Here is a 56,883-nt window from a genome sequence, read left to right as displayed (position 1 = left end):
TGTCCGGCCGGCAGATGGGCTTTCGTGCCGACATCACGCCGCAGGTGGCGCGCATCGACGCGCACACGCTGCGTCGCGAGGGGCCGAGCCGCCTGTGCTACGCGGGCAGTGTGCTGCACGCCAAGCCGCGTGCCCTGACCACGTCGCGCAGCCCCATTCAGCTGGGTGCCGAACTCTATGGCGACGCCAGCCCGGCCAGCGACATCGAGGTGATCAGCCTGCTGGTCGAGACCCTGGAGCTGGCCGCCGTGCCGGACGTGCACATGGACCTCGGTCATGTCGGCATCTACCGTGGCCTGGCGCGTGCCGCCGGTCTCTCCGGCGAGGCCGAGCAACAGCTGTTCGATGCCTTGCAGCGCAAGGCCATGGACGAGATCGAAGCGCTGACCGCCGCCTTGCCGGCCGGTCTGGGCAGCATGCTGCGTTCCCTGGCCGAGCTGTGCGGTGGCCGCGAGGTGCTGGACCTGGCCCAGGCCGCGCTGGTCGAGGCGCCCGATGCGGTGCATGCCGCGCTCGATGAGCTGGTCGCCATCGCCGATGCGCTGGAACTGCGTTATCCCGAGTTGCCGCTGTATTTCGACCTGGGTGAGCTGCGTGGCTACAACTATCACACCGGTGTGGTGTTCGCGGCGTTCGTGCCGGGCGAAGGCGGAGCCATCGCTCAGGGCGGGCGTTACGACGACACGGGAGCCGTATTCGGTCGGGCGCGCCCGGCGACGGGCTTCTCCACCGATCTGAAAACCCTGGTGACCCTGGGGGATATGCGCCTGGATGAGACTGTCAAAGGCATCTGGGCGCCGGACAATCATGACCTCTATCTGTGGCAGGCCGTTCGTCGTCTGCGTGGTGAGGGCGAGCGCGTGGTTCAGGCTCTGCCCGGGCAGAGCGAGGCGGATGCGCACGAGGCAGGCTGTGATCGGCTGCTGGCGCTGCGCGATGGACGTTGGCAGGTGACGCCCCTGGCGTCCTGAATTCATTTTCGCCGGCCAGCTGCCGGCATCGAAGCTTGCGCGAAGAGGACAAGTTTATGGGTAAGAATGTCGTCGTCCTGGGCACCCAGTGGGGTGATGAGGGCAAGGGCAAGATCGTCGACCTGCTCACCGAGCAGGCCGCTGCAGTCGTGCGTTACCAGGGTGGCCACAATGCCGGCCACACTCTGGTGATCGATGGTGAGAAGACCGTCCTGCACCTGATTCCGTCCGGCATCCTGCGTGAGGGTGTCGAGTGCCTGATCGGCAACGGCGTGGTCGTCGCGCCTGACGCCCTGCTGCGCGAAATCAACAAGCTGGAAGAGAAGGGCGTGCCCGTGCGCGAACGCCTGCGCATCAGCCCGGCTTGCCCGCTGATCCTGTCCTATCACGTCGCCCTGGATCAGGCGCGCGAGAAGGCCCGTGGCGATGCCAAGATCGGTACCACCGGTCGTGGCATCGGCCCGGCGTACGAGGACAAGGTAGCGCGTCGTGGCCTGCGGGTCGGTGACCTGTTTCATCGCGAGCGTTTCGCCGCCAAGCTCGGCGAGCTGCTGGACTACCACAACTTCCAGCTGGTCAACTTCTACAAGGAGCCGGCCATCGACTTCCAGAAGACTCTGGACGAGTGCATGGAATACGCCGAGCTGCTCAAGCCGATGATGGCCGACGTCACCGCAGTGCTGCATGACCTGCGCAAGGGCGGCAAGGACATCATGTTCGAGGGGGCCCAGGGCTCGCTGCTGGACATCGACCACGGCACCTACCCCTACGTCACCAGCTCCAACACCACCGCCGGCGGTATCGCCACCGGTTCCGGTTTCGGCCCGCTGTACCTCGACTACATCCTCGGTATCACCAAGGCCTACACCACCCGTGTGGGTTCCGGTCCGTTCCCGACCGAGCTGTTCGACGACATCGGTGCCTTCCTGGCCAAGCGTGGTCACGAGTTCGGTGCGACCACCGGTCGTGCCCGTCGCTGCGGCTGGTTCGATGCCGTGATCCTGCGTCGCGCCATCGAGATCAACAGCATCTCCGGCCTGTGCCTGACCAAGCTGGACGTGCTCGACGGCCTGGAAACCATCCGCATCTGCACCGGCTACAAGGATGCCAACGGCCAGGTGCTGAGCGATGCGCCGACCGATGCCGACAGCTACATCGGCCTGCAGCCGGTGTACGAGGAAATGCCGGGCTGGAGCGAGTCGACCCTGGGCGCCAAGAGCCTGGACGACCTGCCGGCCGCTGCTCGTGCCTATATCAAGCGCGTCGAGGAGCTGGTCGGTGCGCCGATCGACATCATCTCCACCGGCCCGGACCGCAACGAGACCATCGTCCTGCGTCACCCGTTCGCCTGATCGCCCGTTCGATCACTGAAAAGACCGCCTCCGGGCGGTCTTTTCGTATCCGGGTGCCGGGTATGAAGCTTGCTTGAGCTAAATTTATCCCGGAAGTCGCCGTTAACACGATTACGGTCGTTGAGGAGTGTTGCCCGTGTTCGCCATCGTTTCGATGTTGCGCAGTCGTCTGCTGCGCCCGGTGTACGTTGCCCTGGGTCTGGCCATGTTGGTGCAAGTCGGGCTTGCGGTGTGGCTGATGGGGGCGTCGGTCAATGGCATGGTCGAGGATCTCGCCCAGCGTCTGGGCGGCGAAAGCAGGCGCCTGGGCGACGAGCTGAACCTGGCCGAGCAGGAGATGAGCCAGGGCCTGGCGGCGCTCTCGCAGAGCACTCGCGCACGCCTTACCGAGGGCCTTTCCGGGCAGCTCAAGAGCGAGCAGGCGCAACTGCGCGAGGTGCTCGAGGGCAGTCTCAAGCAGTCCGGGCAATCGCTGGCGCGGCTGCTCGCCGGGGTGGCGCCCAAGGCCATATGGGACCTGGACGTTCCGGCGCTGACGGCCCTGACCCGTATCGCGCAGCAGGACCCGGCGGTGCTCTTCGCGGTGGTCTACGACGCCGAGGGCAAGCGCCTGACGCGCAATTTCAACCGCAGCAACTCACGGGTGCGCGAGCTGGTCGCGGCGGGGCAGGGCAGTTCGCCGCTGGACAAGTTGGTCGACGCCGCCTCGCGTGATCCGCGGGTGTACATCGTCGAGGCGGAAATCAATCCGATGGGCGCGCAGATCGGCAAGATCCAGATGGGGCTCTCGCTGGAGGTGGTCGAGCGTGAGCTGGCGGCACTCGACGGGCGCTTCAACGGGCTGGTCAACGGCGCGGGCGAGCTGGTCGACAGCAGCCTGTCGGGGGCGTCGGAAGAGGCGGCGCGGGCCTTGCGTGAGCGGCTGAAGTCGGCCGAGCGCTACACCGACGAAATGGCGCGCAATGGCGGCGAGTCGGTGCGTGCCGCAGCGGACACGCTGCGCTGGAACATCGCCCTGGGTTTGCTGGTGGTTGGTGCCGTGGCGCTGATGGCGGTGGCGCTGGTGCTGGGCTGGCGGGTGCTCAGCCGCCTGCGCCTGCTCAGCGATGCGCTCAACGATCTGGCGGCGGGTGAGGGCGACCTGACGCGCCGCGTGGATGTTCGCAGCCAGGATGAAGTGGGTGAGATGGCGGGGGCGGTCAATCGCTTCATCGCCAAGTTGCAACCCATCGTGCGCGAGTCCGGCGAGGTGGCGCTGCGCACCGGCGAGCAGATTCGCAGCCTGACCGAGCGCGGCGTGGCGGCGGAAGCGGCGGCCGGTCGCCAGCGTGACGAGGTGGCGGGCAGCCTGCAGGCGCTGGAGCAGATGGCGGATGAGGCGCAGTCCGAGAGCCAGGCGATGCAGGAGGCGCTGCAGCGCGTCGACACCATTCGCCAGGCGGCGCATGAGAATGCGGCGATCGCTCAGCGGCTATCCGCTCTGATCGAGGGGCTGGTCGCCCGTGTGGCGGACGGTTCGGCGGTGATCGAGCGCCTGGCCAAGCAGAGCGAGCAGATCGAGGTGGTGTTGACCGTGATTCAGTCCATCGCCGAGCAGACCAACCTGCTGGCGCTGAACGCGGCCATCGAGGCGGCACGGGCCGGGGAAAGCGGTCGCGGTTTCGCCGTGGTGGCGGACGAGGTGCGTGCCCTGGCCAGCAAGACCCAGCAATCCACCGGCGACATCCAGACGCACATCGCTGCCCTGCAGCGGGGCGCACAGGAAGCGGTGGCGGCCATCACCCAGGCGGGCACCCAGGGCAACGAAGGGCTCGAGGTGCTGCGCGACAGTGCGCGCCTGCAGCAATCGGTGCAGCAGTCGGTGGATGAGGTGCATGGCGCCATCAATGCCGCGACGCAGGCGGCGGCGCACCAGGCGCAGGGCGCCGGGGCGGTGCGTGAGCGGGTCGAGGTGATTCATGCCGAGGCGCGGCGTGCCGCAGAAGCGGTGACGGCCATCGCCGGCAATGCGCGAGCGCTGGACGAGCTGGCGGCGCAGCTCAAGGCCAGTCTGGGGCAGTTCAAGGTCTGAGTGTGGAGGCCGCCTGCTGGCGGCCTTTTTCTGCGGGCATAAAAAAACCGAGTCTTTCGACTCGGTTTTCTTGAATTTTGGTGCCCAGGAGAAGACTCGAACTTCCACGGTGTTGCCACCACTGATACCTGAAACCAGCGCGTCTACCAATTCCGCCACCTGGGCACACTGCAATGTTCATCGTTGCCGATACGGATCACTGCGTCCGTTATTGTGAAACAGGTTATCAATCTGCTTCACGAATTTGGTGCCCAGGAGAAGACTCGAACTTCCACGGTGTTGCCACCACTGATACCTGAAACCAGCGCGTCTACCAATTCCGCCACCTGGGCACTGAAACCGATGAATCATCATCTGCTTCGTGTTACAACGTCTCCTCGACGCTGTGGGCGCGAACTATACGGGCGGGCATTTACCTTGTAAACCCCTGACCCCAAAAAAATTATTGTCGCCGGAAAAGCTGCCCCGGATGCCGATTTCGCGCTTCAATAGGCATATGGCACACACACCTTTATACATACGCATAGGTAACCCCCTTTAAATGGCCGATTGGCAATCCCTCGATCCCGAGGCCGCCCGCGAGGCGGAAAAATACGAAAACCCCATTCCCAGCCGCGAACTGATCCTGGCCCATCTGGCCGAACGTGGTTCGCCCGCCAGCCGCGAGCAGCTGGTCGAAGAGTTCGGTCTCGAAACCGAAGACCAGCTCGAAGCCCTGCGCCGCCGCCTGCGCGCCATGGAGCGCGACGGTCAACTGATCTATACCCGGCGAGGCAGCTATGCCCCGGTGGACAAGCTCGACCTGATCTGCGGTCGCATCAGCGGTCACCGCGACGGTTTCGGCTTCCTGGTGCCGGACGACGGCAGTGACGACCTGTTCCTCAGCCCGGCGCAGATGCGCCTGGTCTTCGACGGCGACCGGGCCCTGGTGCGCGTGGCCGGTTTCGACCGTCGCGGGCGCCGCGAGGGCGGTATCGTCGAGGTGATCGAGCGTGCTCACGAGAGCGTCGTCGGTCGCTACTACGAAGAGAACGGTATCGGCTTCGTGGTCGCGGACAACCCGAAGATTCAGCAGGAAGTGCTGGTCACTCCGGGCCGCACCGCCGGTGCGCGCATCGGTCAGTTCGTCGAGATCAAGATCACCCACTGGCCGACGCAGCGCTTCCAGCCGCAGGGCGACATCGTCGAGGTGATCGGCAACTACATGGCGCCGGGCATGGAAATCGACGTGGCGCTGCGCAGCTACGACATTCCGCATGTCTGGCCCGAGGCCGTGATCAAGGAAGCGCGCAAGCTCAAGCCCGAGGTGGAAGAGAAGGACAAGGAGAAGCGCGTCGATCTGCGTCATCTGCCGTTCGTCACCATCGATGGCGAGGATGCGCGCGACTTCGACGACGCCGTCTACTGCGAGAAGAACAGCAGCCGCTGGAAGCTGTTCTCCGGTGGCTGGAAGCTGTACGTGGCCATCGCCGACGTGTCGCATTACGTGAAGGTCGGTTCGGCGCTGGATGCCGAAGCGGTGGAGCGTGGCAACTCGGTGTACTTCCCCGAGCGCGTCGTGCCGATGCTGCCGGAGGAGCTGTCCAACGGCCTGTGCTCGCTCAACCCGCATGTCGATCGTCTGGCCATGGTCTGCGAGATGAGCATGTCCAAGAGCGGCCAGATGGTCGACTACAAGTTCTACGAGGCGGTGATCCACTCCCATGCGCGGCTGACCTACAACAAGGTCAGCTACATGCTGGAAGATCCCAAGGGCGCCGAAGGCAAGGCCCTGCGCAGCGAGTACAAGGCGGTCCTGCCGCACCTCAAGGAGCTGTATGCGCTCTATCAGGTGCTGGTCGCCGCACGTCACGAGCGCGGCGCCATCGATTTCGATACGCAGGAAACGCGCATCGTCTTCGGCTCCGATCGCAAGATCGACGAGATCCGTCCGACCCAGCGCAACGATGCGCACAAGCTGATCGAGGAGTGCATGCTGGCCGCCAACGTGGCCACCGCACGCTTCATGCAGGATCACGAGATTCCCTCGCTGTATCGCGTGCACGATGGCCCGCCGCCGGAGCGCCTGGAAAAGCTCAAGCAGTTCCTCGGTGAGCTTGGCCTGTCGCTGCAGCGCGGCAAGTCCAAGGATGGCCCGTCGCCGAAGGACTACCAGCGCCTGCTGGAGAGCATCCGCGAGCGTCCGGACTTCCACCTGATCCAGACCGTGATGCTGCGATCGCTCAGCCAGGCGGTGTACAGCGCGCAGAACGAAGGGCACTTCGGTCTCAACTACGAGGCCTACACCCACTTCACTTCGCCGATCCGTCGCTATCCCGACCTGCTGGTGCACCGCGCCATTCGCAGCATGATTCGCTCCAAGCGGGAAACCTCGCATGTCGAGCGCGCCGGTGCGGCGGCCATGCCCAAGGCGCGCATCTATCCGTACGACGAGGCGGCCCTGGAGAAACTCGGCGAGCAGTGCTCGATGACCGAGCGCCGCGCCGACGAGGCCACCCGTGACGTGGTCAACTGGCTCAAGTGCGAGTTCATGCAGGATCGCGTCGGCGAGACCTTCGAAGGCGTGATCACCGCGGTGACCGGCTTCGGCATCTTCGTCGAGCTGCGCGACATCTATGTCGAGGGCCTGGTGCACGTGACCGCGTTGCCGGCCGACTACTACCACTTCGATCCCGTCCATCATCGCCTGTCCGGCGAGCGCAGTGGTCGCAGCTTCCGCCTGGGCGACAGCGTCGAGGTCAAGGTGATGCGGGTCGACCTCGACGAACGCAAGATCGACTTCGAGCTGAGCCAGGGTAAGGCCGGCAAGGGTGATGACGCCCGTCGCACGGGCAAGCGCGGCGGCATGGGCAATACCGACGTGCAGAAAAGCCGCGAGGTGAAGAAGGCCCTGCTCGATGGAGCGAAGAAGGGCGGCGCCAAGGCACCGGCGAAGAAATCGTCCAGCCATCGCAAGGGCGCGCCTGCACCCAAGGGCAAGGCCGAGGCGACCGCTGGCGGCAAGCCGAGCAAGCGTAAGGCGAAACGATGAGTCAGTTGGAGAAGGTCTACGGCGTGCATGCCGTGGAGGCGCTGCTGCGCCATCACCCCAAGCGGGTCAAGCAGTTGTGGCTGGCCGAGAGCCGCCAGGCGCCGCGTATCCAGCCGATGCTGGAGCTGGCGGCGCAGCACCGCGTGCCGGTCGGGCACAAGGAGCGCCAGGAACTCGACGAGTGGGCCGAGGGCGTGCACCAGGGCGTGGTCGCCGAGGTCAGTCCGAGCCAGGTCTGGGGCGAGAACATGCTCGACGAGCTGCTCGAACGTAGCGAGGGCGTGCCCTTGCTGCTGGTGCTCGACGGTGTCACCGATCCGCACAACCTGGGGGCCTGTCTGCGTACGGCCGATGCCGCGGGTGCGCAGGCGGTGATCGTGCCCAAGGACAAGTCGGCCACTCTCAACGCCACCGTGCGCAAGGTGGCCTGCGGCGCCGCCGAGGTCATTCCGCTGGTCGCGGTGACGAACTTGGCGCGGACCCTGGAGAAGCTGCAGAAGAAAGGCCTGTGGGTCGTCGGCACCGCCGGTGAGGTGGAGCAGGAGCTGTACCAGCTCGACATGACCGGGCCGACGGTGCTGGTGATGGGCGCCGAAGGCAAGGGCATGCGCCGCCTGACCCGCGAGCATTGCGATTACCTGGTCAAGCTGCCCATGGGCGGCAGCGTCAGCAGCCTGAACGTATCGGTCGCCACCGGCGTCTGCCTGTTCGAGGCGGTGCGCCAGCGCCAGGCCAGGGTGCGCGGCTGACTGTTCAAATAATCGCCAGTTCACCTTGCGTGCGGCAGGGGGCTTCTCTAGAATGGCGCCCCTTGCCGTGACGGCAGGCTTTTCTATGCCTTACGTCCGGTGAGCTCATCACGAGAAAACCCACTCCTTGCCTGACCACCTTAGTTGGCAGGCTACAACCCGTAAGGAGCATTTATGCGTCATTACGAAATCATCTTTCTGGTTCACCCGGACCAGAGCGAGCAAGTCGGCGGCATGGTCGAGCGTTACACCAAGCTGATCGAAGAAGACGGTGGCAAGATTCACCGCCTGGAAGACTGGGGCCGTCGTCAGCTGGCTTACGCCATCAACAACGTCCACAAAGCCCACTACGTGATGCTCAACGTAGAGTGCACCGGCAAGGCCCTGGCCGAGCTGGAAGACAGCTTCCGCTACAACGACGCCGTGATCCGTAACCTGGTCATCCGTCGCGACGAGGCCGTAACCGGTCAGTCCGAGATGCTGAAGGCCGAAGAAAACCGCAGTGAGCGCCGCGAGCGTCGTGAACGTCCTGAAAACGCTGAGTCCAACGACAGCGATGACAGCGACAGCAACGACAGCGACAACGCTGACGAGTAATCCACGGATCTATTGAGGAGCCAATCACATGGCACGTTTCTTCCGTCGTCGTAAATTCTGCCGTTTCACCGCTGAAGACGTGAAAGAGATCGATTTCAAAGATCTCAACACCCTGAAAGCCTACATCTCGGAAACCGGCAAGATCGTTCCCAGCCGTATCACCGGTACCAAGGCTCGTTATCAGCGTCAGCTGGCCACCGCTATCAAGCGCGCCCGCTTCCTGGCCCTGCTGCCCTACACCGACAGCCACGGCCGCTGAGATCGGATAGTCGAAAAGAGTTAAGGAATAGATCGCATGCGTGCCCTGGCTGAATACATCATGCGCGGCCGCATGCAGGCCACCCTCGTGGTGGTGGGATCGGCAGCGATGCCGCTGTTGTTCTGGTTGAGTGCCGCCGCTGGCAGCCTGGTGCTGTTGCGGCGCGGTGCCAACGATGCCCTGGGCATCGTGGCCTGGGCCATGCTACCGGCGATTGCCTGGTGGTATTTCGGCGAACCACGCACCTTGCTGGTGTTGGTCGGGTCGCTGGGACTGGCGTTGTTGTTGCGCGCCAGCTGGACCTGGAACCGCATACTGCTGAGCAGTGTGGTGCTGGGCCTGGTGTATGGGGTTGTCCTTGGGGCAGTGTTCCGCGAACCCATCGCGGCCATGGCCGGCGAGCTGCAGAAGCTGCTGCCGAACATGCTGGATGGGGTTCACCAGCAGATGACGGTGAACGAACGCGAGCGTCTCGAGGCCCTGATTGCGCCAGTGCTGACCGGTTTGCTGGCGGCCCTGCTGCAGATCCTGAGCTTGCTGAGCCTGATACTTGGGCGTTACTGGCAGGCCGTGTTGTACAACCCGGGTGGTTTCGGGAGCGAGTTCCGCGCCCTGAGACTGCCCCTGCCGCAGGCGCTGTTGCTGCTGGCGGGCATGCTGCTGGGTCCGAACCTCGGGCCGCAACTGGCCATGCTCACGCCGCTGTGCAGCGTGCCGTTGCTGTTCGCCGGGGTCGCCCTGGTGCATGGCCTGGTGGAAAAGGGTGGCCTCGCTCGCTTCTGGCTGGTGGGCCTGTACATCACGTTGCTGCTGTTCATGCAGCTGATCTATCCCTTGCTGGTGGTCTTGGCCATCGTCGACAGTCTGTTTGATTTTCGCGGTCGCCTGGCGCGCAAGAACGGCCCGGGCTCTGCGAACGGTGAAGGTTAAAAGTTAAGAGGTAAGACCCAAATGGAAGTCATCCTGCTGGAAAAAATCGCCAATCTGGGCAACCTGGGCGACAAAGTGAACGTTAAAGCCGGTTACGGCCGTAACTTCCTGCTGCCGCAAGGCAAGGCCACCGCTGCTACCGCTGAAAACGTAGCTGCGTTCGAAGCCCGCCGCGCCGAGCTGGAAAAAGCCGCTGCCGAGAAGAAAGCTTCCGCTGAAGCTCGCGCTGCTCAACTGGCTGAGCTGGAAGTCACCATCACCGCCGTTGCTGGCGATGAAGGCAAGCTGTTCGGTTCGATCGGTACCCACGACATCGCTGACGCCCTGACCGCCTCCGGCGTTGAAGTGGCCAAGGCTGAAGTTCGTCTGCCCAACGGTACTATCCGTCTGGTCGGCGAGTACGACGTTGCACTGCACCTGCACACCGACGTCGAAGCCACCGTCAAGGTGATCGTGGTCGCTGCCTAAGCAGTAGCCGCCAAGCGGGCTTGCGCTTCGGTGCAGGTCTGCTGACAATCGGGCACGGTATCGCTTCTGCGATCCGTGCCCTTTGTTTTTCTATCGCTGCACTTTCTTTTCGAGCCTATGAACGACATCAGCATCCCCGAACAATACGACCTGCAAACTGCGGCCCTGAAGGTGCCACCGCACTCCATCGAGGCGGAGCAGGCGGTGCTGGGTGGTCTGATGCTGGACAACAATGCCTGGGAGCGCGTGCTCGATGGCGTTTCCGATGGTGACTTCTATCGCCACGACCATCGCCTGATCTTCCGGGCGATCTTCAAGCTGGCCGAGCGCAATGCGCCGTTCGACGTCGTGACCCTGTCCGAGCAGCTGGACAAGGAAGGTCAGCTGTCGCAGGTCGGCGGTCTGGCCTACCTGGGCGAACTGGCGAAGAACACGCCGTCGGTGGCCAACATCAAGGCCTACGCGCAGATCATCCGTGAACGTGCGACCCTGCGTAAGCTGATCGGCATCAGCAACGAGATCGCTGACAGCGCCTATGCCCCCGAGGGGCGCACCGGCGAGGAGATCCTCGACGAGGCCGAGCGCAAGATCTTCGAGATCGCCGAGGACCGGCCGAAGACCGGTGGCCCGGTGGGCATCAACGATATCCTGGTCAAGGCCATCGACCGTATCGACGAGCTGTTCAACAACGGTGACGCGATCACCGGTCTGTCCACCGGCTTCGACGATCTGGACAACCTGACCAGCGGCCTGCAGCCGGCCGACATGATCATCGTCGCCGGCCGTCCGTCGATGGGTAAGACCACCTTCGCCATGAACCTGGTGGAAAACGCGCTGATGCGCAGCGACAAGTCGATCCTCGTCTACTCGCTGGAGATGCCGTCGGAGTCCATCGTCATTCGTATGCTCGCCTCGCTGGGGCGCATTGACCAGACCAAGGTGCGTGCCGGTCAGCTCGACGATGACGACTGGCCGCGACTGACCAGTGCGGTGAACCTGCTCAACGACCGCAAGCTGTTCATCGACGATACCGCCGGCATCTCCCCGAGCGAGATGCGTGCGCGTACGCGGCGCCTGGCGCGTGAGCATGGCGAGATCGGCCTGATCATGGTCGACTACCTGCAGTTGATGCAGATTCCGGGTTCCAGCGGCGACAGCCGGGTCAACGAGATTTCCGAGATCTCGCGCTCGCTCAAGGCCCTGGCCAAGGAATTCAACTGCCCGGTGATCGCCCTGTCGCAGCTCAACCGGGGCCTCGAACAGCGTCCCAACAAGCGCCCGATCAACTCCGACCTGCGTGAATCCGGGGCGATCGAGCAGGACGCCGACATCATCCTGTTCGTCTATCGCGACGAGGTCTACCACCCCGAGACCGAGTACAAGGGCGTGGCCGAGATCATCATCGGCAAGCAGCGTAACGGCCCGCTGGGGACCGCGCGCCTGGCCTTCCTCGGCAAGTTCTCGCGCTTCGAGAATCTGGCACCGGGTAGCTACCAGTTCGACGACGAGTAAATCGTTGCTGCGCGCCGGGCTTCCTGCCCCTCAGCGCTCACGGCAACGATGGTCTGGCGCAGATCAATGAAAACGGGTGCCCAAGGGTTAAGATGGGCACCCGTTTTTCGTTCAGGCCCTCTGCCATGCGTCCGCTTGCTGCCATCGTCGACCTCTCCGCCATCGTCCACAACTACAGCCTTGCCAAGCGCTGCGCGCCGGGCCGCCAGGCGTTCGCGGTGGTCAAGGCCAATGCCTACGGGCATGGCGTGCGCGAGGTGGTGACTGCGCTGCGCGACATCGCCGACGGTTTCGCGGTGGCCAGCCTGGAGGAGGCTGCGGAAGTGCGCGCCATGCACGACGAGGCGCGCATCCTGTTGCTGGAGGGCTGCTTCGAGGCCGGCGAATATGCCATCGCCGCTCAGCTCGGCTTCGACCTGGTGCTGCAGAGCGCGGCGCAGGTCGAGGCTCTGCTGGGCAGTGAGCTGCCGCGCCCGCTGAACGTCTGGCTGAAGCTGGATTCCGGCATGCACCGCCTGGGCTTCGACGCCGCCGAACTGCGCCAGTGGCATGCGCGCCTGGCGGATGCCCCGCAGGTCGCCGAGCTCAATCTGCTCAGCCATTTCGCCTGCGCCGACGAGCGCGGCCATCCGCTCACCGAGCAGCAGGTCGAATGCTTCCTCGGGTTGCTGGACTTGGACTTCACGCATCGCTCGCTGGCCAACTCGGCCGCCGTGCTGACCATTCCCGCCGCGCACATGGACTGGCTGCGCCCCGGCATCATGCTCTACGGCGCGACGCCGTTCGCCGATCTCAGCGCCAGTGAGCTGGCCCTGAAGCCGGCGATGACCCTGGCTGCGCGGGTCATCGCCGTGCATGAGGTGGCGGCTGGCGAGTCTGTCGGTTATGGCGCTGCCTGGGTCGCCGAGCGTGACTCGCGCATAGCCACGGTCAGTTGCGGTTACGCCGACGGCTATCCCCGCCACGCCCCCAGCGGCACGCCGGTGCTGGTCGAGGGTCAGTTGGCGATGCTGGCGGGGCGGGTGTCGATGGACATGCTGGCGGTGGACATCACCGACGTGCCCGAGGCGGGCATCGACTCGCCGGTGGAGCTGTGGGGCAGCAACCTGCCGGTGGACGAGGTCGCGATCGCCTGCGGCACCATCGGCTACGAGTTGCTGACCAAGGTCACGGCTCGCGTGCCGCGCCGCTACATCGGCTGATCAGGCCAGCCCGCTCGGCACCTTGAGCACATCCAGCTGTAGGCAGGCCTGTTCGCTGAGTTCGCCATCGTCGCCATGTATCCGCGAGCCTGAACGGCCCAGCTCCTTGACGCGGTAGAGCGCGGCGTCCGCAGCCTTGTACAGGCCGGTGAAGCTCTGTGCATGGCAGGGGTAGAGCGCGGCGCCGATGCTGACCGTGACGCGCAGGCGTTCGGCACCGTAGTGCACCGGTACGGACAGCTCGCTGACCAGGCGTGCGGCGATTTCCCTGGCCTGGTTTTCCGCATCGCTGCCACAGATCAGCGCCGCGAACTCGTCTCCCCCCAGGCGCGAGACGGCATCGCCGGCGCGCACGTGCTCGCGCAGCCGCTTGGCGATGACCTGCAGCATCAGGTCGCCGGCGGCGTGGCCGAAGCGGTCGTTGATCGGCTTGAAGTGGTCCAGGTCGATCAGCAGCAGCGCCACGCTCTCCTGGTGGCGCTCGGCATGCGCCAGGGCCGACTCGCAGCGCTCGACCAGGTAGCGGCGGTTGGGCAGTTCGGTCAGCGGGTCGTGGAAGGCGGCGTGCTGCAACTCGTGCTCGCGCTCGCGGAGCTGGTCGTTGGTCGCGGCCAGCTCGGCGGTGCGTGCGGTCACCGCCGCCTGCAGCTCGTCCGCGCTGGCCTGCAGTTGCGCGAGGCGCGCGGTCTTTTCGCGGTCCGCCTGCTGCAGGGCGTCGGCGCGCTCCTGCTTGAGGATCTGGATGCGATAGGCCAGGGCGAAGGAGAACAGGATCGACTCGGCCGCGACGGCCAGGGGGAACACATAGGCGTTCCACTCGGCCGGTTGCAGCACGCCGGTGGTGCGCAGCAGCAGAATGGCGACGCTGCCCAGCACCAGGCCGTAGCCGTAGAGGTACAGCTGCGCCGGGAAGAAGCCCTGGCGCCAGCGGATCACGGCGCTGCCCAGCGCGGCGGGAATGCTGGTCAGCGACAGCAGGGCGATGGCCCAGGCGGCCAGGTAGCGCTGCTCGAACAGGGTCAGGCCGATGGCGATCAGGTAGATCACGCAGGCCATGTTCAGCAGGTGATGGGCCCAGCGGACGTAGAGCTTGGTTTGCAGCAGCGTCTGGGTGAAACGGCTGGCGAACAGGCCCCACAGCGACGGCAGGGTGATGCGGTCGAGCCAGACCGGAACGGGGTGGTTCGGCCACAGGTACTGTGCGCCATGGCCGGTCATGCTGATGATGAACAGCAGGGCGAAGGCCGTCGTCAGCACGTACCAGAAGTAGGCCTTGTCACGCAGCGAGATGAGAATGAACAGGTTGTACAGCAGCAGGGCGAAGACCACGCCGTAGATGACGCCCAGCCCGAGATTCTCGCGGATCGCCAGTTGCGTGAGGTCGTCGCTCTGCCAGATGCGCAGGGGAAAGGAGTTGCCGGCCGGGTCGAACGCACGCAGGTACAGGGTCAGCGGCGGTTCGCCCAGCGCCGGCAGGTCGAACACCATGCGCCGGTATGCGAGGTCGCGGCTCTCGCTGAAGGCCACGCGCTCTCCCGCCTGGCGCATCTGCCAGCCACCCTGGCCATCGGGCAGGTAGAGCTGCAGATCGAGCTGGGTGACCGAGCCGACTTCCAGCACCCAGTCCGTCGGTGCGCTGCTGTCGCGTTGCAGGCTGAGTTTGATCCACCAGGGATTCAGGCTCTGGCCCACGCTGGCCCGCCCGTTGGCCGCCTGAAAGCGCGATTGCTGTGCGGCTGAGGTGATGTCGTCGATGCTCAGCGTGCCGTGCGAATCCTCCAGCAGCTCGACGTTGGCGTTGAGCGCCGAGCCGCTGCTGGTCGCGCTCAGAGTGATGACGGGGGCCGCCTGGCTGGTGGAGGCCAGCCACAGCAAGAGAGCGAGCGATAAGGCGAAACGCTTCAGCATAGGCATCCTGATAGGCGGTGTCCGAGTGTTTTGAGTATATGCACAGGAACGTTATTGATCGAAAACAAATATGGCCTGGTGCTATTGCAGGAAAATGCCAGGTTTTCCTCAAGTTGCAGTGGCGCGGGAGGCCGCTGCCGAGGCATTAAACCCAGTGAATTAGTCTGGTTTGGTCAAAATTTGTGCTATGATCCGCGCCCCTCGTGATAGCCCGCTGATCAAAAAATATGCAAGCCGCCAAGCCGCTGTTCGACTATCCCAAGTACTGGGCCGAGTGTTTCGGGCCAGCGCCGTTCCTGCCGATGAGCCGGGAAGAAATGGATCAGCTCGGCTGGGACAGTTGCGACATCATCATCGTCACCGGTGATGCCTACGTCGATCATCCCTCGTTCGGCATGGCCATCATCGGCCGCCTGCTGGAGGCCCAGGGCTTTCGCGTCGGCATCATCAGCCAGCCGGACTGGCGCAGCAAAGACGACTTCATGAAGCTCGGCGAGCCGAACCTGTTCTTCGGCGTCGCCGCCGGCAACATGGATTCGATGATCAACCGCTACACCGCCGACAAGAAGATTCGCTCCGACGACGCCTATACCCCTGGCGGCCTGGCCGGCAAGCGCCCGGATCGCGCCAGCCTGGTCTACAGCCAGCGCTGCAAGGAGGCCTACAGCCACGTACCGGTGATTCTCGGCGGCATCGAGGCCTCGCTGCGCCGCATCGCCCACTACGACTACTGGCAGGACAAGGTGCGTCGTTCGATCCTGATGGACGCCACCGCCGACATCCTGCTCTACGGCAACGCCGAGCGCGCCGTGGTCGAGGTGGCCCAGCGCCTGTCGCGCGGCGAGTCGATCGAGAGCATCAGCGACGTGCGCGGCACCGCTTTCATCCGGCGCGATACCCCGCAGGGCTGGTTCGAGGTGGACTCCACGCGCATCGACCGTCCGGGCCGTGTCGACAAGATCATCAACCCCTACGTCAATACGCAGGACACCGAGGCCTGCGCCATCGAGCAGGGCAAGGGTGGCGAGGTCGAAGACCCCAACGAAGCCAAGGTGGTGCAGATTCTCGAAAGCCCGCGCATGACCCGCGACAAGACGGTGATCCGCCTGCCGTCGTTCGAGAAGGTGCGTAACGACCCGGTGCTCTACGCCCACGCCAACCGTGTGCTGCACCTGGAGACCAACCCCGGCAACGCCCGTGCGCTGGTGCAGAGGCATGGCGAGGTGGACGTGTGGTTCAACCCGCCACCCATCCCCATGAGCACCGAGGAAATGGACTACGTGTTCGGCATGCCCTACGCCCGTGTGCCGCATCCGGCCTACGGCGGCGAGCGCATCCCGGCGTACGAGATGATCCGTTTCTCGGTGAACATCATGCGTGGCTGCTTCGGCGGCTGCACCTTCTGCTCGATCACCGAGCACGAAGGCCGCATCATCCAGAACCGTTCGCACGACTCGATCATCCGCGAGATCGAAGAGATGCGCGACAAGGTGCCGGGCTTTACCGGGGTCGTTTCCGACCTGGGCGGCCCTACCGCCAACATGTACCGCATCGCCTGCAAGGACCCGGAGATCGAGCGTCACTGCCGCAAGCCGTCGTGCGTGTTCCCGGGTATCTGCGAGAACCTCAACACCGACCACTCGTCGCTGATCGAGCTGTACCGCAAGGCACGTGCGCTGCCCGGCGTGAAGAAGATCCTGATCGCCTCCGGCCTGCGCTACGACCTGGCCGTCGAGTCGCCGGAATACGTCAAGGAGCTGGTCACCCATCACGTCGGCGGTTACCTGAAGATCGCCCCGGAGCACACCGAGCGCGGCCCGCTGGACAAGATGATGAAGCCGGGCATCGGCAGCTATGACCGCTTCAAGCAGATGTTCGAGAAGTTCTCGAAGGAAGCGGGCAAGGAGCAGTACCTGATCCCGTACTTCATCGCGGCGCACCCGGGGACTACCGACGAGGACATGATGAACCTCGCCCTGTGGCTCAAGCGCAACGGTTTCCGCGCCGACCAGGTGCAGGCGTTCTATCCCTCGCCAATGGCCACGGCCACGGCCATGTATCACTCGGGCAAGAACCCGCTGCGCAAGGTCACCTACAAGAGCGACGGCGTCGAGATCGTCAAGAGCGAGCAGCAGCGTCGCCTGCACAAGGCCTTCCTGCGCTACCACGACCCGAAGGGCTGGCCACTGCTGCGCGAAGCACTGCAGCGCATGGGCCGTGCTGACCTGATCGGCCCGGCCAAGCACCAGCTGATCCCCGCTACCCAGCCTGTGGGTGACGGCAGCTACCAGAGCGCGCGGCGCAAGAACTCCACGCCCGTGGGCAGCAAGAAGGCCGGCGCCGGTGGCAAGATCCTCACCCAGCACAACGGCCTGCCGCCCCGTGGCAGCGACGGTGCCAAGCCCTGGGACAAGCGCGAGCAGGCCAAGGCGGCTGCCTTCGCCAAGATGCAGGAGCAGAAGAAAGGTGGCAAAGCGAGCGGTGGTGGCAAGAAGAAGCCCAGGCCCGTCGCGCCACGCTGAATGAAAACGCCAGCCTCGAGCTGGCGTTTTTCTGTCCGCCCGCAGCCTGGCGCGGACTGCAGCGCGCCGCGACGGCGCGGGCCGAGCGCTTTACAGCTGGCCTGCCTGCCACTGTGCTTCGCGGCTGGCGAGCGCGGCCGCGATGGCCTCGACGCTGTCGGCGGCGATGGTCTCCGGCAGCGGGTCGAGACCGACGCTGGCGAACAGCTGGCCGTAGCTGTTGCGCAGCTCCGCGTAGGCCAGGTCGCGGCGCAGGTCCGCCTGCAGCGTGTTCAGTTCGCCCTGGATCAGCTCCAGTTCACCGATGCCCTGCGCCTTGTAGCGGTTGCGCAGTTGCTCGACGATCTGGCCGTCCAGCCCGGCCAGTTGCTGGCTGGTGCGGAACTGGCGCTGCGCTTCGCGGAAGTTGGCGTTGGCCACGTGCAGCTGGGCGAGAATCGCCATCGACATGGCCTGGCGGCGGGCGTCGGCGACCTCCTGGCCCGCCTTGGCGACATCGATGGCGGCCGGTGCCGAGAGGACGTTGAACAGGTTCCAGGTGACCTTCACGCCGTAGTCCGCCCAGCTCTGGTTGACCAGGAACGAGTTGCTGTCGTAGTGGCCGCCGGCCGAGAACTCCAGGCCCGGTAGCAGGCGCAGCATGGCCTTGCGTGTCTCGGCGGCGCTGATGCGCGCCTGGTAGTCCTGCTCGCGCAGTTCGGGGCGGCTGGCCAGGGCCTCCTGTTCCAGCGTGCCCAGTTCCACCTTCAGCTCCGGGACCTGGTAGCCGGTCTCGGGCGCCAGTTCGACCTGGGTGCCCAGGGGCAGGTTGATCAGCGTCGCCAGCTCGGTCTTGGCCAGTGACAGGGCGCGGCGTTGTTCCTCCAGCTGGCGAGTGGCCTCGATCAGGGCGCGCTGATAGCTCAGGGCCTGGATCGGGTCGCCGATGCGCTGTTCACTCAGGCGCTGGCTGTTGTCCCGGGCCTCGGCCACGCGTGTCATGAGGCTGTCGATCTGGCTGAGCAGGCGATCGGCGGCGACGGCGCGCCAGTAGGCGGAGCGCACGTCCTGAATGATGGTGTGCACCACCTTGCGCCGACGCTCCTGCACGATCAGGCGCTGGTCGCCCTGCTGCTTGGCGCTGACGTAGCTGACACCGAAGTCGAGCACGTTCCACACCATGGTCAGGTCGGCCACGCCGCGGTCGCGATCCTGCGAGGTGGAGGGTTCGAGCGACTGGGTGCCGGTTTCGATGCTCTGGCTGCTCGACGCGCTGACGTTGTTGCGCCCTGCATAACCCGCCGACAGCGCCATGCGCGGCAGCATGTCGAAGGTGGCGAGATCGACCTGGCGTTGGGCCATGGCCTCTTCCATCACCTTGAGGCGCGCCTCGAGGTTGTACTTCACCGCACGCGCCATGGCCTCGTGCAGGGTCAGCGGGCCGTTGAGCGGCTCCTGGTCGGCGAACATCGCCTGCAGGTCGCTCTGCGCCCGTTGCTCGCTGACGCTACGCTCGATGGGCTGGCTGGTCACCGCACAGCCGCTGATCGCCAGCGCCAGCATGCTCACTACCCCTAGTGTTTGGCTCTTTTTCATCCTTGGGCCGCCCCCTTGTCACGGCTCCGACTCACTGCTTTCTCGTTGTTATCGGTCGATCAGATCTGTGCCTGGGCCGCTGCGATCTGTTGCAGCGCCTGGGCCAGTTCCTGGTGCTGGCGTTGCTCACCTTCGTTCAGCGCCTGCAATTGCTGGCCCAGCGTCGGGGCCGAGAGGAAGCCGCCACCCCCGGCCCCCCATTTCTTGCCATCGAAAACCTCCAGCTTTTGGCTCTCCTGCTGCACATCCTTGGTAAAGATGCCGGAGAGGCTGCTGCTGCCGAACACCCCTCCGTCGCCGCCACCGAAGCCGAGGAAGCCGGTGCCGCTGCCATTGCCGGCACCGCTGTCGCTGCTGGCGAAGACCTGCGCGATGAAGCTGGGAGCCAGAACGTTGGGGTTGAGGAAGATGGTGCCCACAGTGGGAACGCCGCTGCCCAGCGTCGGTTGCTCGAACAACGGCGGCGGCAGCAGCGGCGAGGTGGTGGGCGGCGGCGGTGCGACGGGCACGTCGGGTTGAGGTGTCGGCGTCATCACTGGCGGTGCGCTGGGGCCAGGGTTGGTGCGGAACTCCGGGTCGCCGGTCGTCAGCCCGCCCAGTGTGTAAGCGGCGCTGCTGAAGCCGCCCTGCAGGGCGTTGCCGATGCCGTCGACGATGCCGCTGCCTGCCGCCACCAGTGACAAGCCGAGCGTGCCCTGACCGCTGACGCCGCCGACGGTGACGCGGTAGGTGCGGGCATCCACTTGCACCAGGGACAGCAGGGTGCCGCTGGCACTGCCGCTGGTGGTCAGGGCGAAGTCGCCCAGATCGACGCCGCTGACCGCCTCGTTGAAGCTGACGGTGAAGCCGAGGGTGTCGCTGGTGGTCGGTGAGCTGCCGTCGAGAGCGATGCCGGTGACTTCCGGTGCGGCGGCGTCCACCAGCACGCCGCTGGTGGAGCCCACGGCGTTCAGTGCCGTCTGTGCATCGTTGCCGGCGCCATCGCGCAGGCTCGCGCCGTTGGCGTCCAGGCCGCCGGCAACGGTGATGCCGTCGGTGTCCTGCTGGCCGTTGGCGACGGTCAGGCGGAACACCAGTGCGCTGCTGCCCGAACCGCTGAGGTAGCTGGCGTAGACGACGCCGCCGCCATCCAGCGTGATCGCCAGGCGCGGTGTACCGCCACTGGTGTCGACGGTCACGGCCTCGTCGAAGTTCACCGTGAAGTCGAGGTTGTCGCCGGCCAGGTAGGTGCCGTTGGCGGGCACGCTGACGCTGGTGACGGCCGGAGCCTTGCTGTCGATGGCGTAGTTGTTGGAGTCGGTGCTGCCGGAGCCGGTGTTGCCTGCGGTGTCGGTGTAGCCGGTGTTGTCCAGGGTGATGACGTTGCTGGTGTCGGTGACGTTGGCATTGGGGGTCAGGGTGGCGGTCCAGGTAATACCGCCGTCGCTGCTGGCGAGGTTGCTCAGCGCGCCGTTGGCGACGCTGAAGTCTGCCGTGGTCAGGCCGCTCACCGCTTCGCTGAAGGTGATGGTGACGCTAGTGCTCTGGCCGGCCTTGAGCGTGCTGTCGGCCACCACCACAGTGGCGCTCGGGCGCTGGGTGTCGATGCTGTAGCTGTTCGAGTCGGTGCTGCCGGAGCCGGAGTTGCCGGCCGCATCGGTGTAGCCGGTGTTGTCCAGGGTGATGAGGTTGCCGGCGGCGGTGACGTTGGCGCTCGGTGTCAGGGTGGCGGTCCAGGTGATCCCGCCGTCGACGCTGGCGAGGTTGCTCAGCGCGCCGTTGGCGACGCTGAAGTCCGCCGTGGTCAAACCGCTGACCGCCTCGTTGAAGGTAATGGTGACGGTGGTGCTCTGGCCGGCCTTGAGCGTGCTGTCAGCCACCACCACGGTGGCGCTGGGGCGCTGGGTGTCGATGGCATAGTTGCCCGAGTCGGTGCTGCCACTGCCGCTGTTGCCGGCCAGGTCGTTCACCCCGGTGTTGTCCAGGGTGATGAGGTTGGAAGCATCGCTGACATTGCTGCCGGGGGTGAATGTGGCGGTCCAGGTGATCCCGCCGTAACTGCTGCTGAGGCCGCTCAGCGCGCCGTTGGCGACGCTGAAGTCGGCAATGGTCAAATTGGTGACTGCCTCATTGAACGTCACGGTGACGGTCGCCGTCTCGCCGATCCGCAGGGCCGTGTCGCTGAGGGTGATGCTGCTCGCCGCAGGGCGCACGCCATCGACCACCAGGGCCTTGTTCGCGCCCAGGGAACCTGCGGCGCCTGGGGTCGGCAGGGTGAGGATGGCCGACTGGCTGGTGCCGTCCTGAATGGTGCCGCCGTTGAGGCTGAGGGCCGAGGTGGAGGCGTAATCGAGGTCGGCGGAGAGGTCTCCGGCCTGTACGGTGTAGCTGAAGCTCAGGGTGTCGGTGCCTGAACCGGACACGTAGTTGAGTATGCGATCGGTGGCACCGGTTTCCAGGGTCAGGGTCGGCGTGCCGGTCACGTTGACCGAGGTGTCGAACTGTACGGTCACGGTGATGACGTCGCCGATCTTGTAGGTGCCGTCGGCCGTGCTGGAGGTGATGTTGGTGACCACCGGTGCGGCAGGTGCGGTCAGGGTCAGGTCATTGCCGGTGCCGCCGGCGTAGCTGGTGGTCAGTTCGGTGCCGTTGCCGCCCGCCGTGATCGTGCCGCCCTCGCTGATGCCGGTGAAGGTACCGGTAATCGCATCGCCACCGTCGTTGACGATCACCGTGTAGCGGTCGCCACTGCCAGCCGTGTAGCCATGAGTGACGGCCAGGGTCGCGCCGGAGAGATTGGCCGAGCCATTGACCAGCACCCGGTCATAGCCGCTACCCGCCGTCGTGCCGTTGATGTCCAGGGCCAGGGTGCTGCCTGCGGCCAGGCTGAGGTTGCCGTTGATGTTGAGGCTGCCTGCACCGCCATTGCCGGGGGACAGGGTGCCGCCGCTCTGCACGGTGACGTTGCCCCCCAGCGAGCCGCTGCCGGCCAGCGTGGCACCGCTTGCCACGGTGGTCGTGCTGCTGGTGTTGCCGTCCACGATCAGCGTGCCGGCGAACACGGTGCTGCTGCCCGTGCTGGTGTTGTTGGCCGTCAGGGTCAGGCTGCCGCTACCGCTCTTGTTCAGGCTGCCGATGCCGGCGACCACGCTGGAGATGGTCGCCGTATCGCCGCTGCCGTTGGTGAAGGTCTGGGTGGTGCCGCCGGCCAGGCTGAGGGTACCGCCAGTCAGGACCAGGCCGCTGGCCTGATCCATGTCGAAGGTCAGGCTCTCGTTGAGCGACACGGCATTGAGGTTGAGCGTCTGCCCGGCCAGGCTGCTGGCGAAGACGATGGTCTGGCTGCCGGTGCTGTCGGCGGCGGCGATGGCCACCGCCTCGCTGAAGCTCACGCCATTGCTGCGGTCGATGGTCGCGGTATCCGTGGCATTGGTGACGTAGATGGTGTCGCTGGTCACCGTGACATTGGCACTGGCGTTGCCGCCAGCGCCATCGTTCACCGTGACCGCCACGGTGGCGTCGCCGGCGGGCGTGTCGCTGCGGTAGGTGATGCGCTGCGCCACGTCGTTGACCAGTGCTGAGGTGGCCGTGGTGCCACTGCTGGTGAAGGTGATGGTCAGCACGCCACCGCTGTTGGTGAAGGTGGCGAAGGTCAGCCCGCCCGACTGCAGGTTGCTGCCACTGACGGTGAACAGGCCGCCGCTGGTGTCGAAGCCCAGCACGTCGCTGCCTATCGCCGTGCCGCTGCGCTGGATCACCAGGCTGGCGCCGGACCAGTCGCCATTGCCGCCGTTCAGCGCATCCAGCTCGGCATCGGCCAGGCTGGCATTGTTGCCCACGTCGAGGCGGACGGTATTGCCTGCGCCGCCCCAAGCCACGCTGTCGCCGTTGAGGTTGCTGACGGCGGGAGCTGCGTTGGGGGCGACCGCATCCGCGAAACCCACATTGTCGATGCCGATATACAGAGGTTGACCATTTGGATCCGTGATACGGATTTCGTCTGCGTACTGGAATATCGATGCCGTCAGCCCATTGCCCTGGGTGAAGTCCGAGATGTAGTCGCTGTCGGTCGCGAGTGTGACGCTGCCTCTGGAGACACCGTTCTGGAAGGCTTCGAATTTGATCTGAGAGTGCGCGCCAAGGTAGTCGACGATCTTGATTCCGGTGAACGAGAACTCGCTCCCGTCCTGGCTGCGAATCACGACGATGGGCGAGCCATTCCCGGAATCGTCGACGATACCTTCGTCCTGGCTGCCGGTCCCATCCGTGAACAGATCGCTGTAGTACTTCCACGCCGCGCCGTTATTGGAGTTGCCGGAGTTGGCGGAAAAGATCTCTATCGTCACGCCAGGAATGTCGCTCGACTGGGCTTGGCCGTCGGTCACCGGAGTACCCAGGATCGTGTCGGTACCGGAAAAATTCAGCGTTCCGGAAAACAACTGGCCGGTAAACGCGTTCTGCGCGGCAAGCGAGAACGGCATGCCGGCCTCTATGGTGCCGGTCGAGGTCTCCAGCACCCAGTTCCTGGCGTTGATGCTGCTGCCGGTCGCGTCGGTGGATGCTGCAACGTCGGCCTGGGTGATGGCGGCAATCTGGCTGATGAAGGACTGGCCCTTGTCGCCTAGGGCGATATCGCAGCCATAGAGCAGGATGTCGCCATCCCCGCCCAGTTTGCTGCCGATGGCCTCCAGCGTGGAGCTGTGATCTTGCAGGTTGCTGGCATCCAGGGTCAGGCTGCCCAGCGTGATCTGTCCTGACAAACCATGGCTGACGATATGGATCGCATCGATGCCGGAGCGCCCGTTCAGATAGTCGGCAATCTGCTGAAGCCCATCCTGGCTGCCATCCAGTACGACGACCTCGCTACCTTCGCTGACGCCGGCGATGAGTTGTGCATAGTCCTGCACGTTGCCGTCGATGAAGACGATCTCCTGGCGCTGATCGCTGCTGGCGGCTGGCGCGGCAGCGGCACTGTCATCGACCTGGCTGTCGCTGGCACTGTCCGCCTGGGGCGTGGGGTCGGCCTGGACCGTATCGGCAACCGTGGCGGCAACCGCCCCGTCGAACATCATGCGCGGTTCGAGGGCCAGTAGCCAGGCAGGGCCCGCCGGGGCCTGGGGTGTCGCTGTGACGGTGGCTCTGCGTTTCATCATCTGCTCCCGGCGTTGCTTTACGTAAGTGGCGGCCCGCCTGGCGGGCCGACCTTCAGGTGCTTGCTCGACTCAGCCTCGCGACGGGAAGACCCCTTCGGTCGCGATCACGAAGTTGGTGCCGAGGAAGGGATTGCGGATACCGAACGACTGGCTGCCACCGACGGGCGAGATGGTGACCGTTCCCTGCGGTGTGATGCTGGCCTGCCCGCTGAGCCCGCCCAGGTTGGCTTTCGTCGAGTCGGGTGGAGTATCGGTGAACAAACCCGCGAACACCACACTGGCAGGACCGGCTTTCGCGGTCGTGGCGGAGAGGTAGGTGGTGTTGCCTGCCGTGGGTGGCACCATCGCGGCGGTCGGATTGGTGGCCACGGCGGCACTGATGGTCAGGGCGCCGTTGCTGGCCTGGCCGGTGAAATGCGCGACGGGCGCGTGCATCGGCAGCTCTGCGGTGGTCAGGGTGACATTTTCGCGGCCGGCCATCTCGCCCTGGACAATCACGTCCAGGCCTGGCCCTTGCCCCATCCCTACCGGGCTGCGCCCACGGTAGTCGGGCAGGCCGAAGGTGGTCTGGCCATTGCCGCCATACAGCGTGCCGAGCAGTGAGAAAAGGGCAGTGTTCTGTGCGATGGGCATCAGCTGGCCCTGACACAGCGCATAGCCACGCGGTGCGAAGTTGAAGGCGACCATTTTGATTTCGCCGAGGAACGGTTCCATGTTGTTGCTCCCTGCTGTGTGACGCCGGTGTGACCGACGGGTTGTCGTGATGGCTCAGGTCCGTGGCGCGGATGTCCGTGTATGGAAAACGGCCTGCAACAGGCGGGCCCCGTCGTCGTCCGGGCCGATCGGGGTGAGCATGACCCACCATGACGCCTCGCCCGGGCTGTGCAAGGTATAGCTGAATTGCGGCAGGTCGACCCCGGCGGGCTGTCGAAAGATGGCGTCGTAGCACTGATGGCGCGGGTTCATGGCCTTGCCCTGGCTCACTTCGACCAGTTGCACGTCGACACCGGGATGTCCTTCCCAGCTGAGGCGCCAGGTCTGGCCCAGGGCCTGTTGCAGGTCTGCCTGGCTGGGGACGTCGTTCATGCGCTCAGACTCCGTGCGGGGGTGCGGTGCATCTCCAGATAGATCGGGTGCTGGCCGGTCACGATGAAACCGAAATGTTCATACAGGCGTCGGGCAGGGTTGTCGGACTCGACGTAGAGGCGAATCGCTTTCCCCAGCCTGTCGGCCTCATCGACCAGGCCGGCGAGGAGGGCGCGGCCGATGCCCCGGCCACGCCAGGCCGGCAGCAAGGACAGGTCCATCAGGTTGTGGGTGCCGGGCCCGCGAAACAGGTAGAGACGGCCGATGGGTTGCTCACCCTGAAGGATCAGCGAGAACTCGGCGCCCCGATAGTGGGCCTGGTAGTGGCGGTGCTGGGCATCGAACTGTTGCTGCAGGAATGCCGCTTTCTCGGCCTGGCTCCAGGGCAGCGGGTCGAGCTCCTGCGCGCGGGTGCTGGCATACAGGTCGAGCAGAAACGTCAGGTCGGTTGCCGTGATGGGGCGCAGATGCACGTCAGAGGTGGACACGGTGTGGAGCTTCCTTGCGCACCTTGTTCGTGAACGAAACAGGCGCAGTCGTTGGCTTGTCGGGCGCACTGCATGTGCGCCCCTTGAATATAGATCGGTGATACGGACTTGCCACTATTTCCTTACAGGCGGCAGGTTCTTTCTGCAGGCGCGTCTTGGGGTGAGCGGCGCAACCGCTGGCATCAGAAGCCGCTTTCGCGGACGCCCAGTGCGGCCAGGCGGCGCCAGGTGGCACCGAGTATGGACTGCCCCGTCCCTTCGAGGACGACGACGCCACGTACGGGCAGCGAGGGTTCGTCCGCCGCCTCCAGCAGACTGAGGCGGGCGCCGTACTGCGCCTGCAAGGGGGCCGCCCGCTGCTGGGCGTCGCGGCGTACGGCGATGGGGCCGTGGTGGTCGGAGGCCAGTGCCTCCAGCTGCAGATAGGCGACGCCAGTGTCGTCCACGTCATCGAGGCGGACCGCCAGCGCGGCGCGCGCCGGGTCGTCGGCGATGAAGCGTCCTTTGCTGCCTGGCTGCACACGCCAGAGCCCGTCTTCGGCCAGGTAGCCGCGCAGGCGGACGCCGGGCGCCACGACGCGCAGCAGCGGGTCGCCTGACTTGAGCCAGCGGCCTGGCGCCAGGTTCGGCTGCAGGTCCCGCACCACGCCGTTTTCCGGTGCGCGCAGCTGCAGGCGTTCGCGTTGCGCAGCCAGGCCACGGTACTCGGCGACCGATGTCGCCAGGCGCTGTTCGAGCACGGCAGCGTCGCCCACCGTCTCGCTGCGACCGGCCTGACGGCGCAGCTGCAGCTGCAGTATCTGGATTTCCTGGCGCACGATGGCCTGGCGCGACTCGAGGTCCGGAGACTCCAGCTCCAGCAGCAGTTCACCTTGCTGCACCGCCTGGCCGTCGTGGACATGCAGCTGCTTCAGGCGCGCGGACAACGGGGGATAGAGAGCCGTGCTGCTGGCGGCCTCGAGCACGCTCGGCACGTCGACGGCGGTACGCCATGGCAGCACCAGCAGGGCCGACAGCATCAGCAGTCCGACCGCCGTGAGCAGGGTCTTGCCCGGGGCGGCCTGATCGCGCCGTCGCCACCATTCCTGGCATTCGCGCCAGATCGGCAGGCCGATGAACCAGAGCAGCTCCACCAGCATCAGGACGATGCCCAGCAGCTTGAAGAACATGTGGTAGACGGCCAGGGCAATGCCGAGAAACAGGGCGGCGCGCCATAGCCAGGAGCCATAGCCCCAGATCAGCAGGCGTCTGCGCATCGTCGCCGTCCAGGGTTCGGGGGCGGGCTCCGCGTAGCCGAACAGGGCTTCACGCAGGCGCCAGCGACAGAGGGCGAAGGCCCGTTGCTGCAGGTTGTCGACGCCCCACAGGTCGCTGAGCAGGAAGTAGCCGTCGAAGCGCATGAAAGGATTGAGGTTGATCAGCAGGGTGGTGATCCAGGTGGCGCTGGCCAGCATGAAGGTGGCGGTGCGCAGGGGGCCGTCCGGCAGCAGGGACCAGGCCAGCAGGGCGAGGCAGGCCAGCAGCAGTTCGGCGAGCACGCCACCGGCGCCGATCAGCAGGCGGGAGCGGCGATCGTTGACACGCCAGGCATCGCTGACATCGGTATAGAACATGGGCAGCAGCACCATGAACGCCAGCCCCATGCTCTGTACCCGACAGCCCGCGCGCTTGGCCATGTAGGCGTGACCGAACTCGTGGCACAGCTTGGCGAACGCCAGGGCACAGCCGAAGGCGATGGCGCCACCCAGGCTGAACAGGTGCGGGAAGCTGGAGATGAAGCGGTCCCAGTCGCGTGCGACGAGAAACAGGCCGAGCAGCAGCAGGATGGGCAGGCCACGGCGCAGCAGCGCGGGGCCATGGCGTTCCAGCGCAGGCCAGGTGCGGTCGAGAAAGGCGTTGGGGCGCCACAGCGGGATGCGAAAGAACAGGTACTGGTGCAGCAGGCCTTTCCACAGGCCCTGGCGCTGTTGCGCCGCCTTGCTCGCGTAGCTGCTGCGCTGTTGCGCATCCGCTGCCGTGATCAGGTCGTGGGTACTGAGGAAGCGCAGCATGCTTTCCAGGTCGGCGCCCGCCAGCGCCTGGCCGGGTTCATTGTTCGCCGCCTGCAGCACCTGCGCGGGATCGCCCAGCTGCCAGTGCCGCAGCAGGCGCATGGCCTCGGCACCGATCTTGAAGTAGCGCCCGCGCAGCGGGTCGGCCAGCGTCCATTGCGGGGCGCCGTCCAGCGCGGAGGCCGAGCTGGAAAGCTGCAGGTCGGCACGCAGGCTTGGCAGGCGCATTCACAGCCCCAGTGTCTGGCGCAGCGCTGCCAGCGGGCGGCGCAGCAGGAACAGCGCCAGCGGCACGCGTTCGCCGTAGAGCTTGGCGGTGCCACGCAGGCCGATGCGCGGTGGCGCTGCGACGAAACCGGCGTCCAGGCGGTAGGCCAGCTGGCCGTTGCTCAGTGGCTGCGCCTCGTATGCCAGGCGTTGCAGCCGGGCGTCGTGGCGATGCAGCGGGTCGCTGTCGAGGAACAGGCCGACCTCCGCGCCGGGCTGGAAGTTCAGCGCGTCGGCCACAGCGAGGTCGATGCGCAGCTCGGCGCGCCTGGGGTCTGCGATCTCCATCAGGCGCTCGCCCGTCTGTACCGGCTTGCCGACCCAGCGCTGGGCATCGGCGAACACGGCAATGCCGTCGCGCTCGGCTCTGACCTCGGTGCGTGCCAGCAGCTCGCGGGCATAGTCGCGCTCGGCACGTTTCTGCGCCGCGCGCGCGGCGAGCAGGTCGATGCGCGCGCTGGACTCGGCATCGCTGAAGGCGCGCTGGCTGTTGGCCTTGAGCTCGGCTTCGGCCACCTGCAGGCTGCGCTCGGCGACATCGGCCTGGGCGCGGATGGAGGTGGCCTCGAAGCGCACCAGCACCTCACCCTTGCTGACCGCCTGGTTGGGCTTGACCTGGAACGTCGCGATCACGCCGTCCAAGGGCGCGGCGATGACCTGGCCGTCGAGTGGCACCACTTCGGCGGGAGCCAGAACCGACTGGCGAATCGGCAGCAGCAGCAGGAGCAAGGCCACCGTCGCCACGGCGATGATGCGGCGGCGTGGCCAGCGCAGGTGCCACGGCTTGTGCGGTTGCAGGGCGAGCCAGGCATGGGCGTAGCAGTCACCCAGTTGCAGCAGCAGTGCCTGTTCGGCCGCGCTCCACGGCTGTTCACGGGCGATCCACAAGCCGCCGAAAAGCGCCTGCTTGCGGTCGAGCAGGGGCAGCCAGAACACCGAGCCTGCGGAGAGCGCCTGCCAGTCGCCACGCGTCTGCTCGCTGAGCGAGTCGGCGGTCACCACCTGGGCCTGGCTGGAGCGGCCCTGGGCAAGCAGCTGGCGCGTGGCCTCTTCGACGAAGGCGACGAAGGGAGAATGCGCTTCGACGACGCTGATCGCGGTGAGTGCGCGCACCCGGCCCGCGATCAGCAAGGCCGCATGACGAAAGCCGAACAGTGCCTGTGCGTCGTTGACCAGCGCATAGGCCAGGCTGTCGATGTCCGCCGCGGCCCGGGCCTGGTGCTGCAGGGCCAGGAAGCGGGCGAATACCTGCTCGGCTGGCCCAGGCGCCTGGGCGGTCATGGCGCCTCCGTGAAGCGCGCGCTGCCGCTCATGCCGGAGAGCAGCCCGTCCGCCTTCTCGGGCAGGCTGCCGATCAGCAGCAGGGTCTGACTGCCCTCGTCGATGCGTGCACCCAGGCGTTTCACCCTGGCCTCGAGCGGCTCGCCGGTTTCATCCGGGGTGAAGGCGAAGCGTTGCCCGGGCTGGACCCTGCTCAGCCAGCTGGACGGTATCAGCAGATAGATTTCCAGGGTGCCGTTGTCGACCACATCCAGCAGCGGCGCACCGTTTGCGACGCTTTCGTGGGGCTGGGCGCGGCGTTGCACCACGCGCCCGGCGAATGGGGCACTGACGCTGCAGCGCTTGACCTGCACCTGATACACCTGGGCCTCGGCTTGTGCCTGCGCCTGGCGCGCCTCGGCCAGCGCCACCTCGAAGCGCCCCACCGAATTCAGCGCCGCCAGTTGCTTCTTGTGGCTCAGTTCCTCACGGGTGGCACGTGCGGCGGCCTGCGCGGCGTTGAGCTGGGCCTGGTAGGCGCTGCAATCGAAACGCACCAGTACATCGCCCTTGGCGAAGGCCTCGCCGTCGGCGAACGGCATCTCGACGATGCGCCCCGGCAATTCGCTGGAGAGCACGGCCTGGTCGCGTGCCCGCAGTACGCCGCGTACCTGGCGTTCGGCGCCCGTGGGTTCGGCACGCTCGAGGGCTTCGAGCAACGGGTCCTGCGCCTGCAACAGCGGGCTGAGGGTCAGAACCAGCAGGCCAACGGGGAACAGGCGACTGGAGCGGAGGGGCATGGCATACGTCCTTGCATGAAGTCGTCGCAGTCTAAGGCAGAAGTGCAGTGAAGCAAATTGAGCACCGCGTGAGTCGAACTGGTGCGTGCGCAGGGGGCTGGTGCGTGCCAGGCTCCGTTGTGGTGCGCGCATTCGGCGGCAGACGCGGTGGGCAGCGACGCACGGTCTGTGGCATAAGTCTTGCGCTGCACAGCTCATCGTCCAGGCTAGCAGGAGGCCGCCGTGTCGATTCATGTCGCGCTGCATCACGTCACCCACTACCGCTACGACCGTGCGGTGAACCTTGGTCCGCAGGTGGTGCGTCTGCGCCCGGCGCCGCACAGCCGTACGCGCATCCTCTCCTATGCGCTGAAGGTCGAGCCGGGCGAGCACTTCGTCAACTGGCAGCAGGACCCGCAGGGCAACTACCTGGCGCGCCTGGTCTTCCCCGAGAAGACCCGTGAATTCAAGGTCGAGGTGGACCTGGTCGCCGAGATGGCGGTGTTCAACCCCTTCGACTTCTTTCTCGAGCCCTACGCCGAGCGCATTCCCTTCGCCTACACCGAGGGCGAGCAGCGCGAGCTGGCGCCCTATCTGGTCAAGCTGCCGGCCACGCCGCTGTTCGCCAGGTACCTGGCCGGGATCGAGCGCAGCCCGACACCCAGCGTCGATTTCCTGGTCGAGCTGAACCAGCGGCTGTCCGCCGACATCCGCTACCTGATCCGCATGGAACCGGGCGTGCAGACGCCGGAAGAGTCGTTGCAGCTGGCCGCCGGCTCGTGCCGTGACTCGGCCTGGCTGCTGGTGCAGTTGCTGCGCCACCTCGGCCTGGCGGCGCGCTTCGTGTCCGGTTACCTGATCCAGCTCACGGCCGACGTCAAATCCCTCGATGGTCCTTCCGGCACCGACCAGGACTTCACCGACCTGCACGCCTGGTGCGAGGTCTACCTGCCCGGCGCCGGCTGGATCGGTCTCGATCCCACCAGTGGCCTGTTCGCGGGCGAGGGGCACATTCCGCTGGCCTGCAGCCCGGAACCGTCGTCGGCGGCGCCGATCAGCGGCGGGCTGGACGAGTGCGAGGTGGAGTTCGAGCACCTGATGAGCGTCGAACGGGTGTGGGAGGCGCCACGCGTCACCAAGCCCTACAGCGAGGCGCAGTGGCAGGCGATCCAGGCGCTGGGGCGGCAGATCGACGATGACCTGCAGGCGCATGACGTGCGCCTGACCATGGGCGGCGAGCCGACCTTCGTCGCGCTCGACTACCCGGACGACGACGAGTGGAACACCGCTGCGCTGGGCCCGAACAAGCGGCGCCTGGCTGCCGACCTGTTCTACCGCCTGCGTGATCACTATGCGGCCAATGCGCTGGTGCATTTCGGCCAGGGCAAGTGGTACCCCGGCGAGCAGCTGCCGCGCTGGTCGCTGAACTGCTTCTGGCGCCGCGATGGCCAGCCCCTGTGGCACGACCCCAGGCTGCTGGCTGACGAGAAGCGCGGCTATGGCGCCACGGCCGAGACCGCCGAGCGCTTCCTCGCCAGCCTGGCCGCCCACCTGCAGGTGGAGGCCGACAACGTCTTTCCGGCCTTCGAGGACTGGTTCTACTACCTGTGGCGCGAGCGCAAGCTGCCGGACAACGTCACGCCGGACGATCCACGCCTGAGCGATCCGCTGGAGCGCGAACGCCTGCGCAAGGTGTTCGACCAGGGGCTCGACGCGGTGGTCGGCCATGTCCTGCCACTGGCGCGCCAGGTGGTCGGCGAGGGCTGGCAGAGCGGGCGCTGGTTCCTGCGCGACGAGCACTGCCGCCTGCTGCCGGGCGACTCGCCGCTGGGCTACCGCCTGCCGCTGGACTCGCTGCCCTGGGTCAGCCAGGCCGATTACCCCTACATCAACCCGGTCGACCCGAGCCAGGCGCAGCCGCCGCTGCCCGCCGCGGCGCAGATCCAGCGCCAGTTGCGCGGGGTCTGGCGTGGCGCCAGTGTCGCTGCTGGCAGCGGCCCGCAGAGTGCGCGCCCGGCCAGCGGTCAGTCGGCCGCCGGCATCGTGCGCACGGCACTGTGCGCCGAGCCGCGTGAGGGGCGGCTGTATCTGTTCATGCCGCCGCTGAGCCATCTCGAGGACTACCTGGAGTTGGTCGCGGCCATCGAGGCGGTGGCGGCCGAGCTCGATTGCCCGGTGCTGCTGGAAGGCTACGAGCCGCCGCTCGACCCGCGCCTGCAGTACTTCCGCGTGACCCCCGATCCGGGGGTGATCGAGGTAAACATCCATCCGGCGGCCAGCTGGGACGAGCTGGTGGAGCGCTGCGAGTTTCTCTACGAGGCGGCGCGGCAGTCGCGGCTGTCCAGCGAGAAGTTCATGATCGATGGCCGTCACACCGGCACCGGCGGCGGCAACCACTTCGTCCTCGGCGGGGCGACGCCGGGCGACTCGCCCTTCCTGCGGCGTCCCGACCTGCTGCGCAGCCTGATCAGCTACTGGCACAACCACCCGTCGCTGTCCTACCTGTTCAGCGGCCTGTTCATCGGCCCGACCTCGCAGGCGCCACGGATGGACGAGGCGCGCAACGATGCCCTGTACGAACTGGAGATCGCCTTCGCGCAGATGCCCGAGCCGGGGCGCGATGCTCCGCCGTGGCTGGTCGACCGGTTGTTGCGCAACCTGCTGGTGGACGTGACCGGCAACACCCACCGCGCCGAATTCTGCATCGACAAGCTGTACTCGCCGGACTCCGCCAGCGGGCGACTCGGCCTGCTCGAACTGCGTGCCTTCGAGATGCCGCCACATGCGCAGATGAGCCTGGCCCAGCAGTTGCTGCTGCGCGCGCTGATCGCACGCTTCTGGCAGGAGCCCTATCGCCCGGCCAAGCTGGTGCGCTGGGGGACCGAGCTGCATGACCGCTTCCTGCTGCCGCATTTCGTCGAGCAGGATTTCGCCGACGTGCTGCAGGAGCTGGGCAGCTTCGGCTATCGACTGCGCAGCGAATGGTTCGCCCCGCACCTGGAGTTCCGCTTTCCCAAGGCCGGCGATTTCGCCGTCAAGGGCATCGACCTGGAGCTGCGTCAGGCGCTGGAGCCCTGGCATGTGCTGGGCGAGGAGGGCGCCATCGGCGGTACGGTGCGTTACGTCGACTCGTCACTGGAACGCATGCAGGTGAAGCTCGCCGGCATGGCGCCGGACCGTTACCTGCTGACCTGCAACGGCGTGCCGGTGCCGCTGCGGCCCACCGGCAAGGTCGGTGAGTTCGTCGGCGGCGTGCGTTTCCGGGCCTGGCAGCCGGCCAGTTGCCTGCAACCGACCATCGGCGTGCATGCCCCGCTGGTGTTCGACCTGATCGACACCTGGATGCAGCGCTCGCTGGGCGGTTGCCAGTACCATGTGGCGCATCCGGGCGGGCGCAACTACGACAGCCTGCCGGTCAACGCCTACGAGGCGGAAAGCCGGCGTCTGGCGCGCTTCTTCCGCCTCGGCCACAGCCCGGGCAAGCGTCCCGTGCTGCAACCGATGGACAATAATGAACTACCGATGACCCTGGATCTGCGTCGCGTCTGACGCCCATCCCGTCTGTGGCAGGGGCCTTGGCCGCGAACCGTCGCTGCTGAAGCGCCTGTCACGGATGCAGCCGTCAATTTGCGTCACGCTGCCTTGTCACTGCCGAGCCTGCCATGCCCGACCTGCTAGCCGATTATCCGCCTCCTGCCGGGGGCTACCACGAACTGCTCGACGCCAAGGGCAAGGTGCGCCCGCACTGGCGCCGCCTGTTCGAGCAACTCGAGCGCAGCCGCCCGGAGCAACTGGCCCAGCGCGAGGCCATGCTGGCCCGGCAGATTCAGGAGAACGGCGTCACCTACAACGTCTACGCCGATCCCGACGGGGCCGACCGGCCCTGGGAGCTGGACCTGCTGCCGAACCTGATCCCGGCCGACGAGTGGCAGCAGATCGCCGCCGGCGTGGCCCAGCGCGCGACCCTGCTCAATCGCGTCGTGGCCGATCTCTACGGGCCGCAGAAGCTGATTGCCGAAGGCCTGCTGCCGACGGAGCTGGTGTTCGGTCACAACAACTTTCTCTGGCCCTGTCAGGGCGTGCAGGCGCCGGGGGGCACCTGGCTGCACCTGTACGCGGTGGACCTGGCCCGTGCGCCGGACGGCCGCTGGTGGGTGACCGCCGATCGCACCCAGGCGCCCTCCGGTGCCGGCTACGCGCTGGAGAACCGGCAGATCGTCTCGCGGGCCTTTCCCGAGTTGTACCGTGACCTGCGCGTGCAGTACCTGGCCGGTTTCTTCCGGACCCTGCAGGACACCCTGGCCCGCCAGGCGCCGAGCGGCGGCGAGACCCCGCTGGTGGTGCTGCTGACGCCGGGGCGTTTCAACGAGAGCTATTTCGAGCACCTGTACCTGGCGCGCCAGCTGGGCTATCCGCTGGTCGAAGGCAGCGACCTGACCGTGCGGGATGCCACGCTCTATCTCAAGACCCTGGCTGGCCTGCGCCGCGTGCACGCGGTGCTGCGCCGCCTCGACGACGATTACTGCGACCCGCTGGAGCTGCGCACCGATTCCGCCCTCGGCGTGCCGGGCCTGCTCGAAGCGGTGCGCCGTGGCCGCGTGCTGGTGGCCAATGCCCTCGGCAGCGGCGTGCTGGAGTCACCTGGCCTGCCCGGCTTCCTGCCGGCGATCAGCGAGCATCTGCTGGGCGAGGAGTTGCTGCTGCCATCCATCGCCAGCTGGTGGTGCGGCGAGCCGCCGGTGCTGGAGGAGGCGCTGGAAAAGCTCGATGAACTGCTGGTGCGTCCGGCGTTCCCCTCGCAGAGCTTCACCCCGGTGTTCGGCCGCGACCTGAACGAGGCGCAGCGCGCCAAGCTGGCGGCGCGTCTCAAGCTGCGCCCTTACGCCTACGTGGCGCAGGCACGGGCCAAGCTATCGCAGGCGCCGGTATGGGATGGCACTGGCCTGCAGCCGCGTGCCATCGGCATGCGTGTGTACGCCGTGGCCAGCGCCGACGGTTACCGGGTGATGCCCGGTGGCCTGACGCGTGTGGCCGCTGAGGCCGACGCCGAGGTGGTGTCGATGCAGCGCGGTGGGGCCAGCAAGGACACCTGGGTGCTCGGTACGCGGCAGAGCGGTGGCGAGCCGTGGCAGACGCAGCGCACCCTGGGCACCGCCGACCTGGTGCGCAGTGACCCCTTCCTGCCCTCGCGGGTGGTGGAGAACCTGTACTGGTTCGGCCGTTATGCCGAGCGCTGCGAGGACAGCGCCCGCCTGCTGCGCATCATGCTGGCGCGCTATGTCGACGACGACGATGACCCGCAGGCCCTGCAGAGCGCGCTGGCGCTGGCCGAGGAACTGGGCCTGCTGGCAGCGGCCGAGGAGGGCGCGCTGGAGCCGCGCCTGTTGCAGGCCCTGCTGGGCAGCGACTGGCCGGCCAGCCTGCGGGCCAACCTGCAGCGCCTGCAATGGGCGGCGGGCAGCGTGCGCGGCAAGCTGTCCCAGGCCAACTGGCAGGCGCTGGTGGAGTTGCAGGGGGAGGCTCAGTTGCTCGAGGCCCAGCCTGCCGATTTCGGCGAGTTGCTGGACTTTCTCAATCGCCTGCTGATGTCCCTGGCGGCGTTGTCCGGCTTCGCCCTGGATGACATGACCCGTGACGACGGCTGGCGCTTTCTCATGCTCGGCCGCTACATCGAACGCCTGCAGTTTCTCTGCGACAGCTTCGCCGGTTTCCTGCGCAGCGGCGCGGCTACCGACCAGTCGGCGCTGGAGTGGCTGCTGGAACTGGGCAACAGCAGCATCACCTATCGCACCCGCTACCTGGCGTCGGCGCAGCTGATCCCGGTGCTCGACCTGCTCCTGCTCGACGAGCAGAACCCGCATGCGGTGCTGTTCCAGCTGCGCACCCTGCTGGCGTCGCTGGCGCGGCTGGACGAGCGCTTCGAGCTGCCTGCCGAGCGCTATCTGACCTACCTGGAACAGCAGCTTAGCGCCTTCAGCCTGGCCAGCCTGGAGAATCCACTGTTCGGCCCCGGCAGTACCCGCGCGGTGCTCGAGGGCCTGGCCGACCTGCTGGTGGCCATCAGCGAAGCGGCCGGGACGGTATCGGATCACCTCGGGCTGCGCTTCTTCGCCCACGTCGATGTCAGCCAGCGGACGCAATCCTCATGAGCAGTGCGCTGTATCAGGTGCTACACGACACCCACTACCGTTACTCGGCGCCGGTCTCCCTGGCCCAGCAGCTGGCCCACCTGTGGCCGCGCCAGTGCCCCTGGCAGCGCAGCCATGAGCAGGCGCTGCGCGTCGACCCGCAGCCCTGCCAGCGCCGCGATGGCCTGGACGTGTTCGGCAATCCGCTGACCCGCCTGGTGTTCGAGCGTCCGCACGAGGCGCTCAGCGTCAGTGCGCGCCTGCGTATCGAAGTGCTGGCGCGGCCGCCCCTCGATCTCGACGATTCACCGCCCTGGGAGGCCGCCTGCGCGGCGCTCAGCTATGCCGGTACGCGGCTGGCGCCGGACCTGCTGGAGGCCGCGCGCTATCGCTTCGAGTCGCCCTACGTGCGGCTCAAGCAGGTATTCGCCGACTATGCCGATGACTGCTTCACGCCGGGCAGGCCGCTGCTGCAAGCGGGCCAGGCGCTGATGCAGAAGATCTTCGAGGAGTTCAGTTTCGACGCGGGCGCGACCCAGGTGGCGACGCCGCTGCTGCAGGTGCTCGAGGAAAAACGCGGGGTCTGCCAGGACTTCGCCCACCTGATGCTCGCCTGCCTGCGCTCGCGGGGGCTGGCGGCGCGTTACGTCAGTGGCTACCTGCTGACCCAGCCGCCGCCCGGTCAGCCACGTCTGATCGGGGCCGACGCCTCGCATGCCTGGGTGTCGTTGTACTGCCCGCGTCAGGGCTGGGTGGATTTCGATCCGACCAACAACGTGCGTCCGGCGCTGGAGCACATCACCCTGGCCTGGGGCCGGGACTTCTCCGATGTGTCGCCGTTGCGCGGGGTCATTCTGGGGGGCGGCAGCCACGACCCTGAAGTGCAGGTGACGGTGCTGCCGCTGGGCTGAGAGGTCGAGGTATCAGTCGACCAGCTTCACGCTGCCTTTCATCAGCGCGTAGTGACCCGGGAAGGAGCAGAAGAAGCTGTAATCCTCGCCAGCGGCCAGCTTGCTCACATCGAAGGTCACCGAGGTGCTTTCGCCGCCGCCGATCAGGCCGGTGTGGGCGATCACGCGCTCGTCACCGGCCTTGACGTAGGCGGCGTCGGGGCCGGCGCCAATGCCGTCGGTGGCGATGCCGGGCATGTCGGCGGTCTTGCTCAGCACCAGGTTGTGGCCCATGGCGGTCTTGGGCAGGCTGCCGGTGTGCTTGAGGTTGACGGTGAAGGTCTTGCAGCTCTTGCTGATGGAGATGGCCTGGGTGTTGTAGGTCATCTGGTCGGTCGATTCGACATCCACCGAGCACTCGGCAGCGAACAGCGGTGTGCTGGCCAGGCCGAGCAGTGCCATCAGAGCAACGTTACGCAACATCTTGAAGCCTCCAGATTCTGATAAATCGGTCAGGTCCTAAAAGATTCGCACAGCGGCGACGTCCTGTGACTGCGACCGAACGCCACGGCGGCGTTATCCCGAGAATCTGTGGATAACTGTGTGGGCAAGGTCTGCATGGCTCGTTCCAGGGCGCGTCGCTGGCCGTTTTCGAGCCCCTGGTCAGCTTTTGTTCAGGCGTTCGCGGCAGCTCGGGAATCAAGCAAAAAACCTTGAAAATTAACTGCTTGAGTTATCGATGCAGGGCTGCGCGCGAGGTGCCGGGCGGGGCGCCGGGCTTATCCACGGAAGGTGTGGAGCAAGCTGTGGATAAGCTTGGGGAAAGTCAGCGCCGACAGCGGCTGCCCTGAGCGGCTGTCGGCTGGCTGGAAAATGAGCGGCTCAGGCGGCCGTCGAGGGACGCAGCGCGCGCCACAGGCGGGCGCCGAGGCCCACCAGCGGGACGCTGAGCAGACCGGCGACGATGCCCAGCAGAGCATTGAACAGGGTCGGCAGCAGTGCGGAGAGCAGGCCGACATCCTGCGCGGCCCACTCGGCGGCGTGATGCAGGGCGGCTTCGACCGGGGGCAGGCCGTGACTGAGGATGCCGCCACCGACCATGAACATCGCCGCCGTGCCGACGACCGAGAGTGTCTTCATCAGCCAGGGCGCCAGGGCCAGCAGGCCGCGGCCCAGGCTCTGGGCGAAGGCGCTGCTGCGTTGGCTGAGGTAGAGCCCGGCGTCGTCCAGCTTGACGATGCCGGCCACCAGGCCGTAGACGCCAAGGGTGATCACCAGGGCGATGGTGCTGAGCACCGCCAGCTGATTGACGAAGCTGGCGCTGGCCACGGTGCCCAGGGTGATGGCGATGATCTCTGCGGAGAGGATGAAGTCCGTGCGCACCGCGCCACGGATCTTGTCGCGTTCGAAGGCCACCAGGTCGATGTCGGGATCGGCCAGGGCCTCCAGGTGCGCCTGCTTGCCGTCGTCCTCGTGACGGTGCAGCAGCTTGTGCAGCAGTTTTTCCGCGCCCTCGTAGCAGAGGAACAGGCCGCCGAACATCAGCAGCGGCACCACCAGCCAGGGCGCCACTGCACTGATCAGCAGCGCGGCCGGCACCAGGATCGCCTTGTTCAGCAGCGAGCCCTTGGCCACCGCCCACACCACGGGCAGCTCGCGGTCCGCCCTGACGCCGGTGACCTGCTGGGCATTGAGGGCCAGGTCGTCGCCCAGCACGCCGGCGGTCTTGCGCGCGGCGACCTTGGTCATGCTGGCGATATCGTCGAGTACGGCACTGATGTCATCGATCAGGGCGAGCAGGCTGCTTCCGGCCATCTTGCGGCTTCCATGTAAGGACAAGGCGCCAAGGTTAGCACCGCACCCGCCTGCCTGACGTGAACAAATCAGCTTGGTGAGCGATCGACCCACTTGGGCGCTGCACTGGGTTGCCACTCGGCCAGCGCATCGATCAGGTTCTGCGGGCTGCTGGCGATCTGCAGCATCTCGCGGTGTTGCGGACGCACGAAGCGCTCGGCGACGAGGTGATCGAGGAAGTCACCGAGCTTGCTGTAGAAACCGTTCACTTCCAGCAGGCCCAGCGGCTTGGAGTGATAGCCCAGCTGGCCCCAGGTCCAGACCTCGAACAGTTCCTCCAGCGTGCCCAGGCCGCCGGGAAGGGCGATGAAGGCGTCCGCCAGCTCGGCCATGCGTGCCTTGCGCGCGTGCATGCCGTCGACCACTTCCAGGCAGGTCAGGCCACGGTGGCCGATCTCGGCACGCTCCAGGCTCTGCGGGATGATGCCGATGACCTCGCCACCGGCATTCAGGGCGGCATCGGCGACGACGCCCATCAGGCCGACCGCGCCGCCGCCGTAGATCAGGCGGATGCCACGCTGAGCGAGGTACTGGCCAAGCTCTTCGGCTGCCTGGCGGTAGATCGGGCTGGCGCCGGGACTGGCGCCACAGAAGACACAGACGCTACGCAGGGACATGCACGGACTCCTTGAGCAAATGCGTCAAGGGTAGCGGCCCGCCGCGTCATGACCAAGTGTCAGTGGCGCGTATCAATGCCGCAGGTGGCGCAGGCGTAGCTGGCGAGGAACTGCTTGAACAGGTCGTTGAGGGACATGGTGCGGCTTCCTGACGCAGGGACATGCTGGTCAGGCTAGCCGCGTTGCGGCGAACGCGCCGTTAGATTGTTTCGATGGCGGCGATAGTCGATCAGACCAGTTCCAGCGCACTCATCCCGGCCAGGCCCAGCAGCATCACGCCGCAGGCCGCGTAGGTCAGGCGATGCCAGAGCAGCGAGGCGGCGCGGCGGAACCAGTCCACCAGGCCGGCGCAGATGAAACACCAGAGCAGCGACGACAGCATGAACCCGCTGAAGAACACCGCCAGGTGCGTCGGCGTCGGCTGGGCGACGCCAATGGCCGCCATCGCGCCACCCATGGCGGCCCAGTACACGATGTTCTGCGGGTTGCTCAGCGACAGCGCGGCCCCTGCAGCAAAGGCGCCGCCGGCAGCCGCCTGGTCGTCGGCGCTGGGTTGCGGCGGACAGCGGGCGTCGCGCAGCGACTGATAGCCGAGCCAGGCCAGGTACAGCGCGCTGGCCAGCGTCAGCGGGTAGCGAATCTGGGCGCTGTCGAGCAGCAGGGCCAGACCGGTGAGGCCGAGGGCGGCCCAGGTGGCGTCACCCACCAGCGAACCGATCTGCACCAGCAGCGCCGGTCGGTAGCCGTCACGCAGGCCGCGCCGCAAGGTCTCGCTGAAGACGGCGCCCGGGGCGGCATTGAACACGAAGCCAAGGAGCAGGGCGGCGAGGAAGAAGCTGAACATCAGGTGTCCTTAACGGGCAGGAGAACGAAGGCCAGCTCAGCAAGCAGCCGGCATGCCAACCCGGTGAAAATAAAGTTTTCCACCAAGGCTGTGGGAATAACTGTGGAAAAGCTGGTGGTGCTTGCCTGGCAGGCGGATTTGGCGCCGCTTGCAGGGTAGCGGACAAGATCTGAGCAGCGGGGTTTTTCCTTTCTACACAAGGGCTTGACAGTTTGTCGCTGAATGGCGTGGCAGGCTCTAGGTTGTCCACGGCTGCTGTGGGTGGTGCTGTTGATAACTTCTGTAAGCATTGCCTGAGGCCTTATATTTCGGGGCTTGCAGCGCTTTGGTGAATTTCTGATCAGGCATTTTCTGCGGCATGGTCGCGGCGGATTGTCCAGTGTTTTCCACTGCCGGCAGGCGAGCTGGAAAATTATCCCCGGAAACTGTTGATGGAGCTGTGGACAAGCTGCTCATGAGGTCGCTCGGGGCGCGTGCTGTCTGGCGTTGCCGGGGGTGTCGAATTTCTCGCCAGGCTACTCGCCGGGGAGCGCGCCGAGCTGTGTCGGACGGCCGAGCAGCTGCAGGGCGCGGTCCGGGTAATCGGTGATCAGGCCGTTGACGCCCATCTGCAGCAGGCGGCGCATGGCGGGCTGCTCGTTGATCGTCCACAGCTGAACGTTCAGCCCACGGGCCTGTGCATTGCGCACCAGGCGTGGCGTCGCCAGGTCGAGACCACTGTGCTGCGGAGGAATCTGCAGCACGGCATAGGAGGGCGACAGCAGGTCGCTCAGGCCCAGCCAGTTCAGCGCCAGCAGCATGCGCACCGAGACCGGGCCGGCGGACGTGGCAACCTCCGGGCAGAGCTGGCGGAAGCGCGCCAGGCTGCGTTCATGAAAGCTGCCGACGATGACCCGGTCGAGCTGGTCGTAGGCGGCCAGCATCTCGCAGAGCACCGCTTCCATGCCGACGTCGGGGACCTTGATGTCGAGCACCTTGGGGATCAGCGGGAAGCGTTCGAATACCTCTTCCAGCGCGGCGATGCGCGTGCCCTGGCCACGGTAAGGATGGCTCTGGCCACCATCGGCGGTCCAGTTGTAGCCGGCGTCCAGGGCCTGCAGTTCGGCGAGGCTGTAGTGCGCGACCTGGCCTTCGCCATTGGTGGTGCGCTCCAGCGTGTCGTCATGCATCACCACCAGCTTGGCGTCCTGGCTCAGTTGCAGGTCCATCTCCAGCATGTCGACGCCGAGTGCAGCGGCTCGCTCGAAGGCGAACAGGGTGTTTTCCGGCCACAGGCCCTTGCCGCCACGATGGGCGATGACCAGCGGACGCTGGCCCAGGTCCGCAAGCACGGGCGGGGTGGGCGCCGGGTGGCTGGTCAGCGCCAGCAGCAGGATGACGACGCCGATCAGCAGCAGGGGGGCGAGCAGGAATCGGGTGAGACGCAGCATGGGTGAAGTCTCGAAAGCGGTTCGGGACTTTGTGCCCCAGCGCAGGGGTGTTGGCAAGTGTTGTGGCAAGGGGCGCCGCGCCACCGCGATGGCCGCGTCGGGCCTGTTGGCCTCGCCGCGCGAACGCCCCTTCTGCTCGGGATGAACCTCAGCTGGCGAGCAGCCAGACCCCGGCTGCTGCCGACGCGCCACCGGCGATGCGTACCAGCGGAGCCGCCGCACGCGGCAGGAAGCGCACCAGGGCGAAGCCGATGGCATGCAGCGCGGCAGTAGCGACGATGAAGCCGGTCGCGTAGCCGAGAGGGCTGGCCAGGTCGGGCAGTTCGAGGCCGTGGGCGACGCCATGGGTCAGGGCGAACACCGCGGTCAGACCAACGGACAGGAGCATCGGCAGGCGTGCGGCCACGGCCACCAGCAGGCCGAAGGCCAGGACCGAGCCGGCGATTCCGGTCTCCATGAGAGGAATCTCCACCCCGGCGAAGCCCAGCAGGCCACCGACCAGCATGCTGCCGACGAAGGTCAGCGGCAGCAGCCAGCGCGCCGCGCCGCTTTGCTGCGCGGCCCACAGGCCGACGGCGAACATCGCCAGCAGGTGATCAAGGCCGAACACCGGGTGTGCCAGGCCGGCCATGAGACCGGACTCGCCATGGCCCGGGTGGGCGAAGGCCAGCGCCGGGGTGCAGAACAGGGCGATGGCGTAGACGGTTTTGCGCAGATTCATGAGGTTCTCCTTGAGGTGGGAATCAGGCCGCCGTGAGCATGCCCTGGCGTTCGATGAAGGCGATGATCTCGTCGAGACCCTGACCGACCTTCTGGTTGCTGAAGACGAACGGCTTGTCACCGCGCATCTTCAGGGTGTCGCGTTCCATCACCTCCAGCGAGGCGCCGACCATGGGGGCCAGGTCGACCTTGTTGATCACCAGCAGGTCGGACTTGCAGATGCCGGGGCCGCCCTTGCGGGGCAACTTGTCGCCGGCGGACACGTCGATCACGTACAGGGTCAGGTCCGACAGTTCCGGGCTGAAGGTGGCGGACAGGTTGTCGCCACCGGACTCGACGATGACCAGGTCGAGGCCGGGGAAGCGGCGATTGAGCTGCTCGACGGCTTCCAGGTTGATCGAGGCGTCCTCGCGAATGGCGGTGTGGGGGCAGCCGCCGGTCTCCACGCCGATGATGCGCTCGGGTTCCAGGGCCTCGTTGCGCACCAGGAACTGGGCGTCTTCCTGGGTGTAGATGTCGTTGGTGACCACGGCGATGTTGTAGCGCTCGCGCAGGGCGCGGCACAGGGCCAGGGTCAGGGCGGTCTTGCCGGAACCGACCGGGCCGCCGATACCGACACGCAGGGGTTGGCTGTTCATCTGTGCAATCCTCGTCAGGAGCGGAAGAGACGCGAGTATTGGCGCTCGTGCGCCATGCTCGCCAGGGCCAGGCCGAACGCGGCGCTGCCCCAGTGTTCGGGGGAAAGATCGGCGGCCTGCTGCTGCGCGCCATCGAGCTGCGGCAACAGGCGACTGGTCAGGCGTTGGGCGGCTTGCTGGCCCAGCGGCAGGACCTTCATCAGCACGGCCAGCTGGTTTTCCAGCCAGCCCCAGAGCCAGGCGGCCAGGGCATCGTCCGGGGTGATGTGCCAGGCGCGCGCCGCCAGTGCCCAGGCCAGCGCCAGGCCGGGCTCGTCCTGGGTATCGAGCAAGGTGCGGGCGTCGTCGTCCAGTTCGGGCAGGCCTGCGAGCAGTTGCCGCAGCGAATAGCCCATCTGCCGGCTTTCCAGGGCCAGCTCACGGGTTTCGCGGCTGGCACGGTGCTGTTCGGCCAGTGCCTGCAGGCGCGACCAGTCGGCTGCGTCCGCCGCGCGGCAGTGGGCCAGCAGCAGCGGCGCTTCGAAGCGCGCAAGGTTGAGCATGAGCTGATCGGCCAGCCAGCGTTCGGCGCTGTCGGCGTCAACGATCAGGCCGCTGTCGATGGCCCATTCCAGTCCTTGCGAATAGCTGTAGCCACCGATCGGCAGTTGCGGGCTGGCCAGGCGCAGCAGGGCCCAGGCCGGCTTCACGAGTGGACCTCGGGGTATGTCCCGGCGGCTGTGTGTGGCGTCACGTGCGCACACCGAACTGGTGCAGGCGCGGGCCGTAGTTGAATTCCTCGTCACCCTGATGCGAGTGATGGTGACCGCCGCCGTAGGCACCCTGCTCGGGCTGGTAAGGTGCCTGCACAGCCTCGACCCTGGCGCCCAGCTGTTCGAGCATGGCCTTGAGCACGTAATCATCGGGCAGGCGCAGCCAGCCTTCGCCCAGCTGCAGGGCGACATGGCGGTTGCCCAGGTGGTAGGCGGCGCGCATCAGTTCGAACGGGCTGCTGCAGGTGACGTGCAGCAGGGGTTCGGCCTTGGCGCGCACGCGCACCACGCGCCCATCCCTGGCCTGCAGGCATTCGCCATCCACCAGTGCCGGCTGGCCGCGCTCGAGGAACAGGCCAACTTCTTCGCCAGCCGTGGTGAAGCAGCGCAGGCGGCTCTTGCTGCGGGCCTCGAAGGTCAGTTCCAGTTCGGCATCAGGGTTCGCTTGTGGCGCGATTCGACTGTGGATCACCAGCATGGGTATCTATTCCGGGGCAATGTGCCCGGAAATAGTGCAAGTGGCTTGCCAAGGCCGCAGAGTGCCGCAGGACGGCGCATTGCTGCGGCCTGTGGATAACTTGTCCGTATGGTCAGGAACTATTTGGTGCGTTTTGCTGGTTGGCGCACCTGATTGGTGCGCGTCATGCGCTGGGCTTGCCCAGGCCCTGCCAGTGCTTGCCGCCGACCATGATGAAGCGCAGCTGCTGAATGATCTTGGCCTCGGCGCTGAGGTGCGCCGGCAGGGTTTCGGCGGGCGGGTCGATCAGTTCGGGCAGGGTGGCGAACACCGTCTTGACCACCAGGTCGGAGACCACGTCGAGTGCGGCATCGTCGAGATGCGGCATGCGATTCATCAGCTTGAGGTCGGCCGCCAGGTCGTTGGTGATGCGCTCGCGCAGGGCGCTGATCGCCTGGCGTACCGGCTGCGAGCCACCGTACTGCTCGCGGGCGAGGAAGAGGAACTGGCCATGGTTGGCGGCCACTTCGGCGAGGAAGATGCGCACCGAGGCGTCGATCATGCCGCGCATCTCGAACTCATGCCGACGCACCTGGCGAATCGCCGCGCGGAAGGTTTCCCCGACTTCCGCCACCAGCGCCAGGCCCAGTTCGTCCATGTCGGCGAAGTGGCGATAGAAGCCGGTGGGCACGATGCCGGCGACGCGCGTGACTTCCCTCAGGCTCAGGCTGCCGAAGCCACGCCCGCTCTCCATCAGGGTCAGTGCGGCGGCCATCAGGGATTGGCGGGTCTGCTGCTTCTGTTCGGCGCGTGGCGTCATGCGGGTCGGTTCGTTGAACGATGGCGCACTCTAGCAAATGCGCGGCGCCAGCGTCGAACCATGCTGGGGCATCATTCAGTGAACAGGTGTTGACTGAATTGCGGGTCATCTGTCAGCCTTGTGAACAAGTGTTCACCGGATTGTCTTCGATGGCTTTGCTTTCCCTCTCCGCGAGCCGGCGTGCTGCGCGTTGCCTGCAGCCGCTGCGCCGGCTCTGTGCGTCCGGCTGGCTGCGCGAGGCGGATGTCGATCTGGGCCTGCGCCTGCTGCACCCGGTGCTGCGCCTCAACCGTGTTTTCGCCCGGGTCGAGGCGCGCCGCTGGGTGGCAGACGACATGCTGGCGCTGCGCCTGCGTTGCAACGGCAACGCACGTGGCTGGCGCGCGGGTCAGCATGTCCAGCTGTATCTGGAGCAGGATGGCGTGCGCCACGGGCGCAGCTACAGCCTGACCTCGGTGTCGTCCGACGGGCAGGTCGAGCTGGCGATCAAGCGTCAGCCGGGCGGGCGTCTGTCCAACCGCGTGCTCGATCACCTGGCGGTCGGCGAGGTGATCGAACTGGGCCAGGCCGGTGGCGATTTCGTCTGGCCGGGCGAGCCGGGAGGCGTACTGCTGCTGGCCGCTGGCAGCGGTATCACGCCGTTGCTGGGTTTGCTGCGCGATGCCCTTGCCCGTGGTTTCAAGGCGCCGCTGACGCTGTGGCACCAGGTGCGTCATCCGGGGCAGCAGGCCTTTGCCGGTGAGCTGCAGGCACTGGCCGAACGGCATGGCAATTTCCGGGTGTACTGGGCCTGCAGTGCCGAGGCCGGTGGTCGGCTTGCCGCCGAACGGCTGGCCGCGCTGCCGGGCGAGCACCTGCTGGTCTGCGGCCCGCGTGGGTTCGTGGAGCAGGCCTGTGGCTGGTGGCGCGAGGCGGGGCGAGGCGCGAGCGTGCAGGCGGAAAGCTTCAGTCCGCTGGCGGTTCAGGCTCCGGGGGAGGCTCGTCAGGTGTGGCTGACCTTCGCCCGCAGCGCCGTGCAGGCACAGGGCCTTACCGCGCGGAGCCTGCTGGAGCAGGCCGAGGCGGCGGGCCTGCGCCCGCAGCATGGTTGCCGCCAGGGCATCTGCACCCGTTGTACCTGCCAGCTGCTGGCCGGCACGGTGCGCGACCTGCGCACGGGCGAACTGTTCGCCGAACCCAATCAACCCATTCGTCTGTGTGTCAGCGCCCCGCATGGAGACGTGGAGATCGATCTGTGAGCGTGCGTCAGGACCGCGAGCTGAGCCTCGCCGAACTCAAGGCATTCGGCCAGGAGCTGGACAGCCTGCGCCGGCGAACCCTGGCCGACCTGGGCGAAGCCGACGCCCGCTACATCCGCCGGGTGCGCAGCGTCGTGCGCCTGTGCTGCTGGAGCGGTCGCGCGCTGCTGATGCTCGGCTGGTTCCCGCCGACCTGGCTGCTCGGCACCCTGCTGCTGGGCTTGGGCAAGATCCTCGAGAACATGGAGCTGGGCCATAACGTGATGCACGGCCAGTACGACTGGATGAACGATCCGGAATTCGCCGGCCGTCACTACGAGTGGGATATCGTCGGCCCGGCCGACTTCTGGCGGCACACCCACAACCATGTGCATCACACCTATACCAACGTGCTGGGCATGGACGATGACGTCGGTTACGGCGTGGTGCGCCTGTTTCCCGAGCAGCGCTGGAAACCCTTCTACCGCTGGCAGCCGCTGTGGGTGACCCTCCAGGCGTTGCTCTTCCAGTACGCGGTGGCGATTCAGCACCTGCGCCTGGACAAGCTGCTCAAGGGGCGTATCAGTGTGCAGGAGGTGCGCCCACTGGCGCGTCAGTTCGGCACCAAGCTGATGCGGCAATGGGGCAAGGACTACCTGCTGTTCCCGCTGCTGGCGCTGCTGCTCGGTGCCAATGCCCTGGCCGTGCTGACGGGAAACCTGCTGGCCAACCTGCTGCGCAACCTGTGGACCTTCCTGGTGATCTTCTGCGGCCACTTCACCGAGCAGGCGGCGGTCTTCCCGCCCGAGGTGCTCGAAGGGGAGACGCGCGGGCACTGGTACCTGCGCCAGCTGCGTGGCTCGAGCAATCTCTCCGGCGGGCCGTTGCTGCACATCCTCACCGGCAATCTGAGTCATCAGATCGAGCACCATCTGTTTCCGGACCTGCCGGCGCGGCGCTACGCCGAGCTAGCCCGTGAGGTGCGGCTGATCTGTGTGCGCTACGGCCAGCACTACAACTGCGGCAGCCTGTGGGCGCAGTTCGCCACGGTATTGCGACGCATCTGGATCTACCGCCTGCCACCTGCCGCCATGAGCGATCCGCAGGCGTAAAAAAGCCCGGCGTGCGCCGGGCTTGGGGGTGTTGCCAGAGCACTCAGGCGGTGTGCCCGCGCTGCTCGATCAGGCGATCGGAGCCGCCTTCGGCCAGCTGGACGCGTTGGCCACCCGGGGTGCGATCATAGCCGCCTTCCACCAGCTGAAAGCGCTGGGCGCCGGGGGTACGGTCGGCGCCGTCTTCGGCCAGTTGCAGGCGTTGCATGCCCGGGGTGCGCTCGGCGCCATTCTCGGCCAGGGGCTCGATGGGTTGCTGCTGCACCTGGCTTTCCTTGGCTTCACCCACCAGCGGGAAGGGCGCGCTGCTGGAAGCGGCAAAGACGCTGGTGGTCATCAGGCTCAGGGCCAGGGCGGCGAGGGTCAGTTGGGTTTTCATGTCGATGTCTCCGCAGGGAGTAATAAGTGGCTTCGGGGTCAATTCTCGGAGACCAGGGCGCGGATAAGAACTTGACTGGCCTGATAGTGATCATCGATACCTTCAATACTTGGTTGCGGGGCTCTATCTCGGTGCTTTCGGGCGTCGCCGCGGAGACGCTGCGCAGGTTTCGCAGGGCATCGCGCTGGTCGTCGCGCAGGCGTATGCTTGGCGGCCCTCGCGGGTCGTGCTCGATCCGTCCTCTCCAGTCGTTTCCGGAGGCAGCTCCAGCATGCTCGCGGCACAGGCCATTCTGCCGATCTTCGCTCTGATCGTTCTCGGCTACCTGCTGGGCTGGCGCCAGTGGCTCACCGCCGAGTCGGCGGCCGGCCTGGCCAACATCACTTTCAAGCTGTTCATGCCCACCCTGCTGTTCGCCGGCATCGCCAAGGCCCCGCTGGCGCAGGGCCTGTCGCCGGTACTGCTGCTGGCCTACTACGTGCCGGTGTTGCTGGTGTTCTTCCTGGTCAATCTGCTGGCGCACTGGCGCCGGGGCACGGCAACGCCGCTGGGGCTGGTCGCCGCGTTCTCCAACAACGTGCTGGTGGGGATCCCGCTGATCGCCAGCCTGATGGGCAACGATGGCCTGCTCTACGTCTTCGCCATCCTGGTCTTCCACAGCCTCACGCTGTTTTCCCTGCAGAGTTTCTACGCGGCCTTCGGCAGCCATGAGCGGGTCGACGCCCGGGCGCTGCTGAAGAACCTGGCCAACCCGATGATCATCGGCCTGGCCCTGGGCGCCTTGCTCAACCTGTCCGGCCTGAGCGTGCCGGACAGCCTGTGGCGGGCGGTCACCTGGCTGGGCCAGGCTGCCTTGCCCTGCGCGCTGATCGTGCTCGGTGCCAGCCTGTCGCGCTATCGCCTGCGCCCGACCGCCGAGGCCTGGGGCGTGGCGCTGGTCAAGCTGCTGCTGTTTCCCGCACTGGTGTGGTGGTTCAGCGGGCAGTTGTCCGGCCTGAACGACACGGCGCGCAGCGTGCTGGTCTTGCTCGCGGCATGCCCCAGTGGCGTCAACGTGATGGCCTTCGCCCGCACGGCGCAGGACAGTCGCAGCGTCAGCGCGGCGATTTCCCTGTCCACCTTGCTGGCGGCGCTGTCCCTGCCGCTGTGGATGCTGCTGGTGGGCTTCTAGGCAAAGCAGCCGAGCCCGCCGGCCAGCGTCGCCAGGCGCTCGGCTGGCTGCATCCGCCGCAGTCATCTATACCCTCTAGTGGTGATGGACGTCAGTGGGGATGGATGATGCTGGGCATGGTTTTCACCGAGTTTCTGGAGATGGTCGAGCAGCGCTTCTCGCCCGAGCTGGCCGACCAGATGCTGACGCAGACGACGCTCGCCAACGATGGCGCCTATACCGCGGTGGGCTACTACCCCTATGCAGAGATGCAGGCGCTGCTGGCGACGCTCTCCAGGCTGACCGGCAACAGCGTGCCGGCGCTGCTGCAGGACTATGGCGAGTACCTGTTCCGGCGTTTCGTCGAGCTGTATCCCGAGATGTTCGAGCACTGCCGCGACAGTTTCGACCTGCTCAGCCAGGTTGACGGGCACGTCCATCGCGAGGTGCACAAGCTCTATCCCCAGGCCCAGCTGCCGGTTTTCGAAACGCTGACCCACACCCCGGCCTGCCTGGTGCTGGAGTACCGCTCCAGCCGCGGCCTGGCCGATCTGGCCGAGGGCCTCATCCGTGGCTGCATCGAGCACTATGGCGAGCGCAATGGCGTTCAGCGCGTCGACCTGCCGACGCGCGAGGGGCTCAGCATCACCCGCTTCGAGATTTCCCGACCTTGAGCGACGCACTGTGGCAGCGCCGTCTGGACCGTGAACGGCAAGCGCGCAAGACGGCCGAGCGGCTGCTGACCGATAAATCGCGGGAGCTGTACCAGACCACTGTCGACCTGCAGCAGGCGCTGGCCGCGTCGGAGAACCAGCGCCGGCTGCAGCTGGCGCTCTGGGGCAGCGGCGAGCTGATCTGGGAGTGGCTTGCCGAGGACGACCTGATGCGCCTGCACCACTTCTCCAGCGAGCCGGGCGTGGCGCTCGAGGAGGCGCTGCTCTGGTCGGACTGGATCGCCCGCCTGCACCCGGATGACCGGGGCAACGCGCTGCAGGCCTGGGAGGAGCACCGCTGCGGGCGCTGCGAGTATTACGATCTGGAATTTCGCATGCGTCGCGAGCCCGAGCAGGGCTGGCTGTGGTTTCGCACCCAGGGCCGCGCCGTGGAGCGCGACGCGGATGGCCTGGCACGGCGCATCACCGGCACCTGCAAGGACATCAGTCGCCAGCATGAGGCCGAGGAGCATCTGCGCCTGCTGGCCGCCGCCTTCGCCAACAACCGTGATGCCAACGTGGTGCTGGCCAGTGACAGGCATGCGCTGCAGGCCAATGCGGCCTTTCTCGAACTGGTCGGCATCGGCGCCGGCGAGCTGCCTGATCTCGAGCTGGAGCGCCTGTTGCTCGATGCCGATGAGCAGTGTCCCTGGGATCACCTGTTCGCCACCGATCACTGGCAGGGCGAGCTGATCTGCCAGCGGCGCGATGGCCAGCGCATTCCGGTCGAGCTGAGCAGCACCCTGGTGCGCGCCCGTGACCGCCAGGCGCGGCATCTGGTGCTGTCGCTGCGCGATATCAGCGAGCGGCGGCGGGCGGCCGATCATCTGCGTCATCTGGCGCGTCTCGACGTGCTGACCCAGCTGCCCAATCGTCTGCAGTTCCAGGAGCGCCTGCAGCGCGCCTTGCAACATCAGCATGACGATCGCTGCCTGGCGCTGCTGTTCGTCGACCTGGACGACTTCAAGCAGGTCAACGATGCCTTCGGCCACGACGTCGGCGATGCGCTGCTGCAGCAGGTCGCCACGCGCCTGGTGCGTTCCCTGCGCCAGCGCGATCTGGTGGCGCGCTGGGGCGGCGACGAATTCGTCGTGCTGCTGGAATTGCATTGCCACGACGAGGTGGTGCTGGTCGCCGACAAGCTGATCAAGGCACTCAACGAACCGGTGGAGCTGGCCGGCCACGTGCTCACGGCCACGCCCAGCATCGGCATCGCCCTGGCTCCCGAGCATGGCAACGAGGCGGGCGAGCTGTTGCGTCACGCCGATGCCGCGATGTACGTGGCCAAGCGTGAAGGGCGCAATCAGTACGCCCTGTACCGGCCGGAACTCAGCGAACAGCTGCTGCACCGCGTCAAGCTCGCCAACCTGCTGCGCAGTGCCCTGGAGCAGCATGAGCTGAGCCTGGCCCTGCAGCCGAAGATCGGCATGGACGGCCGGCAGATCGTGGGCGCCGAGGCGCTGCTGCGCTGGGACACCGCCGCCTTTGGCCGGGTGCCGCCGGATGTGTTCATTCCCATCGCCGAGGAACTGGGGCTGATCGTCCCGATCGGCCACTGGCTGGTGCGCGAGGCGGCGACGCTGCTCGATGACTGGCACGCGCGCGGCTGGCCGCTGACGCTGGCGATCAACCTGTCCGCGCGGCAGTTGCATGACGAGGCGCTGCTGCCGGTACTCTGCGAGAGCATGCAGCGCAGTGGCGCCTCGCCCGCTGCGCTGGAGCTGGAGGTCACCGAGTCCATACTGCTGGCGGATGCCGACTTCGCCAGGGCGCGCCTGCAGGCGTTGCGTGACGCGGGCTTCCGCATCGCGCTCGATGACTTCGGCACCGGCTATTCATCCCTCGGCTACCTCAAGGACCTGCCGCTGGACCGGGTCAAGATCGACCGCAGTTTCATCTCGGACCTCGAACAGTCGCCACGCGGGCGCGCGCTGCTCTCGTCCATCGCCGGGCTGTGCCGCGCGCTGTCGCTGCAGACCACGGCCGAAGGGGTCGAGACTGCCGCGCAGCTGACCCTGGTGGAGGCCGAGGGCATCGACGAGGTCCAGGGTTATTTCTACTACCCGCCGTTGACCGTCGAGGCCTTCAACCAGCTGCTGGAAAGCAAGCTCGGCGCGCAGGACGCGCCCGGCGCCAAGGGCTGAGTGCGCCGCGCCTGTGTGCGCTAGAGCGGGGAGGTGCCGAGCACCTGGCTGAATCGCAGCAGGTAGCCGTCCGGATCCTGAATCATCAGCTGGCGTACGCTGAGCCGATGATCGTCGACGCGGTAGCTCAGGGTTTCTGCGGGCAGGCGCAGGGGGATGCCGTGTTCCAGCAGCCTCTGCTGCAGCGGTTGCAGGTCGCTGACGCTGATCTGCAAGTTGATGCCGCGCCCCAGTGGGCGGTCGAGTGGCCCTACCGTCCACGGATCGTCCTGCGGCGCATCCGGGGCGATCTGCTCCAGCATCAGCGCCGCCTCGCCCAGGGCGATGGCGGCGAAGCCGGCCTCAGGGCGTTCGAAGAGCAGGCGGAAACCCAGCGTCTGCAGGTAGAACGCCAGACTGCCCGGCAGGTCGCTGACCAGCAGTTCGGGCGTCAGTGCGGGCAGCGGTGCGCCGTTCATTCCTGCTGCTGTGCGGCCTGCAGGGCTTGCAGGGCAGGGGCGGCGTAGATGCCTGCCTCCACGGCCAGCGCCATCACCCTGGGCAGGTCGTTGGCGTACACCAGCACGGCCTGCAGCTCGTCATCCAGCGGTTCGCTGAAATCCACCAGCACGTAGCCACCGGTTTCCGGCGACAGGGCGGAGAGCTGCACCTGGATGCGGTTGAGCGCCTTGAGCGGCTCGGTCTTGGCCAGTTGCTTGGCCTTGAGCACGAACTGCACCTGCGGGCCGAACGACTCGGTGATGCGCTGGAACAGCTCTTCGTAGCTGTCAGCCTGGAACAGCACGGTGTCCGGCAGGCTGCCGACCACTACCCACTCGCCCAGCGGGATGGGAAATTCGTCGTCGTAGTTGATGTCCGGGTTGGCCGCGAGAAAGGCGGCCGGGTCGGCATAGGCCTGCGTGGCCTCGTCGGCGATGCGGACGATCTCGTCCTCGGCCAGGCAGCCGGAGCTTATCTTGCCGATCAGTTCTTCCAGCTGGGCTTTCATCAGGTGCTTCCTTGGTCGTTCGATTGGGCGGCAAGCATAACCCAGAGCCTGTTCCGCGAGGCGTGGCCGAAGAGGGCGGTCGGCCTAGCCGTAGCGCTTCTTGGCCTCGATGGCCAGGCCGCTGCCGATGCTGCCGAAGGTGTTGCCCTCCACGCTGCGTGCGTTGGGCAGCATCGCCGCCACGCTCTGGCGCAGGGCCGGCACGCCGCTGGAGCCGCCGGTGAAGAACAGCGTGTCGACCTGGTCGGCGCTGACGCCGGCATCGGCCAGCAACTGCGTGAGGCTGGCGCGGATGCGTTCGAGCAGCGGCTCGATGGCGCTTTCGAACAGCGCACGGGTCAGCTCGGCGACCAGGCCCGGCTCGACGCGCGACAGGTCGATGGGGCGCGAGTCCTCTTCGCTGAGGGCGATCTTGCTCTCTTCCACCTGCATCGCCAGCCAGTGTCCGGCGCGCTGCTCGATCAGGCCGAACAGGCGATCGATGCCGGTGGCGTCGACGATGTCGTAGCGCATGTTCTGCAGCGCTAGCTGGGTCTTCTGCGCGTACAGGGCGTTGATGGTGTGCCAGGTGGCCAGGTTGAGGTGATAGCTGGTCGGCATGAAGGCATCGCTCTTCATCCGGCTGCCGTAGCCGAACAGCGGCATCACCCCAGCCAGCGACAGTTGCTTGTCGAAGTCGGTACCGCCGATGTGCACGCCGCCGGTGGCGAGGATGTCGGCCTGACGCTCGGCCAGCTGATGGCGCTCCGGTGCCAGACGGACCAGGGAAAAGTCGGAGGTACCACCGCCGATGTCGACGATCAGCACCAGCTCCTCACGCGCCAGGCTCGACTCGTAGTCGAATGCCGCAGCGATGGGTTCGTACTGGAACGACACTTCCTTGAAACCGAGCTTGTGCGCCACGGCCACCAGGGTGTTCTGCGCCTCCTGATCGGCGGCCGGGTCGTCGTCGACGAAGAACACCGGGCGACCCAGTACCACCTCCTCGAAGGGGCGCTCGGCCTGGGCTTCGGCGCGTGCCTTCAGTTCGCCGATGAAGAAACCGAGCAGGTCCTTGAACGGCAGGGCGCTGCCCAGCACGGTGGTTTCGCTTTTCAGCAGCTTGGAGCCCAGCAGGCTCTTCAGCGAGCGCATCAGGCGGCCTTCATAGCCTTCGAGGTATTCGTGCAGGGCCAGGCGGCCATAGACCGGGCGGCGTTCTTCGGTGTTGAAGAAGATGACCGAGGGCAGGGTGATCTTGCCGTCTTCCAGGGCCAGCAGGCTGTCCTGGCCGGGACGCAGCCAGCCGACGGTGGAGTTGGAGGTACCGAAGTCGATGCCGCAGGCGCGGGCGGGGGTAGAGAAGGACATGGAACGCAGAGCCTGAAAGTGACCGGGAAGAGGTATGACGCCGCATCGCGACGACCCGGAAGGCAGCCGCCGCGACGGCGGGCCTGAAAAACGGCCGCGTATTCTATGTCAGCCTCGCCGATGCGGCGAGTCGGCGATCAGCTCGCCTTGCGCCGCTCCTGCCACTGCGTCCATTCGAAGCCCAGCACCACCAGCAGCGACAGGGCGAACGGCAGCAGCAGGTAGAAGACGCGGAACACGATCAGCGCGGCCAGCACGTCGGCTGCAGGGATCTCCGGTAGTGCGGCGAGGAAGGTCACTTCCAGTACGCCGAGCCCGCCGGGGGCATGGGACAGCAGGGCCAGGGAGAACGAGGCGAGGAACACGCCGAGCACCACCAGATAGCCCGGGTGGTTGTCCGCCGGCAGGGCGAAGTAGATGATCGCCGCGGCGCAGAGCAGCTCCAGCGGGCCGGCCAGCAACTGGCGGCTGACGATGCGCAGACGCGGATATTCGACATGCACCTTGCCCAGCGTCCAGGGCTTGAACTGGCGCCAGGAGCCGAGCACGTAGAGACCGACCACGCCCAGCAGCAGGCTGCCGATGATCACCGACACCAGTGGCGTGATCCTGGCGACGCGGTGAATGAGTTCGGGTTGTGCGATCAGCACGCAGCCACTGGCGAGCAGTGTGCCCAGCACGAAGGTGAAGGAGCAGAAGACGATGAGCACGCCGATTTCCTGGGGTGTCAGGCCCTTGCTGCTGTAGGCGCGATAACGCACCACCGCGCCGGAGAACACCGAGGCGCCGATGTTGTGGGCCAGCGCATAGGTGGTGAAGGAGCACAGGGTGATGAAGCGCCAGGGAATCTGCTTGCCCAGGTGCGCGACGGCGATGCGGTCATACCAGGCCAGCGCCCAGTAGGCGCCCAGGGTGGCCACGGCGGCCAGCGCCCAGTTCAGGTGGGAAATCGCTTCGAGGCTGCCCTTGATCTCGTCCAGGGAAATGGTGCGCAGTTCGCGGTAGAGTAGGACACCAGACAACACCACGGCGCAGAGTCCGATCAGGGTCCAGATCAGATCGCTGCGTTTCAGCTTGGGTTTGGCTTCTACGACGGACACCGGTATTCCTCGTTCGCTAGGCCTCGGATGAGGGCCGCATGCCTCGTTCGAGGCTGCTGTTGGTCGACCCAGGGGCCGTATGGCTGCCGTAACGGTCGGGCCGTGACGGCATGGCGCGCTGCGCAGTATCGGCGAGCGGCCCTGTGCACTCAACTGGCAAGCGGGCAGAGCGCGCGGCCGCTGTGGCAGCGCTCATGGCCAGGCCAGGGTGAGCGCCGCCAGCACCATGTAGCGGCCTGCCTTGGCCAGCGTGACGATGATCAGGAAGGTCCACAGGCGTTCACGCATCACGCCTGCGACCAGGGTCAGCGGGTCGCCGATCACCGGCATCCAGCTCAGCAGCAGCGACCAGCGCCCATAGCGCGCGTACCAGGCCTGAGCCTGCTGCAGGCGGGCCGGGCTGACCGGGAACCAGCGCCGGTGCCGATAGTGCTCGATGGAGCGCCCCAGCAGCCAGTTGATCCATGAGCCCAGCACGTTGCCCAGCGTCGCCACCAGCAGCAGGGCCCAGGCAGGATGTTCGCCCGCCAGCAGCAGGGCGACCAGAACCGCCTCGGACTGAAGCGGCAACAGCGTCGCCGCACCGAGAGCGGAGAGGAACAGGGCCGGGTAGGCGGAGAGACCGAGCATGCTCAGCAAGGCCGGCGCAGGGGCCAGCCTGCTCCCGGGCTTACGACTCCTGGCCGGTGTTGGCCATGATCTCTTCCAGGCTCAGCCCGGTCAGGCCATGAATGGTTTTCCACAGGTAGTAGAAGATGGCCATCAGCATGATCATCGAGGGAATGGCGATCATCGGGTAGCTGAGCAGTGTCATGCGCCCCAGTTCGTCATTGAAGGCCTCGGTGCCGGCGGGGCTGGTGACGATCCACTTGGCCAGCACGTAGTTCATGAACGAGGAAAAGAAGAAGGTGCCGCTGAGCCAGTAGGTGGCGCGCAGCAGACGGGTCTCGAAGTGTTCGACGTGGCCGCCCTGCTCCAGGCGCTCGTGGATCTTGTCGACGTTGAGCACCGTCTTGTTGAACAGCAGGGTGCGAATCAGCGGGTAGCGCGTGCGCGTGGAAACCAGCACGGCGATGCCGATCAGGCCCGGAATGGCAGCCTCCTTCACGGCCAGCCACTGGGTATCCAGATGCAGCAGGCCGATGCCGCCGGTCAGCGCTACGCTGATCAGACCGAGCAGGGCGATGAAGTTGAATTTGCGGTACTTGATCAGCTCGAACGCCCCCCAGCCCAGCGGGAATGCCAGGGCGAGCAACAGCGCGCCATCGGCCCCCAGGCGGTGTTCGCCGCTCAGTTTCATCAGGATGAACGAAGGGATCAGGATACTGATGGCCAGGTCGATCAACGGGCGGGGCTTGTGCGTCGGGGTG

The 56,883-nt window shown here is 66.5% G+C and carries 46 protein-coding genes, 2 tRNA genes and 2 pseudogenes (1 of these 50 only partly in view); 20 read left to right on the top strand and 30 right to left on the bottom strand.

The window, feature by feature from the left end:
* From EPK82_RS05915 to EPK82_RS05905, 3 genes are all read left to right on the top strand, one after another.
* A protein-coding gene (locus EPK82_RS05915) for an ATP phosphoribosyltransferase regulatory subunit (protein ID WP_037054815.1) crosses the window boundary here: on the top strand, positions 1-971 show its 3' portion. The gene continues 217 nt to the left of window position 1, outside the view; 971 of the gene's 1,188 nt are visible here — the last part of the coding sequence; the start codon falls outside the window, past its left edge; the stop codon is at positions 969-971.
* A gap of 56 nt (positions 972-1,027) precedes the next feature.
* Positions 1,028-2,323 (top strand): adenylosuccinate synthase, encoded by a 1,296-nt coding sequence (locus EPK82_RS05910; RefSeq protein ID WP_037054814.1) that lies wholly within the window; start codon positions 1,028-1,030, stop codon positions 2,321-2,323.
* Positions 2,324-2,459: 136 nt separating this feature from the next.
* On the top strand, positions 2,460-4,394 hold the full coding sequence (locus EPK82_RS05905; protein WP_134676024.1) for a methyl-accepting chemotaxis protein: 1,935 nt from the start codon (positions 2,460-2,462) through the stop codon (positions 4,392-4,394).
* 78 nt (positions 4,395-4,472) lie between these two features.
* Here EPK82_RS05905 and EPK82_RS05900 read toward each other — a convergent pair.
* Positions 4,473-4,559 (bottom strand) — tRNA-Leu (locus tag EPK82_RS05900).
* Between the two features lie 80 nt (positions 4,560-4,639).
* Positions 4,640-4,726, bottom strand: a tRNA-Leu gene (locus tag EPK82_RS05895).
* Between the two features lie 209 nt (positions 4,727-4,935).
* Between EPK82_RS05895 and rnr the strand changes: the two genes are divergently transcribed.
* The 8 genes from rnr (at position 4,936) to alr (ending at position 13,142) form a co-directional block, all read left to right on the top strand.
* Positions 4,936-7,425, top strand: coding sequence for a ribonuclease R (gene rnr, locus EPK82_RS05890; protein WP_134676023.1), 2,490 nt, complete (start codon positions 4,936-4,938; stop codon positions 7,423-7,425).
* Positions 7,422-8,174: a 23S rRNA (guanosine(2251)-2'-O)-methyltransferase RlmB gene (gene rlmB / locus EPK82_RS05885; protein WP_037052404.1), complete on the top strand. Its 753-nt coding sequence runs from the start codon at positions 7,422-7,424 to the stop codon at positions 8,172-8,174. The genes rnr and rlmB overlap by 4 nt, the downstream gene beginning before the upstream one ends.
* Before the next feature lie 174 nt (positions 8,175-8,348).
* Positions 8,349-8,771 carry a 30S ribosomal protein S6 gene (gene rpsF / locus EPK82_RS05880; RefSeq protein WP_047590140.1) on the top strand — a complete coding sequence of 141 codons (423 nt, stop codon included), beginning with the start codon at positions 8,349-8,351 and terminating at the stop codon, positions 8,769-8,771.
* A 28-nt stretch (positions 8,772-8,799) separates the two neighbouring features.
* Complete coding sequence (gene rpsR, locus EPK82_RS05875) at positions 8,800-9,030, top strand: 30S ribosomal protein S18 (RefSeq protein WP_003246847.1); 231 nt, start codon at positions 8,800-8,802, stop codon at positions 9,028-9,030.
* Between the two features lie 36 nt (positions 9,031-9,066).
* Positions 9,067-9,960: a YybS family protein gene (locus EPK82_RS05870; RefSeq protein ID WP_134676022.1), complete on the top strand. Its 894-nt coding sequence runs from the start codon at positions 9,067-9,069 to the stop codon at positions 9,958-9,960.
* Between the two features lie 21 nt (positions 9,961-9,981).
* The gene (gene rplI / locus EPK82_RS05865; protein WP_037052411.1) at positions 9,982-10,428 is read left to right on the top strand and encodes a 50S ribosomal protein L9; all 447 of its coding nucleotides are present in this window, start codon (positions 9,982-9,984) and stop codon (positions 10,426-10,428) included.
* Positions 10,429-10,545: 117 nt separating this feature from the next.
* Positions 10,546-11,940 carry a replicative DNA helicase gene (dnaB, locus tag EPK82_RS05860; protein ID WP_037052414.1) on the top strand — a complete coding sequence of 465 codons (1,395 nt, stop codon included), beginning with the start codon at positions 10,546-10,548 and terminating at the stop codon, positions 11,938-11,940.
* 125 nt (positions 11,941-12,065) lie between these two features.
* On the top strand, positions 12,066-13,142 hold the full coding sequence (alr, locus tag EPK82_RS05855; RefSeq protein WP_134676021.1) for an alanine racemase: 1,077 nt from the start codon (positions 12,066-12,068) through the stop codon (positions 13,140-13,142).
* Here the strand turns inward: alr and EPK82_RS05850 are convergent, their stop codons facing one another.
* Positions 13,143-15,050, bottom strand: a complete 1,908-nt coding sequence (locus EPK82_RS05850) for a diguanylate cyclase (protein WP_134676020.1) — start codon at positions 15,048-15,050, stop codon at positions 13,143-13,145.
* 227 nt (positions 15,051-15,277) lie between these two features.
* Here EPK82_RS05850 and EPK82_RS05845 point away from each other — a divergent pair, with 227 nt between their 5' ends.
* Positions 15,278-17,572: a YgiQ family radical SAM protein gene (locus EPK82_RS05845; RefSeq protein WP_037052419.1), complete on the top strand. Its 2,295-nt coding sequence runs from the start codon at positions 15,278-15,280 to the stop codon at positions 17,570-17,572.
* A gap of 90 nt (positions 17,573-17,662) precedes the next feature.
* Here EPK82_RS05845 and EPK82_RS05840 read toward each other — a convergent pair whose 3' ends face one another.
* From EPK82_RS05840 to EPK82_RS05805, 9 genes and pseudogenes are all read right to left on the bottom strand, one after another.
* Complete coding sequence (locus EPK82_RS05840) at positions 17,663-19,147, bottom strand: TolC family protein (protein ID WP_037052422.1); 1,485 nt, start codon at positions 19,145-19,147, stop codon at positions 17,663-17,665.
* Between the two features lie 1,267 nt (positions 19,148-20,414).
* Positions 20,415-21,348 (bottom strand): annotated as a pseudogene (locus EPK82_RS25235) (Ig-like domain-containing protein); the annotation flags it as partial.
* 2,226 nt (positions 21,349-23,574) lie between these two features.
* Positions 23,575-24,195, bottom strand: a pseudogene (locus tag EPK82_RS25230) (DUF4347 domain-containing protein); the annotation flags it as partial.
* A gap of 153 nt (positions 24,196-24,348) precedes the next feature.
* Complete coding sequence (locus EPK82_RS05830) at positions 24,349-24,993, bottom strand: phage tail protein (RefSeq protein WP_134676019.1); 645 nt, start codon at positions 24,991-24,993, stop codon at positions 24,349-24,351.
* A 54-nt stretch (positions 24,994-25,047) separates the two neighbouring features.
* The gene (locus EPK82_RS05825; protein WP_037052431.1) at positions 25,048-25,365 is read right to left on the bottom strand and encodes a DUF6916 family protein; all 318 of its coding nucleotides are present in this window, start codon (positions 25,363-25,365) and stop codon (positions 25,048-25,050) included.
* A complete protein-coding gene (locus EPK82_RS05820; RefSeq protein ID WP_134676018.1) occupies positions 25,362-25,853 on the bottom strand; it encodes a GNAT family N-acetyltransferase in 492 nt (163 codons plus the stop codon). The genes EPK82_RS05825 and EPK82_RS05820 overlap by 4 nt, the downstream gene beginning before the upstream one ends.
* Positions 25,854-26,035: 182 nt before the next feature.
* Complete coding sequence (locus EPK82_RS05815) at positions 26,036-28,132, bottom strand: HlyD family efflux transporter periplasmic adaptor subunit (RefSeq protein WP_134676017.1); 2,097 nt, start codon at positions 28,130-28,132, stop codon at positions 26,036-26,038.
* Complete coding sequence (locus tag EPK82_RS05810; RefSeq protein WP_134676016.1) at positions 28,133-29,452, bottom strand: efflux RND transporter periplasmic adaptor subunit; 1,320 nt, start codon at positions 29,450-29,452, stop codon at positions 28,133-28,135.
* Positions 29,449-30,231: an efflux RND transporter periplasmic adaptor subunit gene (locus tag EPK82_RS05805; RefSeq protein ID WP_037052437.1), complete on the bottom strand. Its 783-nt coding sequence runs from the start codon at positions 30,229-30,231 to the stop codon at positions 29,449-29,451. Before EPK82_RS05805 ends, EPK82_RS05810 begins: the two co-directional genes overlap by 4 nt.
* A gap of 222 nt (positions 30,232-30,453) precedes the next feature.
* On the opposite strand from EPK82_RS05805, the gene EPK82_RS05800 reads away from it, so the two are divergent.
* From EPK82_RS05800 to EPK82_RS05790, 3 genes are all read left to right on the top strand, one after another.
* Positions 30,454-33,759, top strand: coding sequence for a transglutaminase family protein (locus EPK82_RS05800; protein WP_134676015.1), 3,306 nt, complete (start codon positions 30,454-30,456; stop codon positions 33,757-33,759).
* 113 nt (positions 33,760-33,872) lie between these two features.
* Complete coding sequence (locus EPK82_RS05795; protein ID WP_134676014.1) at positions 33,873-36,359, top strand: circularly permuted type 2 ATP-grasp protein; 2,487 nt, start codon at positions 33,873-33,875, stop codon at positions 36,357-36,359.
* Positions 36,356-37,249 (top strand): transglutaminase family protein, encoded by an 894-nt coding sequence (locus EPK82_RS05790; protein WP_037052446.1) that lies wholly within the window; start codon positions 36,356-36,358, stop codon positions 37,247-37,249. The genes EPK82_RS05795 and EPK82_RS05790 overlap by 4 nt, the downstream gene beginning before the upstream one ends.
* Before the next feature lie 12 nt (positions 37,250-37,261).
* Here EPK82_RS05790 and azu read toward each other — a convergent pair whose 3' ends face one another.
* From azu to EPK82_RS05735, 11 genes are all read right to left on the bottom strand, one after another.
* On the bottom strand, positions 37,262-37,711 hold the full coding sequence (azu, locus tag EPK82_RS05785; RefSeq protein WP_037052448.1) for an azurin: 450 nt from the start codon (positions 37,709-37,711) through the stop codon (positions 37,262-37,264).
* A 399-nt stretch (positions 37,712-38,110) separates the two neighbouring features.
* Entirely contained in the window at positions 38,111-39,043 is a 933-nt protein-coding gene (locus tag EPK82_RS05780; RefSeq protein WP_134676013.1) for a DUF808 domain-containing protein, read from the bottom strand.
* Positions 39,044-39,111: 68 nt separating this feature from the next.
* Complete coding sequence (locus EPK82_RS05775; protein WP_037052454.1) at positions 39,112-39,699, bottom strand: LOG family protein; 588 nt, start codon at positions 39,697-39,699, stop codon at positions 39,112-39,114.
* Between the two features lie 229 nt (positions 39,700-39,928).
* Positions 39,929-40,543, bottom strand: a complete 615-nt coding sequence (locus tag EPK82_RS05770; RefSeq protein WP_037052456.1) for a LysE family transporter — start codon at positions 40,541-40,543, stop codon at positions 39,929-39,931.
* A 237-nt stretch (positions 40,544-40,780) separates the two neighbouring features.
* On the bottom strand, positions 40,781-40,999 hold the full coding sequence (locus tag EPK82_RS05765) for a hypothetical protein (RefSeq protein ID WP_134676012.1): 219 nt from the start codon (positions 40,997-40,999) through the stop codon (positions 40,781-40,783).
* Positions 41,000-41,058: 59 nt separating this feature from the next.
* The gene (locus EPK82_RS05760; RefSeq protein WP_037052467.1) at positions 41,059-41,973 is read right to left on the bottom strand and encodes a glycerophosphodiester phosphodiesterase; all 915 of its coding nucleotides are present in this window, start codon (positions 41,971-41,973) and stop codon (positions 41,059-41,061) included.
* A 148-nt stretch (positions 41,974-42,121) separates the two neighbouring features.
* Positions 42,122-42,694 (bottom strand): HupE/UreJ family protein, encoded by a 573-nt coding sequence (locus tag EPK82_RS05755; protein WP_134676011.1) that lies wholly within the window; start codon positions 42,692-42,694, stop codon positions 42,122-42,124.
* Positions 42,695-42,716: 22 nt separating this feature from the next.
* Entirely contained in the window at positions 42,717-43,331 is a 615-nt protein-coding gene (ureG, locus tag EPK82_RS05750) for an urease accessory protein UreG (protein ID WP_037052472.1), read from the bottom strand.
* 14 nt (positions 43,332-43,345) lie between these two features.
* Positions 43,346-44,020: an urease accessory protein UreF gene (locus EPK82_RS05745; RefSeq protein WP_037052474.1), complete on the bottom strand. Its 675-nt coding sequence runs from the start codon at positions 44,018-44,020 to the stop codon at positions 43,346-43,348.
* Between the two features lie 40 nt (positions 44,021-44,060).
* Positions 44,061-44,561: an urease accessory protein UreE gene (gene ureE, locus EPK82_RS05740; protein ID WP_134676010.1), complete on the bottom strand. Its 501-nt coding sequence runs from the start codon at positions 44,559-44,561 to the stop codon at positions 44,061-44,063.
* A gap of 163 nt (positions 44,562-44,724) precedes the next feature.
* Positions 44,725-45,360 carry a TetR family transcriptional regulator gene (locus EPK82_RS05735; protein WP_037052479.1) on the bottom strand — a complete coding sequence of 212 codons (636 nt, stop codon included), beginning with the start codon at positions 45,358-45,360 and terminating at the stop codon, positions 44,725-44,727.
* Positions 45,361-45,509: 149 nt separating this feature from the next.
* On the opposite strand from EPK82_RS05735, the gene EPK82_RS05730 reads away from it, so the two are divergent.
* Positions 45,510-46,598: a ferredoxin reductase gene (locus EPK82_RS05730; protein ID WP_134676009.1), complete on the top strand. Its 1,089-nt coding sequence runs from the start codon at positions 45,510-45,512 to the stop codon at positions 46,596-46,598.
* Positions 46,556-47,689, top strand: coding sequence for a fatty acid desaturase family protein (locus EPK82_RS05725; protein WP_208651092.1), 1,134 nt, complete (start codon positions 46,556-46,558; stop codon positions 47,687-47,689). Before EPK82_RS05730 ends, EPK82_RS05725 begins: the two co-directional genes overlap by 43 nt.
* Positions 47,690-47,732: 43 nt before the next feature.
* On the opposite strand, the gene EPK82_RS05720 is transcribed toward EPK82_RS05725, so the two are convergent.
* The gene (locus EPK82_RS05720; RefSeq protein ID WP_134676007.1) at positions 47,733-48,068 is read right to left on the bottom strand and encodes a hypothetical protein; all 336 of its coding nucleotides are present in this window, start codon (positions 48,066-48,068) and stop codon (positions 47,733-47,735) included.
* Between the two features lie 271 nt (positions 48,069-48,339).
* On the opposite strand from EPK82_RS05720, the gene EPK82_RS05715 reads away from it, so the two are divergent.
* From EPK82_RS05715 to EPK82_RS05705, 3 genes are all read left to right on the top strand, one after another.
* Positions 48,340-49,239 (top strand): AEC family transporter, encoded by a 900-nt coding sequence (locus EPK82_RS05715; RefSeq protein WP_037052488.1) that lies wholly within the window; start codon positions 48,340-48,342, stop codon positions 49,237-49,239.
* A 107-nt stretch (positions 49,240-49,346) separates the two neighbouring features.
* Complete coding sequence (locus tag EPK82_RS05710; protein WP_134676006.1) at positions 49,347-49,892, top strand: heme NO-binding domain-containing protein; 546 nt, start codon at positions 49,347-49,349, stop codon at positions 49,890-49,892.
* Entirely contained in the window at positions 49,889-52,075 is a 2,187-nt protein-coding gene (locus EPK82_RS05705; protein WP_134676005.1) for a putative bifunctional diguanylate cyclase/phosphodiesterase, read from the top strand. Before EPK82_RS05710 ends, EPK82_RS05705 begins: the two co-directional genes overlap by 4 nt.
* Before the next feature lie 20 nt (positions 52,076-52,095).
* Here EPK82_RS05705 and EPK82_RS05700 read toward each other — a convergent pair whose 3' ends face one another.
* The 6 genes from EPK82_RS05700 to EPK82_RS05675 form a co-directional block, all read right to left on the bottom strand.
* Positions 52,096-52,533 (bottom strand): bleomycin resistance protein, encoded by a 438-nt coding sequence (locus tag EPK82_RS05700; protein ID WP_134676004.1) that lies wholly within the window; start codon positions 52,531-52,533, stop codon positions 52,096-52,098.
* Positions 52,530-53,063, bottom strand: coding sequence for a hypothetical protein (locus EPK82_RS05695; RefSeq protein ID WP_134676003.1), 534 nt, complete (start codon positions 53,061-53,063; stop codon positions 52,530-52,532). Before EPK82_RS05695 ends, EPK82_RS05700 begins: the two co-directional genes overlap by 4 nt.
* Before the next feature lie 84 nt (positions 53,064-53,147).
* Positions 53,148-54,413, bottom strand: coding sequence for an Hsp70 family protein (locus EPK82_RS05690; RefSeq protein WP_037052496.1), 1,266 nt, complete (start codon positions 54,411-54,413; stop codon positions 53,148-53,150).
* 137 nt (positions 54,414-54,550) lie between these two features.
* On the bottom strand, positions 54,551-55,513 hold the full coding sequence (locus EPK82_RS05685) for a lysylphosphatidylglycerol synthase transmembrane domain-containing protein (protein WP_134676002.1): 963 nt from the start codon (positions 55,511-55,513) through the stop codon (positions 54,551-54,553).
* A 192-nt stretch (positions 55,514-55,705) separates the two neighbouring features.
* Entirely contained in the window at positions 55,706-56,143 is a 438-nt protein-coding gene (locus tag EPK82_RS05680) for a YqaA family protein (RefSeq protein ID WP_037052499.1), read from the bottom strand.
* Between the two features lie 40 nt (positions 56,144-56,183).
* The coding region (locus EPK82_RS05675) for a VC0807 family protein (protein ID WP_134676001.1) at positions 56,184-56,883 on the bottom strand (700 nt) is incomplete at its 5' end.

It is taken from the genome of Ectopseudomonas khazarica (genome assembly GCF_004521985.1).
In the GTDB taxonomy this organism is placed as follows: Bacteria; Pseudomonadota; Gammaproteobacteria; order Pseudomonadales; family Pseudomonadaceae; genus Aquipseudomonas; species Aquipseudomonas khazarica.
The sequence above is the reverse complement of the archived record's forward strand: the minus strand, read 5'-3'. Positions and strand labels throughout refer to the sequence as shown.

What these genes read in the sequence shown, in the direction of transcription:
- dnaB (WP_037052414.1), top strand. Translation starts at nt 10,546, where the DNA reads ATGAACGACATCAGCATCCCCGAACAATACGACCTGCAAACTGCGGCC.
- ureG (WP_037052472.1), bottom strand. Translation starts at nt 43,331, where the DNA reads ATGAACAGCCAACCCCTGCGTGTCGGTATCGGCGGCCCGGTCGGTTCC.
- EPK82_RS05780 (WP_134676013.1), bottom strand. Translation starts at nt 39,043, where the DNA reads ATGGCCGGAAGCAGCCTGCTCGCCCTGATCGATGACATCAGTGCCGTA.
- rpsF (WP_047590140.1), top strand. Translation starts at nt 8,349, where the DNA reads ATGCGTCATTACGAAATCATCTTTCTGGTTCACCCGGACCAGAGCGAG.
- EPK82_RS05710 (WP_134676006.1), top strand. Translation starts at nt 49,347, where the DNA reads ATGCTGGGCATGGTTTTCACCGAGTTTCTGGAGATGGTCGAGCAGCGC.
- EPK82_RS05805 (WP_037052437.1), bottom strand. Translation starts at nt 30,231, where the DNA reads ATGCCCCTCCGCTCCAGTCGCCTGTTCCCCGTTGGCCTGCTGGTTCTG.
- EPK82_RS05850 (WP_134676020.1), bottom strand. Translation starts at nt 15,050, where the DNA reads ATGCTGAAGCGTTTCGCCTTATCGCTCGCTCTCTTGCTGTGGCTGGCC.
- ureE (WP_134676010.1), bottom strand. Translation starts at nt 44,561, where the DNA reads ATGCTGGTGATCCACAGTCGAATCGCGCCACAAGCGAACCCTGATGCC.
- EPK82_RS05830 (WP_134676019.1), bottom strand. Translation starts at nt 24,993, where the DNA reads ATGGAACCGTTCCTCGGCGAAATCAAAATGGTCGCCTTCAACTTCGCA.
- rpsR (WP_003246847.1), top strand. Translation starts at nt 8,800, where the DNA reads ATGGCACGTTTCTTCCGTCGTCGTAAATTCTGCCGTTTCACCGCTGAA.
- EPK82_RS05845 (WP_037052419.1), top strand. Translation starts at nt 15,278, where the DNA reads ATGCAAGCCGCCAAGCCGCTGTTCGACTATCCCAAGTACTGGGCCGAG.
- EPK82_RS05720 (WP_134676007.1), bottom strand. Translation starts at nt 48,068, where the DNA reads ATGAAAACCCAACTGACCCTCGCCGCCCTGGCCCTGAGCCTGATGACC.
- EPK82_RS05815 (WP_134676017.1), bottom strand. Translation starts at nt 28,132, where the DNA reads ATGCGCCTGCCAAGCCTGCGTGCCGACCTGCAGCTTTCCAGCTCGGCC.
- EPK82_RS05840 (WP_037052422.1), bottom strand. Translation starts at nt 19,147, where the DNA reads ATGAAAAAGAGCCAAACACTAGGGGTAGTGAGCATGCTGGCGCTGGCG.
- EPK82_RS05735 (WP_037052479.1), bottom strand. Translation starts at nt 45,360, where the DNA reads ATGACGCCACGCGCCGAACAGAAGCAGCAGACCCGCCAATCCCTGATG.
- alr (WP_134676021.1), top strand. Translation starts at nt 12,066, where the DNA reads ATGCGTCCGCTTGCTGCCATCGTCGACCTCTCCGCCATCGTCCACAAC.
- rlmB (WP_037052404.1), top strand. Translation starts at nt 7,422, where the DNA reads ATGAGTCAGTTGGAGAAGGTCTACGGCGTGCATGCCGTGGAGGCGCTG.
- EPK82_RS05810 (WP_134676016.1), bottom strand. Translation starts at nt 29,452, where the DNA reads ATGACCGCCCAGGCGCCTGGGCCAGCCGAGCAGGTATTCGCCCGCTTC.
- EPK82_RS05760 (WP_037052467.1), bottom strand. Translation starts at nt 41,973, where the DNA reads ATGCTGCGTCTCACCCGATTCCTGCTCGCCCCCCTGCTGCTGATCGGC.
- EPK82_RS05690 (WP_037052496.1), bottom strand. Translation starts at nt 54,413, where the DNA reads ATGTCCTTCTCTACCCCCGCCCGCGCCTGCGGCATCGACTTCGGTACC.
- EPK82_RS05680 (WP_037052499.1), bottom strand. Translation starts at nt 56,143, where the DNA reads ATGCTCGGTCTCTCCGCCTACCCGGCCCTGTTCCTCTCCGCTCTCGGT.
- EPK82_RS05870 (WP_134676022.1), top strand. Translation starts at nt 9,067, where the DNA reads ATGCGTGCCCTGGCTGAATACATCATGCGCGGCCGCATGCAGGCCACC.
- rplI (WP_037052411.1), top strand. Translation starts at nt 9,982, where the DNA reads ATGGAAGTCATCCTGCTGGAAAAAATCGCCAATCTGGGCAACCTGGGC.
- EPK82_RS05795 (WP_134676014.1), top strand. Translation starts at nt 33,873, where the DNA reads ATGCCCGACCTGCTAGCCGATTATCCGCCTCCTGCCGGGGGCTACCAC.
- EPK82_RS05765 (WP_134676012.1), bottom strand. Translation starts at nt 40,999, where the DNA reads ATGAGCAGCTTGTCCACAGCTCCATCAACAGTTTCCGGGGATAATTTT.
- EPK82_RS05695 (WP_134676003.1), bottom strand. Translation starts at nt 53,063, where the DNA reads ATGAAAGCCCAGCTGGAAGAACTGATCGGCAAGATAAGCTCCGGCTGC.
- EPK82_RS05730 (WP_134676009.1), top strand. Translation starts at nt 45,510, where the DNA reads ATGGCTTTGCTTTCCCTCTCCGCGAGCCGGCGTGCTGCGCGTTGCCTG.
- EPK82_RS05715 (WP_037052488.1), top strand. Translation starts at nt 48,340, where the DNA reads ATGCTCGCGGCACAGGCCATTCTGCCGATCTTCGCTCTGATCGTTCTC.
- EPK82_RS05825 (WP_037052431.1), bottom strand. Translation starts at nt 25,365, where the DNA reads ATGAACGACGTCCCCAGCCAGGCAGACCTGCAACAGGCCCTGGGCCAG.
- EPK82_RS05770 (WP_037052456.1), bottom strand. Translation starts at nt 40,543, where the DNA reads ATGTTCAGCTTCTTCCTCGCCGCCCTGCTCCTTGGCTTCGTGTTCAAT.
- EPK82_RS05790 (WP_037052446.1), top strand. Translation starts at nt 36,356, where the DNA reads ATGAGCAGTGCGCTGTATCAGGTGCTACACGACACCCACTACCGTTAC.
- EPK82_RS05755 (WP_134676011.1), bottom strand. Translation starts at nt 42,694, where the DNA reads ATGAATCTGCGCAAAACCGTCTACGCCATCGCCCTGTTCTGCACCCCG.
- EPK82_RS05775 (WP_037052454.1), bottom strand. Translation starts at nt 39,699, where the DNA reads ATGTCCCTGCGTAGCGTCTGTGTCTTCTGTGGCGCCAGTCCCGGCGCC.
- EPK82_RS05700 (WP_134676004.1), bottom strand. Translation starts at nt 52,533, where the DNA reads ATGAACGGCGCACCGCTGCCCGCACTGACGCCCGAACTGCTGGTCAGC.
- EPK82_RS05910 (WP_037054814.1), top strand. Translation starts at nt 1,028, where the DNA reads ATGGGTAAGAATGTCGTCGTCCTGGGCACCCAGTGGGGTGATGAGGGC.
- rnr (WP_134676023.1), top strand. Translation starts at nt 4,936, where the DNA reads ATGGCCGATTGGCAATCCCTCGATCCCGAGGCCGCCCGCGAGGCGGAA.
- azu (WP_037052448.1), bottom strand. Translation starts at nt 37,711, where the DNA reads ATGTTGCGTAACGTTGCTCTGATGGCACTGCTCGGCCTGGCCAGCACA.